At 72.0% G+C, this 44,385-nt stretch carries 50 protein-coding genes; 24 read left to right on the top strand and 26 right to left on the bottom strand.

Annotated features, from left to right (window positions below):
• The first annotated feature begins 29 nt into the window (after positions 1-29).
• Positions 30-725: a helix-turn-helix transcriptional regulator gene (locus RBH18_RS21825; protein WP_306210662.1), complete on the top strand. Its 696-nt coding sequence runs from the start codon at positions 30-32 to the stop codon at positions 723-725.
• Between the two features lie 17 nt (positions 726-742).
• On the opposite strand, the gene RBH18_RS21820 is transcribed toward RBH18_RS21825, so the two are convergent.
• Positions 743-1,246, bottom strand: coding sequence for a GNAT family N-acetyltransferase (locus RBH18_RS21820; RefSeq protein ID WP_306210660.1), 504 nt, complete (start codon positions 1,244-1,246; stop codon positions 743-745).
• A gap of 64 nt (positions 1,247-1,310) precedes the next feature.
• On the opposite strand from RBH18_RS21820, the gene RBH18_RS21815 reads away from it, so the two are divergent.
• Positions 1,311-2,252 (top strand): NAD(P)/FAD-dependent oxidoreductase, encoded by a 942-nt coding sequence (locus RBH18_RS21815; protein WP_306210658.1) that lies wholly within the window; start codon positions 1,311-1,313, stop codon positions 2,250-2,252.
• On the opposite strand, the gene RBH18_RS21810 is transcribed toward RBH18_RS21815, so the two are convergent.
• Positions 2,249-3,400 carry a low temperature requirement protein A gene (locus RBH18_RS21810; protein ID WP_306210656.1) on the bottom strand — a complete coding sequence of 384 codons (1,152 nt, stop codon included), beginning with the start codon at positions 3,398-3,400 and terminating at the stop codon, positions 2,249-2,251. The two genes, RBH18_RS21815 and RBH18_RS21810, sit on opposite strands and share 4 nt — an antisense overlap.
• A gap of 225 nt (positions 3,401-3,625) precedes the next feature.
• Here RBH18_RS21810 and RBH18_RS21805 point away from each other — a divergent pair, with 225 nt between their 5' ends.
• From RBH18_RS21805 to RBH18_RS21760, 10 genes are all read left to right on the top strand, one after another.
• The gene (locus tag RBH18_RS21805; protein WP_306210654.1) at positions 3,626-4,453 is read left to right on the top strand and encodes a type 1 glutamine amidotransferase domain-containing protein; all 828 of its coding nucleotides are present in this window, start codon (positions 3,626-3,628) and stop codon (positions 4,451-4,453) included.
• A 35-nt stretch (positions 4,454-4,488) separates the two neighbouring features.
• Positions 4,489-6,078 (top strand): thiamine pyrophosphate-binding protein, encoded by a 1,590-nt coding sequence (locus RBH18_RS21800; RefSeq protein ID WP_306210652.1) that lies wholly within the window; start codon positions 4,489-4,491, stop codon positions 6,076-6,078.
• Positions 6,075-6,509, top strand: coding sequence for a nuclear transport factor 2 family protein (locus RBH18_RS21795; protein WP_306210650.1), 435 nt, complete (start codon positions 6,075-6,077; stop codon positions 6,507-6,509). The genes RBH18_RS21800 and RBH18_RS21795 overlap by 4 nt, the downstream gene beginning before the upstream one ends.
• Before the next feature lie 29 nt (positions 6,510-6,538).
• A complete protein-coding gene (locus RBH18_RS21790) occupies positions 6,539-6,961 on the top strand; it encodes a nuclear transport factor 2 family protein (RefSeq protein ID WP_306210647.1) in 423 nt (140 codons plus the stop codon).
• Position 6,962: 1 nt separating this feature from the next.
• A complete protein-coding gene (locus RBH18_RS21785; RefSeq protein WP_306210645.1) occupies positions 6,963-7,409 on the top strand; it encodes a nuclear transport factor 2 family protein in 447 nt (148 codons plus the stop codon).
• A gap of 54 nt (positions 7,410-7,463) precedes the next feature.
• Positions 7,464-7,838 carry a nuclear transport factor 2 family protein gene (locus RBH18_RS21780; protein ID WP_306210643.1) on the top strand — a complete coding sequence of 125 codons (375 nt, stop codon included), beginning with the start codon at positions 7,464-7,466 and terminating at the stop codon, positions 7,836-7,838.
• Positions 7,835-9,382 carry a GMC family oxidoreductase gene (locus RBH18_RS21775; RefSeq protein WP_306210641.1) on the top strand — a complete coding sequence of 516 codons (1,548 nt, stop codon included), beginning with the start codon at positions 7,835-7,837 and terminating at the stop codon, positions 9,380-9,382. The genes RBH18_RS21780 and RBH18_RS21775 overlap by 4 nt, the downstream gene beginning before the upstream one ends.
• Entirely contained in the window at positions 9,375-9,980 is a 606-nt protein-coding gene (locus RBH18_RS21770) for a DJ-1/PfpI family protein (RefSeq protein WP_306210639.1), read from the top strand. Before RBH18_RS21775 ends, RBH18_RS21770 begins: the two co-directional genes overlap by 8 nt.
• Positions 9,977-10,402, top strand: a complete 426-nt coding sequence (locus RBH18_RS21765; protein WP_306210637.1) for a VOC family protein — start codon at positions 9,977-9,979, stop codon at positions 10,400-10,402. Before RBH18_RS21770 ends, RBH18_RS21765 begins: the two co-directional genes overlap by 4 nt.
• A gap of 71 nt (positions 10,403-10,473) precedes the next feature.
• Entirely contained in the window at positions 10,474-11,487 is a 1,014-nt protein-coding gene (locus RBH18_RS21760) for an aldo/keto reductase (RefSeq protein ID WP_306210635.1), read from the top strand.
• Positions 11,488-11,524: 37 nt separating this feature from the next.
• On the opposite strand, the gene RBH18_RS21755 is transcribed toward RBH18_RS21760, so the two are convergent.
• Positions 11,525-12,721, bottom strand: coding sequence for an IS701 family transposase (locus RBH18_RS21755; protein WP_306210633.1), 1,197 nt, complete (start codon positions 12,719-12,721; stop codon positions 11,525-11,527).
• Positions 12,722-13,223: 502 nt separating this feature from the next.
• Here RBH18_RS21755 and RBH18_RS21750 point away from each other — a divergent pair.
• The 7 genes from RBH18_RS21750 (at position 13,224) to RBH18_RS21720 (ending at position 20,694) form a co-directional block, all read left to right on the top strand.
• On the top strand, positions 13,224-14,156 hold the full coding sequence (locus tag RBH18_RS21750; protein ID WP_306210631.1) for an NAD(P)/FAD-dependent oxidoreductase: 933 nt from the start codon (positions 13,224-13,226) through the stop codon (positions 14,154-14,156).
• 14 nt (positions 14,157-14,170) lie between these two features.
• A complete protein-coding gene (locus RBH18_RS21745) occupies positions 14,171-14,491 on the top strand; it encodes a UBP-type zinc finger domain-containing protein (RefSeq protein ID WP_306210629.1) in 321 nt (106 codons plus the stop codon).
• Positions 14,488-15,813 (top strand): peroxidase family protein, encoded by a 1,326-nt coding sequence (locus tag RBH18_RS21740; RefSeq protein WP_306210627.1) that lies wholly within the window; start codon positions 14,488-14,490, stop codon positions 15,811-15,813. The genes RBH18_RS21745 and RBH18_RS21740 overlap by 4 nt, the downstream gene beginning before the upstream one ends.
• Positions 15,814-16,000: 187 nt before the next feature.
• The gene (locus tag RBH18_RS21735) at positions 16,001-17,815 is read left to right on the top strand and encodes an AGE family epimerase/isomerase (protein ID WP_306210625.1); all 1,815 of its coding nucleotides are present in this window, start codon (positions 16,001-16,003) and stop codon (positions 17,813-17,815) included.
• Between the two features lie 56 nt (positions 17,816-17,871).
• Positions 17,872-18,231, top strand: a complete 360-nt coding sequence (locus RBH18_RS21730; protein ID WP_306210623.1) for an STAS domain-containing protein — start codon at positions 17,872-17,874, stop codon at positions 18,229-18,231.
• Positions 18,228-20,363, top strand: coding sequence for a glycogen debranching protein GlgX (gene glgX, locus RBH18_RS21725; RefSeq protein ID WP_306210621.1), 2,136 nt, complete (start codon positions 18,228-18,230; stop codon positions 20,361-20,363). Before RBH18_RS21730 ends, glgX begins: the two co-directional genes overlap by 4 nt.
• 10 nt (positions 20,364-20,373) lie before the next feature.
• Positions 20,374-20,694 (top strand): STAS domain-containing protein, encoded by a 321-nt coding sequence (locus RBH18_RS21720; RefSeq protein WP_306210619.1) that lies wholly within the window; start codon positions 20,374-20,376, stop codon positions 20,692-20,694.
• 64 nt (positions 20,695-20,758) lie between these two features.
• Here RBH18_RS21720 and RBH18_RS21715 read toward each other — a convergent pair whose 3' ends face one another.
• The 15 genes from RBH18_RS21715 to RBH18_RS21645 all read right to left on the bottom strand — a co-directional run bounded on the left by RBH18_RS21715 (position 20,759) and on the right by RBH18_RS21645 (position 32,801).
• Positions 20,759-21,226, bottom strand: a complete 468-nt coding sequence (locus RBH18_RS21715) for a hypothetical protein (RefSeq protein WP_306210617.1) — start codon at positions 21,224-21,226, stop codon at positions 20,759-20,761.
• Positions 21,227-21,292: 66 nt separating this feature from the next.
• On the bottom strand, positions 21,293-21,715 hold the full coding sequence (locus RBH18_RS21710) for a hypothetical protein (RefSeq protein ID WP_306210615.1): 423 nt from the start codon (positions 21,713-21,715) through the stop codon (positions 21,293-21,295).
• Positions 21,712-22,455, bottom strand: a complete 744-nt coding sequence (locus RBH18_RS21705; RefSeq protein WP_306210613.1) for a hypothetical protein — start codon at positions 22,453-22,455, stop codon at positions 21,712-21,714. Before RBH18_RS21705 ends, RBH18_RS21710 begins: the two co-directional genes overlap by 4 nt.
• A gap of 5 nt (positions 22,456-22,460) precedes the next feature.
• Entirely contained in the window at positions 22,461-23,636 is a 1,176-nt protein-coding gene (locus RBH18_RS21700; protein ID WP_306210611.1) for a sensor histidine kinase, read from the bottom strand.
• A gap of 124 nt (positions 23,637-23,760) precedes the next feature.
• The gene (locus RBH18_RS21695) at positions 23,761-24,954 is read right to left on the bottom strand and encodes a glycosyltransferase family 4 protein (protein WP_306210609.1); all 1,194 of its coding nucleotides are present in this window, start codon (positions 24,952-24,954) and stop codon (positions 23,761-23,763) included.
• A gap of 2 nt (positions 24,955-24,956) precedes the next feature.
• On the bottom strand, positions 24,957-26,129 hold the full coding sequence (locus RBH18_RS21690) for a PP2C family protein-serine/threonine phosphatase (RefSeq protein WP_306210607.1): 1,173 nt from the start codon (positions 26,127-26,129) through the stop codon (positions 24,957-24,959).
• Positions 26,095-26,544: an ATP-binding protein gene (locus RBH18_RS21685; protein WP_306210604.1), complete on the bottom strand. Its 450-nt coding sequence runs from the start codon at positions 26,542-26,544 to the stop codon at positions 26,095-26,097. The genes RBH18_RS21690 and RBH18_RS21685 overlap by 35 nt, the downstream gene beginning before the upstream one ends.
• 28 nt (positions 26,545-26,572) lie before the next feature.
• Positions 26,573-26,893 carry an STAS domain-containing protein gene (locus RBH18_RS21680; protein WP_306210602.1) on the bottom strand — a complete coding sequence of 107 codons (321 nt, stop codon included), beginning with the start codon at positions 26,891-26,893 and terminating at the stop codon, positions 26,573-26,575.
• Positions 26,890-27,324, bottom strand: coding sequence for an STAS domain-containing protein (locus tag RBH18_RS21675; RefSeq protein ID WP_306210600.1), 435 nt, complete (start codon positions 27,322-27,324; stop codon positions 26,890-26,892). The genes RBH18_RS21680 and RBH18_RS21675 overlap by 4 nt, the downstream gene beginning before the upstream one ends.
• Before the next feature lie 128 nt (positions 27,325-27,452).
• Entirely contained in the window at positions 27,453-28,211 is a 759-nt protein-coding gene (locus RBH18_RS21670) for an SDR family NAD(P)-dependent oxidoreductase (protein ID WP_306210598.1), read from the bottom strand.
• 288 nt (positions 28,212-28,499) lie between these two features.
• A complete protein-coding gene (locus RBH18_RS21665; RefSeq protein WP_306210597.1) occupies positions 28,500-29,147 on the bottom strand; it encodes a response regulator in 648 nt (215 codons plus the stop codon).
• Complete coding sequence (locus RBH18_RS21660) at positions 29,144-30,253, bottom strand: sensor histidine kinase (protein ID WP_306210595.1); 1,110 nt, start codon at positions 30,251-30,253, stop codon at positions 29,144-29,146. Before RBH18_RS21660 ends, RBH18_RS21665 begins: the two co-directional genes overlap by 4 nt.
• Positions 30,250-30,768 (bottom strand): hypothetical protein, encoded by a 519-nt coding sequence (locus RBH18_RS21655; protein WP_306210593.1) that lies wholly within the window; start codon positions 30,766-30,768, stop codon positions 30,250-30,252. The genes RBH18_RS21660 and RBH18_RS21655 overlap by 4 nt, the downstream gene beginning before the upstream one ends.
• A gap of 87 nt (positions 30,769-30,855) precedes the next feature.
• Positions 30,856-32,019, bottom strand: a complete 1,164-nt coding sequence (locus RBH18_RS21650) for a glycosyl hydrolase (RefSeq protein WP_306210591.1) — start codon at positions 32,017-32,019, stop codon at positions 30,856-30,858.
• A gap of 32 nt (positions 32,020-32,051) precedes the next feature.
• Positions 32,052-32,801, bottom strand: a complete 750-nt coding sequence (locus RBH18_RS21645; protein WP_306210664.1) for an SIS domain-containing protein — start codon at positions 32,799-32,801, stop codon at positions 32,052-32,054.
• A 192-nt stretch (positions 32,802-32,993) separates the two neighbouring features.
• Between RBH18_RS21645 and RBH18_RS21640 the strand changes: the two genes are divergently transcribed.
• The gene (locus RBH18_RS21640) at positions 32,994-33,278 is read left to right on the top strand and encodes a DUF1905 domain-containing protein (protein WP_306210589.1); all 285 of its coding nucleotides are present in this window, start codon (positions 32,994-32,996) and stop codon (positions 33,276-33,278) included.
• 61 nt (positions 33,279-33,339) lie between these two features.
• Here RBH18_RS21640 and RBH18_RS21635 read toward each other — a convergent pair whose 3' ends face one another.
• Together RBH18_RS21635 and RBH18_RS21630 are read right to left on the bottom strand one after the other, a co-directional pair.
• Positions 33,340-34,938, bottom strand: coding sequence for an AMP-binding protein (locus RBH18_RS21635; RefSeq protein ID WP_306210587.1), 1,599 nt, complete (start codon positions 34,936-34,938; stop codon positions 33,340-33,342).
• 15 nt (positions 34,939-34,953) lie between these two features.
• Positions 34,954-35,763, bottom strand: coding sequence for a GNAT family N-acetyltransferase (locus RBH18_RS21630; RefSeq protein ID WP_306210585.1), 810 nt, complete (start codon positions 35,761-35,763; stop codon positions 34,954-34,956).
• Positions 35,764-35,859: 96 nt separating this feature from the next.
• Here RBH18_RS21630 and RBH18_RS21625 point away from each other — a divergent pair, with 96 nt between their 5' ends.
• The gene (locus RBH18_RS21625) at positions 35,860-36,750 is read left to right on the top strand and encodes a hypothetical protein (RefSeq protein WP_306210582.1); all 891 of its coding nucleotides are present in this window, start codon (positions 35,860-35,862) and stop codon (positions 36,748-36,750) included.
• On the opposite strand, the gene RBH18_RS21620 is transcribed toward RBH18_RS21625, so the two are convergent.
• The 3 genes from RBH18_RS21620 to RBH18_RS21610 all read right to left on the bottom strand — a co-directional run bounded on the left by RBH18_RS21620 (position 36,726) and on the right by RBH18_RS21610 (position 38,938).
• Entirely contained in the window at positions 36,726-37,739 is a 1,014-nt protein-coding gene (locus tag RBH18_RS21620; protein WP_306210580.1) for a hypothetical protein, read from the bottom strand. The two genes, RBH18_RS21625 and RBH18_RS21620, sit on opposite strands and share 25 nt — an antisense overlap.
• Entirely contained in the window at positions 37,736-38,140 is a 405-nt protein-coding gene (locus RBH18_RS21615) for a hypothetical protein (RefSeq protein WP_306210578.1), read from the bottom strand. Before RBH18_RS21615 ends, RBH18_RS21620 begins: the two co-directional genes overlap by 4 nt.
• A 450-nt stretch (positions 38,141-38,590) precedes the next feature.
• Positions 38,591-38,938 carry a histone-like nucleoid-structuring protein Lsr2 gene (locus tag RBH18_RS21610; protein WP_306210576.1) on the bottom strand — a complete coding sequence of 116 codons (348 nt, stop codon included), beginning with the start codon at positions 38,936-38,938 and terminating at the stop codon, positions 38,591-38,593.
• 384 nt (positions 38,939-39,322) lie between these two features.
• Between RBH18_RS21610 and RBH18_RS21605 the strand changes: the two genes are divergently transcribed.
• A complete protein-coding gene (locus RBH18_RS21605) occupies positions 39,323-39,805 on the top strand; it encodes a TlpA family protein disulfide reductase (protein WP_306210574.1) in 483 nt (160 codons plus the stop codon).
• A 128-nt stretch (positions 39,806-39,933) separates the two neighbouring features.
• Positions 39,934-40,350: a DUF4395 domain-containing protein gene (locus RBH18_RS21600; RefSeq protein WP_306210572.1), complete on the top strand. Its 417-nt coding sequence runs from the start codon at positions 39,934-39,936 to the stop codon at positions 40,348-40,350.
• Positions 40,351-40,368: 18 nt separating this feature from the next.
• Here the strand turns inward: RBH18_RS21600 and RBH18_RS21595 are convergent, their stop codons facing one another.
• The 3 genes from RBH18_RS21595 to RBH18_RS21585 are packed head-to-tail and all read right to left on the bottom strand — an operon-like array spanning position 40,369 to position 43,873.
• Positions 40,369-42,435, bottom strand: a complete 2,067-nt coding sequence (locus RBH18_RS21595; protein ID WP_306210570.1) for a xanthine dehydrogenase family protein molybdopterin-binding subunit — start codon at positions 42,433-42,435, stop codon at positions 40,369-40,371.
• On the bottom strand, positions 42,432-43,397 hold the full coding sequence (locus RBH18_RS21590; protein WP_306210568.1) for an FAD binding domain-containing protein: 966 nt from the start codon (positions 43,395-43,397) through the stop codon (positions 42,432-42,434). Before RBH18_RS21590 ends, RBH18_RS21595 begins: the two co-directional genes overlap by 4 nt.
• Complete coding sequence (locus tag RBH18_RS21585) at positions 43,394-43,873, bottom strand: 2Fe-2S iron-sulfur cluster-binding protein (protein WP_306210566.1); 480 nt, start codon at positions 43,871-43,873, stop codon at positions 43,394-43,396. The genes RBH18_RS21590 and RBH18_RS21585 overlap by 4 nt, the downstream gene beginning before the upstream one ends.
• A gap of 61 nt (positions 43,874-43,934) precedes the next feature.
• Between RBH18_RS21585 and RBH18_RS21580 the strand changes: the two genes are divergently transcribed.
• On the top strand, positions 43,935-44,385 hold a 451-nt coding region (locus RBH18_RS21580), incomplete at its 3' end, for an NAD-dependent epimerase/dehydratase family protein (RefSeq protein WP_306210564.1).

Here is a 44,385-nt window from a genome sequence, read left to right as displayed (position 1 = left end):
TCCGGCGACATCAGCGGTACCGTCGATCGATGTCGAACGTTGCTCTGGTCGCCGCGCGCGTCGCTCACAATCTCAGCCAGGAGGAAGCGGCCAGGCGTCTCGGCGTCTCGAAGAGGACGGTGCAGCGCTGGGAGGACGACGAGCCCGGCCGGCCTCAGCCGGCCCAGATCCGGCAGCTGCAGGCGGTGTTCGGGCTGCCGGCCGAGCAGCTCGGCTTCCCGCCCGGCCGGAGCGCGATGGTCGTCGAGGACGGCCGCGGCGGCCACGATCTCGAGGTGCGCTTCCCGCCCGTGTCCACTGCGCCGAGCAGGCCGCCGGCCAGTGACTACTCCGGCATCTGGGTCTCCCGGTACGAGTATTTCTCGTCCTCGCGGGAGGAGACCTACGCCGGGCTTCATCATGTTGTCCTGCAGCAGGACGGCGGCACGGTCAGCGTGCGGAGCCTGCCCGGGTCGGCCGCCTCGACGATGGGGATGGACCTGGTGGCCGACGGCGTCGTTCTCACGGGCAGGTGGGTGGAGGACACCGACAGGACCGGTCATTACCGGGGGAAGCGCTACATCGGCGCCATTCAGCTCATCGCCGATCCCGGTGGGTCGCGGCTGGCCGGGAAGTGGCTCGGGCACGGCAAGGACGGCGAGGTGAACACGGGACCGTGGCGGCTCGACTTTCTGGCTCCTGCGACGCGGGCGACCGTTGCCGAGTATGACCGGCCGCCCTCCTGAGAGGGCGCGGGCGGCGGTCAGGTGATGACGGGGCTGCGGCGTTCGAGGAGGGTGACGTCTCGCCAGGTGCCGTGGTGGCGGCCGATGCGGTGGCGGGTGCCGATGGTGCGGAAGCCGCAGGCGGCGTGGAGGGCGAGGCTGGCCGTGTTCTCCGGGAAGACGCCGGACTGGATCGTCCAGATGCCGGCGGCCTCGGTGGAGGCGATCAGGGCGGTCAGCAGGGCCCGGCCCACTCCCCTGCCGGCGGCCTCGGGGTGGACGTAGACCGAGTGCTCGACCACGCCGGCGTAGGCGCAGCGGTCCGAGACCCTGCCGCAGGCGACCCAGCCGAGGACCGTGCCGGCCGGGCCGAGGGCGACGAAGCGGTGGTCCGGCAGGCGGGCCGCGGTGAAGCGGGCCCAGTCGGGGGGTTCGGTCTCGAAGGTGGCGTTGCCGGTGGCGATGCCCAGGCGGTAGATCTCCAGCACCGGCTCGGCGTGCTCGTCGGCCATCGCGGTGAGGCGGATGTCGGGTGCGGTCATGGGATCAGTGTGACGCCCGCCATCCGCCGGCAACTGTTCCGCCGCCCGCGGACACGTGGTCGGTGTGAGGGCGAGACGCGCGGTGGTGGCCGGGGCATCGGTGGCGGGCCTGCTGGCCTCGCGAGCGTTGCTGGAGCACGTCGGTGAGGTGCTGCTGCTCGATCGGGACGTGCTGCCGTCCGGTGTGCGGCCCCGGCGCGGTGTGCCGCAGGGCCGGCATCCGCACGTGGTGCCGGGGCGCGGGTTCGAGGTGATCGAGCGGCTGCTGCCCGGGTTCCGCGGCGAGCTGGTCGCCGCCGGTGCCGTCGTGGACCGGCTGGGGGCGGAGACCCTGGTGCTGAGCAGCCGGCCGCTGTTCGAGCGGACCCTGCGGCGCCGGGTCGAGCGGCTCGACGGGGTCCGGATCGCCGGGTCGAGCGAGGTGACCGGCCTGCTCACCGACGCCGGGCGGGGCCGGGTGACCGGGGTGACCGTCGCGTCCGGCGGCCGGCCGCGGGCGGTCGAGGACATCGATCTGTTCGTCGACGCCGCGGGCCGGGCGTCGCGGACTCCGGCCTGGCTCGCCGCGCTCGGGTACGGTCCGGTGCCCGAGGAGAGCGTCGAGCTCGGCCTGACGTACGTGTCGCAGCGCTTCCGGGCGTCCGGCCGGCCCAGCGAGATCTTTGCCGACGGCAGCTGCGTGCTCGCCCAGGAGGGCGGGACCGCGCTGGTCAGCGGTGCGGCCGACGCGCCCGGCGAGCCCATCGGAGCGCCGGCGACGCTGCGGTTCCCGCGGGCCTTCCGGCGCTACTACGAGCGGATGGACGTACCGGGGAATCTGGTCGTGCTGGGTGATGCGCTCTGCACGCTGGACCCGGCCCTGAGGCAGGGCGTGACGGTCGCGGCCCTGCAGGCCGAGCTGCTGACCGCTCCGGGGAGCGACAGCGCCGGAGCGGCGGCCGTCCTGGAAACGCCCTGGCGCCGGACCGCCGCCCCGGAACCCTCCGTGCTGGAGACCACGGCTTAGGGAATGACCACGGGCTCCCGGGGTGCGACGCGGCTCAGGTTGCGGTCCACGATCGCGACCGCCGTGAGGACGACGACCAGCAGGGCCAGGGCGACGACCCCGGGCACGTACCAGGAGATCGGGATGAGGGCGAGGCTCGCGGCGGCGACGACCAGGTGGTCGAGCCGGGGCCGGTGCCCGCGGCGGCCGCTGACGGCGCTCAGGCCGAGGAAGAACAGCGCCGCCCCGCCGCCGAGGGCGATCGCGGGAACGCCGTGGAGATGGTCCTCCGGGTGGTGCATGACGGTCTCCAGGCCGACCGCGATGAAGATGACCGCCGCGACCAGCGGCAGGTGCAGATAGCTGAACAGGTCGCGGGCCAGGTGGGCGCGGGCCGGGCCGACCGCGCGGACCAGCGCGTGCTCGGTGATGGCCGCCTCCCAGTCGAAGTACGCCCACCAGAGCCCGCCGATCGCCGCGACCGCGAGCAGGATGGACACCGCCAGCAACGGCGTGATCTCCGCCTCGGTGGTCGACAGCACGCCGGTGCCGACGGACACGATCGACTCGCCCAGCGCGATGATCATGAACAGGGCGTGCCGCTCGTAGAAGTGGCCGGCGTGCACGTTGAAGCCGCCGACGCCGGTGATCAGCGGGGTGCCGTAGTCGATGAGCACGGCCAGCGCCCAGAGCGCGATCTGCACGGATCCGGGCGTGAAGACGCCGATGATGAGCAGCAGGGACGCGGCCAGGTTGCCGGGGGCGAGCTTGAGGATCGCGGCCCGGTTGGCGCCGCCCGCCACGGCGAACAGCACGACGTGCAGCAGCCGCACGACGAAGTAGCCCAGCGCGAAGGCGAGCGCGTTGTCGCCGGACGCCTGGGGCACCGCGATGGCCACGACCAGCATCGCGCCCATCGCGGCGAGCACGACACCGCGGGCCGGCGCGCTGCCCGTGTCCACGGCGTTGGTCAGCCACGTGTACGCACCCCACGCCCACCAGAGCAGGGCGAGGATCAGCACGCCGCGCAGCACGCCCGCGGCGTCGGGGTGCTCGACGATCAGCGAGGTCACCCGGGTCAGGGAGAAGACGAAGACAAGATCGAAGAACAGTTCGAACGTCGACACCGGACGGCGCGGTTCGTCCTGCGTTTCCAGAGGGTCCGCCATGCGAGCCATTGTGGCAGCACGCCGCGGATTTCTCTGCCCCGTGAAGTACCGGCCCGGACTTGACGTAGTACGGCGATGCCACGCATTCCGAAGGGGACTTGACGAAAAGCGGAGGGCGACCGCGCGGCATCCCCGTCGCGGCCGGCGAGCGCATTGACCCCCGGCTCACGAGAAACGCACGATCGCTGGCATCGAAAGCAATTGCCGAAACGGGGAGAGTCAATCGTGACAAAGAAAATCCTCGTCGTACTCAGCGAGTACGGCTACTGGGGCGAGGAGCTCGTGGGCCCGCTGACCCGATTCGACGAGCGGGGCTACGACGTCGTCTTCGCCACCCCCACCGGTGCCCGGCCCCGGGCCCTGCCGCCGAGCCTCGACCCGGACTTCGTGGACCCGCCCCTGGGCCGCGGCGTGGTCAGCGCCGAGGTCGCCAAGCTGGCCCGGGAGATCGACGAGTCGGACCGGCTGGCGGACCCGATCAGCCTGGCCGGCTGGTTCTCCACGCGGCCGTACACCAGCGAGCCGGACTACCTGCGCAGGCTCGAGGCGTACAACCTGGAGGTCGGCGAGCGCCTGGACGCCGCGATCGCCGAGTACGACGCCCTGCTCATCGTGGGCGGCAGCGGTCCCATCGTCGACCTGGCCAACAATGGCCGGGTGCACGACCTGATCCTGGCGTTCCTGCGCGCCGACAAGGTGATCGGCGCCGAGTGCTACGGCGTCGCGTGCCTGGCCTTCGCCCGCGACTGGGAGCACCGGCGCAGCATCCTGGCCGGCAAGCACGTCACCGGCCACTGCAAGGAGTACGACTACAAGGACGGCACCGGCTTCCTCGGCACCGACTTCGCCATGGGGCCGCCGCCGTACCCGCTGGAGTACATCCTGCGCGACGCCACCGGCCCCGACGGGCAGTACCACGGCAATTTCGGTCACGAGGTCTCCGTGCTCGTCGACTATCCGTTCGTCACCGGCCGGTCCACGCCCGACTCCTTCCGCACCGGCGAGAAAATCGTCGCCGCGCTGGAGGACGGGCTGCGCCGGTACGGCTGGTAAGGGGACCACGCATGGCCAGGCCCGGCAGAGAAGCGATGATCGAGCAATTCCTCGCCGACGGCATCACCCATATGTTCGGTAATCCGGGCACCGTCGAACAAGGATTTCTCGACGCCCTGGAACAGTTTCCGGACTTCCATTACATCCTCACGTTGCAGGAGACCGTCGCGGCCGGGATCGCGGACGGCTACGCCCGGGCGACCGCCGGCCCCGCGGTGCTGCAGCTGCACAGCGGCGTCGGGCTCGGCAACGGCATCGGCATGATGTACCAGTCCAAGCGGGGGCACACCCCGCTGGTGGTGGTGGCCGGCGAGTCCGGCATCGCCTACGACGCGATGGACGCGCAGATGGCCGCCGACCTGGTCAGCATGGCCCGGCCGGTGACCAAGTGGGCGACCCGCGTGGTGGACTCCCGCTCGCTGCTGCGGGTGCTGCGCCGGGCGGTGAAGATCGCGATGACCCCGCCGCGGGGCCCGGTCTTCGTCGCGCTGCCGATGGACGTGCTGGACGCGCTCAACGACGAGCCCGTGCTGCCGACCGTCGTCCCCGACACCCGGACCCGGCCGGCCGACGAGCTCGTGGCCCGGGCCGCTGCCCTGCTGGCCCCCGCGAAACGGCCGGTGATCCTGGCCGGCGACGGCGTGGCCGTCTCCGGGGCGGAGCCCGAGCTGGCCCGGGTCGCGGAGCAGCTCGGCGCCGACGTGTGGTTCGTGGACTCCTCCGGGGCGCACATGCCGGCCGGGCACCCGCTCGTCCGCGGCGGTCTCGGGCACATGTTCGGCCCGGTGAGCCGGGCGGCGGTCGCGGAGGCGGACGCGGTGCTGATCGTCGGCACGTACGTCTTCCCGGAGGTCTTCCCCGACCTGACCAGCCCGTTCCGGGCGGACGCGGCGATCGTGCACGTCGACCTGGACGCGTACGAGATCGCCAAGAACCATCCCGTCACGCTGGGCCTGGTCGCGGATCCCAAGCTGACGCTGGCCGCCATCGCCGACAGCCTTCCCACTCCCCCGCCACAGGTCAGACAGGAACCGGAGCAGCCCACGGGGGACAAGCTCATCGACGTCTTCCTCGCCGAGCTGGCCCGGCGCGCGCCGAAGGACCTGATGGTCTTTGACGAGGCGCTCACCGCGTCGCCGTACGTGGTCAAGCATCTGCAGCCCAGCCTGCCGGGCCACTATTTCCTGACCCGGGGCGGCTCGCTCGGCGTCGGCATCCCGGGCGCGGTCGGCATCAAGCTCGCCCACCCGGACAAGACGGTCGTCAGCTTCAGCGGCGACGGCGGGAGCCTCTACACGTACCAGGCGCTGTGGACCGCGGCCCGCTACGGCGTCGCCGCCGGCTTCGTGGTCTGCAACAACCACCGGTACGAGCTGCTCAACGAGAACATCGACCAGTACTGGACCGAGCGGAGCATCGGGGCGCACCCCTACCCGCGCTCCTTCGACCTGTCCCACCCCGAGATCGACTTCGCCGCGCTGGCGGCCTCGCTCGGCGCCGACGGGATCCGCGTGGACAAGCCCGACCAGGTCGCCGACGCGGTCGACCGGCTGCTGACCACGACCCGGCCGCTGCTCATCGACCTCGCCACCGACGACACCGTACGCCCGGGAGTTGCGCCATGACCACGTTCACGCAGGACACCGTCCGGACCGCGGTGGCGAGCTGGTACGACCTGCTCGACCGGCACGTGCCCCTCGAGGAGGCGCTCACCCGCCTGGTCGACGAGGGGCTGGAGATGCGCTTCCCGGAGGCCACCGCCCGGGGCCACGCCGGGTTCGCCGACTGGTACAAGGCGGTCACCAACCGGTTCTTCGACGAGGTGCACACCGTCACGTCGGTCGAGTTCCTCGACTTCGCGCCGGACCGGGCCACCGTCAAGGTCGTCGTCAACTGGCAGGCGACGATCTGGAACCCGCCGGCCGCGAAGAGCCGGTGGCTCGGCTTCGACGCGTACCAGACCTGGGAGGTGGTCCCGGGCGAGCTCGGGACGCCGCTGGTCAAGACCTACATCGTGGACGCCCTGCAGCCCATGCCGGGCTCCGCAGCCCTGTAAACAGCACCACCCGTCAGAAGGGAACCAACATGTCCAACACCGATCTCGTGCTGAAGATGTACGACTACTTCGGCAAGGGCGACATGGACGCGATCCGGGCCGAGGTCTTCCACCCCGAGATCACCTGGGCGATGCCGGGCCACCACCCGCTGTCCGGGCTGATGAAGGGCGCGGACGAGGTCATCGCGTTCTTCGCCGACCTGTTCAAGGCCGGCATCCAGGTGGACAACGTGCACTTCGGCGAGCTCGACGACGGCACGGTCGTGGAGAAGCACACCGGCCACGGCACCTCGGAGGGCGTGGACTACATCTTCCCGACCTGCACCTCGTACGGGATCGAGGACGGGAAGATCCGCGCGGTCCAGGTGCACACGGCCGACCAGCACGGGGTGGACCGCTACATGTGGTCGCGCTTCGAGCTCAAGGGCGTCGGCGAGCGGCTGGCGGCCTGAGATGGCGGTCACGACGGAGCTGGTGGAGGCGGCCTACCAGGCCCTGGCCACCGGCGAGCGCACCGAGATCGAACGCTACTGGGCCGAGGACATGCGCTGGCTGGTCCCCGGCAACCACCAGCTCGCCGGCTGGTGGGAGGGGCTCGACGGCTTCTTCTCCTTCATGGAGCAGGTCGGCAAGCTCTCCGGCGGCAGCTTCGTGATGACCCGCTCGGCGATCCTGCTGAGCGACGGCTTCTCGGCGGACATCTCGCACAACGTGGGCAGCCGGTCGGCGGCACGCGAGGGCAGCACCTCGCCGTACGACCGCCTGGAGATCGACGTCGTGCACGTCCTGCGGTGGCGCGACGACAAGGTGGTCGAGGGCCGGGGCGCGATCTTCGGCGACGGGACCACGCGGTTCAACCAGTTCTGGTCCCAGCTGGCCGCCGACGCGACCCGCGTCTGAGAGACCTGGGCCGGCCGGCCCGAGCCGGCCGGCCCTTGCCGAGGGGAAGAGAAGATGGACGTCAGAACTGTCGTCACCAACTACTACGAGCTCGCCAACGCCGGCGACTGGGACGCGTGGTGCGACCTGTTCGCCGCCGACCAGGTGATGGACGAGCAGCTCGCCGGGCACGTCGAGGGCCGGGAGACGCTGCGGGAGATGATGCGCGGCTTCCCGGACATGTACGCGAGCTTCGCCAACACCCCGCGGCACGTCGTCGTGGACGGCGAGCAGGCCGCGGTGGTCTCGCACATCAGCGCGACCACGAGCGGGGGCGGCCGGGTCGAGGCCGACGTCGTGAACTACTTCCGGGTGACCGGCGGGCAGATCACGTACATGGCGAACTTCCACGACACGGTGCCGTTCACGACCGCGCTGGCGCCGGCATGAGCGCCGCCGAGGAGTACGACTACGTCGTGGTCGGCGCCGGCACGGCGGGATCGGTGCTGGCCGCCCGGCTCAGCGAGGACCCGGACGTGCGGGTGCTCGTGCTCGAGGCCGGCGGCAGTTTCGTCCCGGCGGCCGTGGACCGGGCGCCGCTGTGGTTCACGCTGCTGGGCAGCCGCGTCGACTGGGGCTACCGCACGGTGCCGCAGCCGGGGCTCAACGGGCGCGTCGTCTACGAGCCGCGGGGCAAGCTGCCCGGCGGCAGCAGCAACCTCTACATCATGATGCACATCCGGGGGCACGCCTCGGACTTCGACAACTGGGCCTATCAGGGTGCGGCCGGCTGGGCGTACGCGGACCTGCTCCCGTATTTCGCCAAGCTGGAGGCCACCCAGACGGTGACGCCCGCGGAGCCGGACGCGAACCTGATGTCGCGCGTGTTCCTCGACGCCGCCGAGGAGGCCGGGCACCCGCGGACCGGCGACTTCAACGGGCCGCAGATGATCGGCGCGGGCTGGCACCACGTCAACGTGCGGGACGGGGAGCGGCGCGGGGCGCTGCGCTCGTACCTGGAACCGGCGCTGGACCGGCCGAACCTCACCGTACGCACCGACGCGTACGCGGCGAAGCTCGTCGTGGAGCACGGGAAGTGCGTCGGCGTCGACTATCGGCAGCAGGCGCCCGTCGCGGCGGAGGGCGAGGGGCGCACGCTCGGCACCGACGCGCGGGAGCCCGGTGACCATCGCGTCCGCGCTACCCGTGAGGTGCTGGTCTGCCTCGGTGCCATCGAGTCGCCGAAGCTGCTGCAGCTCTCGGGCATCGGCCCGGCTCCCCTCCTGCGGCAGCACGGCATCGAGGTGAAGAGCGAGCTGCCCGGCGTCGGGGAGAACTTCCACAACCACGTGCTCACCGGCCTCATCGCCGAGACGGCCGACCCGGTGGCGCCGGGCCGGCAGAACCTCTCCGAGGCCGCCGTCTTCACCCGGTCGCAGCCGGGGCTGATCGCACCCGACCTGCAGCTGGCCTTCGTGCACGTGCCGTTCGACATCATCGTCGGGCAGAGCCACCCGAACGCGGTGTCGATCCTGCCCGGCGTGGTCCGGCCGAACTCGCGCGGCAGCGTGCGGCTGGCCTCGGCCGACCCGTTCGCCGCCCCGCTGATCGACCCGAACTACCTGGGCGACCGCTCGGACGTGACGCGGATGGTCGAGGCGGTCAAGCTGTCCCGCGACATCTTCGCCGCGCCGGCCTTCAAGCCGTTCCTCAAGGGCGAGCTGCTGCCGGGCGCCGAGGTCCGCACCGACCGGGAGATCGAGCAGTTCGTCCGGGAGCGCGCCGACTGCTATCACCACCAGGCCGGCTCGTGCCGGATCGGCGTCGACGACCTCGCGGTGGTGGACCCGGAGCTCAAGGTGCGCGGCGTCGCCGGCCTGCGCGTCGTGGACGCCAGCGTGATGCCGGCCGTCCCGTCGGGCAACTGCCACGCCGCCATCGCCGCGATCGCCGAGCGGGCGGCGGACCTCATCAAGGAGGGGCAGCATGCCTGACATCACCCTGCGATCCGGGCCGCTGGACGGCGCGAAGATCGCGGTCCTCGTGGAGAGCGACTTCTTCGAGCCCGAGATCCACTACTACCAGCGCCGGTTCGCCGAGGAGGGCGCCGAGGTGCACTTCCTGACCCGGCTCTGGGGCCAGGAGTCGATCACCTTCAGCGGCCACGAGTGGCGGGCGCCGTTCACCGCCTCGGAGAGCGTCGAGGGGATCAGCGACGACGAGCTGCGGTCGTACGACGCGGTGATCGTGCCCTCCGGCATGGTCTCCGACCGGCTGCGCTACACCGAGGACGTCGGCAGGCTGGCGCCGGCGGTCGACCTGGTCCGCCGGGCGTTCGCCGAGCCGGGCATCCTCAAGGGCGTCATCTGCCACGGCTTCTGGCTGCTGGCGCCGATTCCCGAGACCATCCGCGGGCGCAAGGTGGTCTGCCACAACAACCTGGTCGGCGACATCCGCAACATGGGTGCCGAGTACGTCGACGCCGACGTGGTGAGCGACGGCGACGACCTGGTGACCGGGCGGACCGGCATGCACGCGCACCTGTTCGCGCGCGAGCTGATCGACCGGCTGGCCGAGCGGCGGCGGTCGTGACCGCCCCGGCGCTGCGCTGGTCGCACGTCGCCCTCAACTGCGCGGACCAGGCCGTCACCGAGGAGTTCTACCGCCGCTGGTTCGGCTTCCGCCGGGCCCGCGCGGTCTCCCTCGGCGACAGCGAGATCGTCTTCCTGCGGCAGGGCGACGTGCTGCTGGAGCTCTTCCCGGCCGGCGCGGGGGAAAGTCCCGTCGCCGCGAAGGGTGACGGCCCGGATCACGCCGGGATCGCCCGGCACCTGGCGTTCCAGACCGACGACCTGGACGCCTTCCTGTCCGCCGTGGGCGACGAGATCCCCGTGTCGCTCGGGCCGCTGCACTTCGACGACTTCATCCGGGGCTGGGCCAGCGTCTGGCTGACCGACCCGGACGGGGTGATCGTCGAGGTCAGCCAGGGTTATTCCGACTCCGCGGTCGAATAGGGGACAGCTCGCGGCGGTGATGCTCGCTAGGGTGCGGGCGTCACCGTCGGCGAGCAGAAGGAAACACAGTCTTGAGATACCGCACACTGGGCCGCACCGGCCTGCGGGTGTCGGAGATGTTCCTCGGCACGATGACCTTCGGCGAGGACTGGGGATGGGGTGCGCCGCTCGACGAGTGCCGCAAGCTGTTCTCGGCCTACGTCGAGGCCGGGGGAAACGTCATCGACACCGCCGACAAGTACACCGACGGCGCCAGCGAGCGCATCGTCGGTGAGCTCGTCAAGGCCGACCGCGACCGGCTGGTCGTGGCCACGAAGTACACGCTCTCGCGGGACGGGTCCGACCCGAACGCGTCGGGCAACCACCGCAAGAGCCTGACCCAGGCCGTCGAGGCGAGTCTGTCCCGCTTGGACACCGACCGCATCGACCTGCTCTGGGTGCACATCTGGGACCCGGGGACGCCGGTCGAGGAGACCATGCGGGCCCTCGACGACCTGGTCCGCGCGGGCAAGGTGCTCTACGTGGGCATCTCCGACTCCCCCGCCTGGGTCGTGTCGCGCGCGAACGCCATCGCGGAGTTCCGCGGCTGGACCTCCTTCGCCGGCGTCCAGCTGCCCTACAGCCTCGTGCAGCGCGACGGCGAGCGGGAGCTGCTGCCCATGGCCGAGAGCCTGGGCCTGTCCGTGGCCGCGTGGGGTCCCCTCGCGCAGGGGCTGCTCTCCGGCAAGCACACCCGGTCCACGCCCACCGAGCACACGCGCATCCGCGCCTCCGACGTGAGCGAGCAGCACCTGCGGGTCGCCCGGACGGTGGACGCCGTCGCGGACGAGCTCGGCGTGAGCTCGTCGCAGGTCGCCCTGGCGTGGCTGCGGGCGCGCCGGCCCTACGTGCACCCGGTCGTGGGGGCGCGCAGGCTCGGGCAGCTGACCGACAACCTCGCCGCCGCCGACCTGCGGCTGCCGGCGGAGGCCGTGGACCGGCTCGACGCGGCGAGCGCGATCGAGCTCGGCTTCCCCGCCGACTTCATCGCCGAGCAGCGGCCGTTCGTGTACGGGCCGGTGGGCGACCGCGTCGACTGGGCCTGATGCCGAGGGGGCCACCCCGCGGTGGCCCCCTCGATCGTCACGACGCCGCGAACTCGCTCAGCTCCCGCGGGTCGTCCCGCAAGCCGGCCAGCACGTCATAGACGTACGCGGCCCCGGCCAGCGTCACGTGGTGATGCCACCCGGCGAACGTGCGCCCCTCGTAGTCGCGCAGGCCGTACCGGTCGGCGAAGCTCTCGATCCGCGTCGCCGTCAGCGGCCGCGTCTTGGCCAGCTCGACCAGCTCGGGCAGCGTCCGGTCGGTCATGTCGGTGAGCCAGAAGCCCCGCGGCCGCGACTTGCCGAGCGGCCACTCGCAGATCAGCAGCCGCTGCGGCGCCGGGCCGGGCGGCCGGGCGCCGACGCCGTCGGAGCAGAAGGCGCGCACCGGCAGCTGCAGGAACTGCGAACGCAGCACGCCCGTCCCGTCGTGACTCCACGCCACGGTCTCGCGCGGCAGGTTGCGGCTGCGGGTGACGAGGTCCGTCACCGTGCCGTGCCAGGGCAGCCCGGAGCCGGCCTCCGGCCCGTCGCCCGGCCCCCGCGGCCGTGCGCCGGGCGCGTCGAACCAGACCCGCTGCTGCGGGCTGACGTGCACCAGGTAGGGCTGATGGCGGTGCTCCAGCCCGGCGAGGAAGGGCTCCACGCTGGTCCGGTTGGCCGTGTCCACCATGACGGGCGCGGCCGGCATGCCCCACTCCAGGGCCATGTCGTCGAGCGCCTCGAGCTGATACTGCCAGTACGGCCGCGGCAGCTCCTCGCACGGCATCCGCGCCTTGGCCCGCCGGTCCTCGTCGCGGCCCCACGCCTCCGGGATCATCAGCCGCCAGTCCACCGGCACGGTCAGGCCGTCCGCCGTCGTGAGCGTCACCGTGATCGCCAGCTGGCAGTTGCAGACGCGGCCGAGCGACGGCACGTACTGCCGCTCGACCGCCGCCGACCAGCGCCCGTGTTTCGGGAAGCTGACCTCCTCGACGACCCAGGCGGCGGGCCGGACCCGCTCGACGAGCCGGTGGAACAGGCGCCGGCGGATCGGCTCGGGATCCCACGGGCTCTGGTTGATGAACTGCTGCAGCGACTGCTCGCTGCGCCCGGGTGACGTCTCCACCAGGCGGCGGATCGACTTGCGGCCCGGGCAGCTGAGCAACCCGTACAGATAGGTGCCGGCCGCGCTGCGCTGGTCCGTGCGGCCCAGCGACGCGAAGACGTCGGCACAGAAGTCGTCGAACGTATCCACCTCTCACACTCCCCCGAACGATGTGGACGATGACGCACTGAAGATTATGCATTGATCAACACGCTTCTCACGTCCCCCTTCCGACGTAGCATCATCGGGACTCCGACAATTGTGCGGTTGCGCACAGAGCATTCTCAGGAATGCCTCTCATCATGGCCCGCCCACGTTTCCGGCGGGTTGCGTGGCGGCCGGTCAAATCGGACCGGAGCTGGACTTTTCCGAGCCTTGAGGGGGTCGCGATCCACCCGGACGGCCGAGTCCGGATCACCCTGACGGGCGACGGGATCCGGTCGGCCGGATCGATCGGAGAATGGCACGCCGCCGCCACCTCCGACATATTTTGCGCTTTACCGAAAGGCGTTGCGGAAAACCGCAACCGGGGCGCCGACCTGACGGGGTCCCCGGGCGGACCTGACGCAGTGCGGCGCCCGGCGGCGGGCGGGTGGGCAGCGCCCGCCGGGCGTGCGACGCTCGCCGCGTCCGCACGGTGAAGGAGTCCCTTGTGAACGATCCCAGTCCCGCCGCCGCCGACGCGCTCGTGGTCGGCGGCGGCCCGGCCGGCCTCTCGGCCGCGCTCTATCTGGCCCGCTACAACCGCAGCGTCCTGGTCTTCGACACCGGGCACGGCCGGTCCACCCACCATCAGAAGAACCGCAACTACCTCGGCTTCCCGGACGGGATCGCCACGATCGGCCTGCGCGAGCTGGCCCGGCAGCAGCTCGCGCCCTATCCGCAGATCCGGTTCGTGCACCACGTGATCGGCACGGTCACCGGGGACGGCGAGCGCGGGTTCACGGCCGTCGGCCAGGGCGGCCACGAGTGGCACGGCCGGACGATCGTGCTGGCCACCGGCGTGCTCGACCACTTCCCGCACTTCCCGGGCTGGGAGCAGTACGTCGGCCGGAGCATGTTCTGGTGCATCACCTGCGACGGCTACGAGAACCGGGGCCGCAGCATCCTCGTGGTGGGCCACACCGACGCGGCGGCCGGCGAGGCGATGCAGCTGCACAGCCTGACCGACCGGATCCAGCTGCTGACGAACAGCCACAGCGACGAGATCAGCCCCCGGTTCCGCAAGCGGCTCGCCAACGCGAACATCCCGGTCGTCGACGACCACATCAAGAGCGTCGAGGGTACGGACGGCATGCTCACCGCCGTCCACACGCGCGGCGGGCTGCGGCTGGAGCTCGACTCGCTGTTCAGCATCCAGGGCTCGACGCCGGAGACCACGCTCGCCCGGCAGCTCGGGGTGCGGCTGGCGCCCAGCGGCTGGATCGAGGTCGACTCCGAGCAGAAGACCTCGGTGCCCGGGGTCTACGCGGCCGGCGACGTCACCGCGCTGCACTCGCACCAGGTCAGCGCCGCCGTGCACGAGGGCGCCCAGGCCGCGTCGGCCGCCAACTACTTCCTCTATCCGCCGGAGCTCAAGGCCTGATCTGGAGGCATCATATGACACCGTGGACCGTCGTCGCCGACGCCGAGGGCGAAGCGACCGAGAAGAGCTGTGCCCATCTGGGTGAGATCCGCGACGTGCGGCCGAGCGTCGAGCACGGCTGCGAGGACTGTCTGCGCGAGGGGACCCGCTGGGTGCACCTGCGGGAGTGCCTGTCGTGCGGCCACGTCGGCTGCTGCGACAACTCGCCGCGCCGGCACGCCACCGCGCACTGGCGGCACACCGGGCACGCGATCGTGGCGTCCCGCGAGCCGGGCGAGGACTGGGCGTGGTGCTACGCCGACGATCTGTTCCTGCTGCCGGAGGACCAGGCATGACCGCGACGACCGTCCACACCGTACGGGATCAATGTCTCGCTCCCGGGCGTACGGTGGACGCTCCCTCGGCCGGGGCACGCTACGGCCGGATGTTCCCGGACCTGCCGCCGCTGGTCGTCGATCCGGAGGTGCTCTACGCCGCGGGGACGCCGGGCGGGCTCTGCGACGCGACGAGCTTCCCCAGCCCGGCGGGGCACGAGGCCGCGGGGTGGCCGTTCTTCGGCCAGCTGATCGCGCACGACATCACCGCGGACCGGTCGCCGGTCGGACCGCACGCGGACGTGGTCGCGCTGCGCAACGCCCGGTCGCCGCGGCTCGACCTGGAGATGATCCACGCCGACGGGCCGGTCGGGGCGCCCTACCTCTACGACGCGGACGACCCGGCCAAGCTGCTGACCGCGCCCGGCGGCCGGGACCTGCCGCGCAACTCGCAGGGCACGGCGCTGATCGGCGACCCGCGCAACGACGTGCACGTCTTCGTGGCGCATCTGCACCTGGCCTTCCTGCACGCGCACAACCGGCTCGTGGACCGGCTGCGCGCGGACGGCGTACCGGAGGACGATCTGTTCCCCGCCGCCAAGCGCGCGCTCACCTGGCACTACCAGTGGATCGTGGTGCACGACTTCCTGCCCCGGCTGGTCGGCCGGGCCATGGTCGCCGACATCCTGGCCCTCGGGCCACGCTGGTTCGCGCCGCGCCCGGGCGAGGCGTTCATCCCGCTGGAGTTCGCCGACGCCGCCTACCGCTACGGGCACGGCCAGATCCGCCACCGCTACCGCCTGCAGCCGGACGGCCCGCAGTTCCCGCTCTTCCCGGCGCTCTTCGGGCACGGACCGATCCCGCCCGAGCACGAGCTGGACTGGGCGCTGATCTTCGACATGCCGGGCCGGCCGCCGGCGCAACGGGCGAAGCGGCTCGACGGCGGCCTGCCGGCCAGCCTCATCGCCCTGCCGCGCGAGGTGACCGGGGACGTGCCGGTCGACGCCTACCGGTCACTGGCCGTCCGCGACCTTTTGCGCGGGTCGGCCACCGCGCTGCCCGCCGGCGAGGTGGTCGCCGAGGCGATGGGCGTACGCCCGCTGGCGCCGGACGAGACCGGGGAGCCGTGGGCGGGGCGCACCCCGCTGTGGCTCTACGTGCTCAAGGAGGCCCAGCACCGGGAGGGCGGCGACCGGCTGGGCCCGGTCGGCGGCCGCATCGTGGCGGAGGTGCTGCTCGGGCTCCTGCGCGCCGACAGCGGATCGTTCCTGGTGGCCGATCCGGGGTGGCGGCCCACGCTGCCGGCCCACGGCCCGCACTTCGGCCTGGCCGACCTGCTCTGAGCTCTCCCGAGGAGGGGCCGTGCCGTGCGCGCGGCCCCTTCGCCGCGCAAAGCCCACGTGCCGACTTGACGAAAAAGCCTCCCGCATTCCGGGGCGAGCGGCGGCCCGGCCGGCCGTCCGTTGACTGTCCACCCTGGTCACGACGACCATTTTCTCAGCGAAAGAATCCCTGCGGAAAGGTCCGGAGATGACCGAGGACATGCGTTTTCCGTTCATGGACACCATTGCGGGTGGCGTGACCGGCTACGACCCCGAGAAGCGAATTTTCGGGCTGCGCACGATCGACGGCCGCACCTTCGACGTGCAGCTGTCCGACGGCATGTCGGCCGAGATGCTGCGCAACCTGGACGAGCCCTACAAGGACGCCGGTGAGCACGTCGACGACCTGCTCACGCCCGGCCGGCCGCTGTTCGCGTACGGGGTCTTCTACCCCGAGGGCGGAGGGTACAACTACCTCGCCAAGCGGCTGGTCTTCCTCGGCCGCGAGCCCGGCGACTTCTCGTTCGAGCGACCCAACTGGTGGATCAACCAGATCGACTCGATCGCCGGGTTCTACCGGAAGGCGCAATTCGGCTCCGGCGCCGTCGACTATCGGGAGTACCGCACGAACATCCGGCTCGGCGGGGAGAAGTCGGACAGCCACGTGCAGGAGACCGACACCATTTCCCGAATGGTCTACGGAATGGCGTCGGCCTACATGCTGACCGGCAACGAGGACTACCTGGAGATCGCCGAGCGCGGCACCGAGTACCTGCGCGACCACATGCGCTTCGTCGACGAGGACTCCGACGTCGTGTACTGGTACCACGGCATCAAGCTGGACGGCGACTACGAGCGGAAGCTGTTCACCTCGGAGTTCGACGACGACTACGACGCCGTCCCGATGTACGAGCAGATCTACGCGCTCGCCGGCCCGACACAGACCTTCCGGGTCACCGGCGACCCGCGCATCTCCAGCGACGTGGACGCCACGCTGCGGCTCTTCGAGAAGTACTTCCGCGACACCGAGGGGGGCGGCTACTTCTCGCACATCGACCCGGTGCTGCTCAGTCCCGGCCACGACTCGCTGAAGTTCAACAAGTCGCGCAAGAACTGGAACTCGGTCGGGGACCACGCGCCGGCGTACCTCATCAATCTGCTCCTCGCGACGGGCGAGGAGCGGCACGCGGAGATGCTCGAGCGCACGTTCGACACCATCGTCGAGCACTTCCCCGACTACGGGACCAGCCCCTTCGTCAACGAGCGGTTCTTCGCCGACTGGTCGCACGACCTGGGCCACACCTGGCAGCAGAACCGCGCGGTGGTCGGGCACAACCTGAAGATCGCGTGGAACCTCATGCGGATGTACTCGCGCAACCCCAAGGCGAGCTATCGGGAGCTGGCCACCAAGATCGCCGAGATCATGCCGGCCAAGGGCTCCGACCAGCAGCGCGGCGGCTGGTACGACGTCGTCGAGCGCGAGCTGGCCCCGGGCGAGGAGTGGCACCGCTTCGCGTGGCACGACCGCAAGGCGTGGTGGCAGCAGGAGCAGGCCATCCTCGCCTACCTCATCCTCTTCGGCAGCATCGGCGGCGCGGACAACCAGGCGCAGGCGCGGCAGGCCGCGGCCTTCTACAACACCTTCTTCCTCGACCACGACGAGGGCGCCGTCTACTTCAACGTGCTCGCCAGCGGCATGCCCTACCTGCTCGGCACCGAGCGGCTCAAGGGCAGCCACTCGATGAGCATGTACCACTCGGCGGAGCTCTGCTACCTCGCCGCCGTCTACACCAACCTGCTCATCACCAAGCAGCCGCTGGACCTGTGGTTCAAGCCGCGGCCCGACGCCTCGCGCACCCTGCGCGTCGAGCCCGACCTGCTGCCGCCCGGCCGGGTGCGGCTGGTCGACGTCGAGATCGACGGCAAGCCGTGGGAGACGTTCGACCCGGTGGCCATGACGGTCGAGCTGCCCGAGTCCGAGGAGTCGCTGACCGTGAAGGTGCGGCTCGCGCCCGTCGAGTGACCTGTTCGTCCCCGGCCGGCTCTTCCGCCGGCCGGGGTGGCTGAAGGGGACCAGGAATGCACATCACCAGAGACACCATCGAGGACGTCACGGTGGCACGGCTGATCGGCGTGCTGGACGGCACGTACGCGCAGGACGTGCACGAGGGCATCGTGCCGATCCTCCTCGACCGGCAGCCGATCCTGCTGGACTTCACCGAGGTGCCGCACGTGTCGCAGGACGGGCTGCGGACGATGCTCGCCATCTACCGGCAGGCACAGGCGCTCAACGGCAAGGTCTGCGTGGTCGGCGTCGGGGGCGACCTGCACCTCGCGCTCTCCGCCACGGGATTCCTGCGCTTCTTCCTGACCGCCGAGGACGTGGACGGCGGCCTGGAAGTGCTGCGCAACGCTGCCTTCGTGGAGAGCGCGTCGTGACCGCGCCTCTCCACGTGGTGCGGGACCGCATCGACTCCTACCCCACCCACCAGATCGCCGGGTACGGCGTCCGGCTCGGCCGGCACATGCCGTTCGGCGCCACGCTCGTGCCCGGCGGCGTCAACTTCTCCGTCTACTCCAGCTCCGCCGAGGCCGTGTCGCTCGTGCTCTTCCACAGCGGCGAGCACACGCCCCTGGCCGAGATCCCGATCCCGCACGAGTTCCGGATCGGCGGCGTCTGGGCCATCACGGTGTTCGGGCTCGACTACGAGAACATCGACTACGGCTACCGCGTCCAGGGGCCGGCGAACCCGCACATCGCCGACCGCTTCGACGCCACGCGGATCCTCGCCGACCCCTACGCGCGGGCCATGTCCGGCCGCGACGTGTGGGGCACGCAGCCCGACTGGGACGACCCGTACCAGTACCGCTCGAAGCTCGCCTTCGACGACTTCGACTGGGACGACGACCGGCCGCTGCGCATCCCGAACGAGGACCTGGTCATCTACGAGATGCACGTGCGCGGCTTCACCCGGGACCCGTCGTCGGGCGTCGTCGCGCCGGGCACGTACGCGGGGCTGGTCGAGAAGATCCCGTACCTGAAGAGCCTGGGGGTGAACTGCGTCGAGCTCATGCCGGTCTTCGAGTTCGACGAGTTCGAGAACAGCCGCCTCGACCCGGCCACCGGGGAGCTGCTGGTCAACTACTGGGGCTACTCGACGGTGGGCTTCTTCGCGCCGAAGGCCGGCTATGCCGCGACCGGGCCCTTCGGCATGCAGGCCGACGAGTTCAAGAACATGGTCAAGGAGCTGCACGCGGCGGGCATCCAGGTGCTGCTCGACGTGGTCTTCAACCACACCGCCGAGGGCAACGAGCAGGGCCCGACCATCCACTTCCGCGGCCTGGACAACCGGACCTACTACATCCTCACGCCCGAGGGTTACTACTTCAACTTCAGCGGTACGGGCAACACGCTCAACTGCAACCACCCGATCGTCCGCAACTACGTGCTCTCCTGCCTGCGCTACTGGGCGAGCGAGTTCCACGTGGACGGCTTCCGCTTCGACCTGGCCGCCATCCTGGACCGCGGCGAGGACGGCGCGCCCCTGGCGAACCCGCCGCTGCTCGAAGCCCTCTCCTACGACCCGCTGCTGCGCGACTGCGTCCTCATCGCCGAGGCCTGGGACGCCGGCGGGCTCTACCAGGTCGGCGCGTTCCCCAACTACGGCCGCTGGTCGGAGTGGAACGGCAAGTACCGCGACACGGTCCGGGACTTCCTGCGCGGCACCCCGGGCAAGGTCGGCGACCTCGCCACCCGGCTGGTGGGCTCCCCCGACCTCTACGGCACCCGGGGCACGACGGCGTCGGTCAACTTCATCACCTGCCACGACGGCTTTACGCTGCACGACCTGGTGGCGTACAACAGCAAGCACAACGAGGCCAACGGCGAGGGCAACCGGGACGGCAACGACGACAACGCCAGCTGGAACTGCGGCGCCGAGGGCCCCACCGACGACCCCGCCGTGCTCGAGCTGCGCCTGCGCCAGATGAAGAACGCCCTGCTCGTCCTCCTGACCAGCCAGGGCATCCCGATGCTCTACTCCGGCGACGAGGTGGCCCGCGGCCAGGGCGGCAACAACAACGCCTACTGCCACGACAGCCCGATCAGCTGGTTCGACTGGTCACTGGTCTCGCGGAACGCCGAGCTGCTCGAGTTCACGCGGCGGTGCATCGCCTTCCGCAAGGCGCACCCGCAGCTGCGCGCACCCCTGCACCCGACCGGCCAGGACACGGGCACCGGCCTGCCGGACGTGAGCTGGCACGGCGTACGGGCGTGGGAGGCCGACTGGTCCGGCGACAGCCGGCTGCTCGGCCTGCTGCGGGCCGGCCTGGGCACGGACGGCGCGTCGGACTTCGTCTACCAGGTCAGCAACGCCCACTGGGAGGCGCACGACGTCGAGCTGCCGGGCCTGCCCGAAGGCTTCCGCTGGCACCTCTTCGCCGACACGTCCCACGCCGACCCGGCCACCGGCGGCGTGGCCGCCCCGGGCGCCGAGCCGGCCCAACCCGGAAGGTCCTACCTGGTCGGCCCGCGCTCCACGGTCGTCCTGGTCGGCCGGCCGACGGCATAGGGGGCCCGGGGTGCCATTCACCGCCAGCCTGTGGCGCAAGGGAACCATGGCCGTCATCACCCTGGCCGGCGTCTTCGACACCCTCAGCGGCCCCACCTTCCGCTCCGAGGTCGAACGCGCCAGCGACGTCGCGGTCGACCGCCTGGTCCTCGACATGAGCGGCGTGGACTATCTGTCGTCGGGCGGGCTGCGGATGCTCGCGTACGCCCGGCTCAAGATGCCGTCCTCGGTCCCCATCACCCTGGTCGGAGCCAACGACGTGATCCAGCGCACCCTGCGCATGGTCGGCTTCCACTACAGCATCGAGATCGCCGACCACCTCCCCGACTGACCACAGCAGCACGACGAACGGCCCGGAACCACCCGGTTCCGGGCCGCCGCGTTCCGGGCGGGTCTCAGGCCTTTATCGTGATGCAGGCGATCGAGCGGTCGGATGAGCCCGGCCAGGTGTACGCGCCGCAGATGCCGGAATCCGTTTTGATCCACTTGTTGATCGACCAGGTCACCGTCTCGCCGTTGCCGGACTGGTACCAGGCGATGCCGGAGGGACCGTTGCCTGCCCAGCCCTCCAGGAACCCGGAGGAACCCTCCCGCGGCTTCTGGACCTTGATCTGGCTCACCCACTGGGTGTGGTCGGCGGCCCGCTTCTCACCGGTGTCGACCCAGATGCAGGTTCCCGGGTATTCGGACCAGCCCTGAGCGCACCCGCTGACCGTGCCGGCGAATGCCGGGCTCGTCACGCCGACGGCGGCTGCCGCCACGACTGTCGTGACGAGCGCCACCTGGCCTGCCGCGTTCATCGCGCGGCGTGCTGCCTTGTGCATGGATCGACTCCCTTCGAGTGCGGGGTCGCGGTCGCGCACCCCTGCACGTCGAACTCTCGTCGCCCGGGAGCACCGGCACAGCGGACAATTGTCGCTTGCGGCCGGTCAGAGCCGCTGGTCACGGCAACCGACGGTGCGGGCCGAGACGGGGTCGGCGTCCTCGCAGAGCAGGCGCCGATAGGCCCGGTCGCTGTCGGCCGACTCGACCGGGAGACCCCACTGCCTCGCGTCACCACCACAGCCGACCCGGACCTGATAGGGCGCGGAGAACTCCTGCCGGAACGTGTATCGGGTGAAGGCCGCACTTCGCTCGTCACCCCGACGGGCGAACGATGAGCCACCGGAACGGGACTCGATCCACACCCCGACGACCGGGTTCCCGGAGGAACAGACCACGTCTACGGTCAGATTGCGACCCGCGGACACGGGGAGCGTGACCGCGAGGGCGATCCAGACCGCCGGGAGCACGAGCAGGGCAACTCGAGGAACCCACGGCTCGATCCCGCGCCACACCTTGCGCCCCGTCATGGGTAGATCTGCCGAATCGTGTCGTCCAGGAAGAACTCCCAGTTCTGGCTCGCATATCGAACGAGCTCAGCAGTGGGTGGCCCGTCGCCGGAGCAGCCCGGGTCGAACGTGACCAGTCTGCTGCGCATGTCCTCCACGCTGCGCCGCACCGCGCCGCTGCTGACGCCGACAGCCTGCCCGATCCGGGAATGATCGTGCAGCCCGAGGGCCATCGCCCGCCACATCGCCCGCCGCGATGAAGAGGAGAAAAACGTGTCACGCAGCGTCGGAGCGGACCGCGGGGGAAGGTGGGTCCGCAGGAGCGGATCGATCCACTCCCGACCGGCCACGACAGCAGCCACCGCAGCGCGGAGCCTGCCCGTCTCCTTCGGGCACATCCCGTGGCAGCCCAGCCGCTCGAACGCGAAGGTCATGTGCAACCGCCGGTTGGTCTCGCCCGAGGTCCACAGCACCGCGGGCGTTCCCGTCTCGGCCGCAGCCTGCACCAGTGCCAGCCCGCTGAGATGCAGCCTGGCGTCGGTCAGGCGTACCTTGCCGTCCCGGCGCCGCCGTTCGAAGTCGTCCGAGTGCGCCTGGAACAACATGTCCACCACGGCGGCGTCGAAGTGCTCTGCCCGGAGCCGGGCGAGTGCCGTGTCCGGATCAGTGACGATCACCGGGTCGCCGTGTCCCGCCTGTGCAAGCTCGGCGTAAGCCATGGCGCCCGCTATGCCCATGTCCTCGGCCACCAGAATGCGCACGACAGTCACCGCCGCGGCCGGAGGGGCAGCTCGAGGCGCACGGCCGCGCCGCCCCCCGGCGGGGCGGGAAGGAGCTGAAGGTCCCCGCCGGCTTCGGCCAGGCGCCGGCGGAGCCGCTGCAGGCTGCTGCCCGTGGCGAACACGCCGGGCCCGAGGCCGGGACCGTGATCGCGCACCTCCAACGTCATCATGGAGCCGGCCACGACGAAGTCCACCTCCACCGATCCACCGCCGTGCACGACGACGTTCTTGAGCAGGTCGGCGAGTCCCTGGTCGAGCAGGACGGCATGCCGGCGAGGGATCGTCAAGCCGCCGAGGGCGGGCGCGGACAACAACCGGAGCCGGTCGCCGTGCGCCCGGATCGCATTCTTGACCAGGTCCGCCGCTCCGACATATTCGTCCTGCAGCAGCAGTTGCCTGCGGCGGGCCGTGATGACCGACTGCAGATCGCGCGCCACTGTCCGGGCATCGTGACCCGCCGCGATCTGACTCGCGGCCCGCTCGGCGTGAGTGTGCAGGTCCCCCAGGGCCGCCGCGTAGCTGGCGGACAAGGCGTCGGTCTCCACCTGCACGGCTATGCGGCACAACCGGGCCATTCCTTTGCCGACCAGGAACCACACCAGGGCCCATCCTCCATAGAGCGCCACGCTGCGCAGATGCGCGGTGGTCAGCTGCCATCGGTGCATCAGCCCCAGGATCAGCAACGGGTGCAGGACGACGGCCACGATCAGTCCGGCCTCGATCAACCGGCGCCGACGAGCGTCACGGAATCCGCTCCAGGGGTAGAACGCGAGCACGGCCAGCGGGATCAAGGCGTAATTCCCCATCGGCACCCCGACGCCGTAGGCAGCGAAGTCACCCGGGGCCAGCAGGTGTGCGAGCAGGATCTGCACCACGAAGATCGTCGCGATCCACGCCGCCACCCAGGCGCGGCCACGGGTCAGCGGTCCCCGGTGCCGGAGCACCACGCCGGCCAGGACAAGGTGCACCACGCCGAGCGCCAGGACCACCGGAACGCCGCCGGGAGCGTACCGGTCGTTGATCGCGCTCGCGAAGAGGTTCGTGGCCTGCAGCAGGAGCGCCACCGCCTCGAACGGCCGGATCAACTTGTAGGTGGTCGAGGCCAGCAGCTCCAGACTCGGGGCCGAGCGAGTGGATGGCGCGGCGGCGGTGTCACTCACGCTGCCCTCGCATGCAGCAGCCCGGCAGCTCTGCCATGATTCCCTCCGGCGTCGAGCGCGTGGGCCGGCAATTCTCCCGTAGCCGACGATCGGGAACAAGAGAGCGCCCCCGTTCGAGGCACGCTCAGCTGAAGAGGAGGTTGCCGGCCGGCAGCTCGATGAGGTCGGGCGCGAGCGGACGCGCGACCCCGGTCGCGGTGCGGTACTGCTCGACCGTCCGCTCGGCGATGGCCGGCCAGGAGTAGCGGTCCTCGACGTCGCGGGCGAGGGTGCGGGCCATGCGGGCGGCGGCGGGCCTGTCGTCCAGCATGCGGGTGACCGCGCGGGCCAGGGCGGCCCGGTCGCCGGGTGGGAAGGTGAGGCCGGTGCGGCCCGGCTCGACGATTTCCTTGAGGCCGCCCGTGGCGGCGGCCACGACGGGAGTTCCCGCCGCCGCGGCTTCGATGGCCACCATGCCGAAGGGTTCGTACCTCGAGGGGACGATCTGGACGTCGCAGGCGGCCATCGCGGCAGCCAGGTCCGGGCCCAGGAAGCCGGCGAAGGACACCGCGTCGCGGACGCCCAGCTGGGCGGCCTGGTCGGTGAGGGTCTGGCGGTGCGGGCCGTCGCCGGCGACTAGGAGCCGCAGGCCCGGGTGGCGGTCGCGGAGGGCGGGGAGCGCGGCGATGAGGTCCTGGACGCCCTTCTCGTAGACGAGGCGGCCGGCGAAGCCGAGCAGCGGGCCGGTGCCGCCGAAGCGCAGGCGGACCCGCTTGACCTGGGCGGAGGCCGGGGTGACGGGGTCGGCGCCGTTGGGGATGACGTGCAGGCGGTCGGCGGGGATGCCGAGGAGGCGGTTGACCTCCCAGCGCATGTAGTGGGAGCAGACGACGACGCGGTCGGAGCTGTTGGCGAGCCAGCTCTCCGTCGAGTGCACCGCGCGGCTCAGACCCGTGGGCAGCCAGCCCTGATGGCGGCCGGCCTCGGTGGCGTGGATCGTGGTGACCAGCGGGAGGCCGAGCTGGTCGCGGACGGCTACGGCGCTGTGGGCGACGAGCCAGTCGTGGGCGTGCACCACGTCGAAGGGTCCGGGCAGGCGGGCGGCGGCCCGGGACAGCGCGTGGTTGACGGCCAGGGCGGACGCGAAGGGATCGTCCGGGAGCAGCAGCGGGTCCTCCGGCACGCCCACCACATCGGTCTCGGCGGAGGCCGAGGAGCGCGTCACCACGGTGACGGAGTGGCCCGCCGCGCGCAGGGCGGTCGTGAGGCCGTGGACGTGGCGGCCGAGACCGCCCACCAGCAGCGGCGGATACTCCCAGGACAGCATCAGGATGCGCATGGTCACTCCTCGAGGGCCCGGCGCCGCAGCGCCAGCATGGTCACGTCGTCGTGCTGGCTGGCGGCGCCCGAGTGGGTGCGGATGCCGGTGGCGAAGCGCTGCACGATCTCGTCGGCGGTGCCTCCGGCGGCGAGCAGGGCCCGCGTACGGTCGTCGCCGAAGAAGTCGCCGCGGGTGCTCTTCGCCTCGGGGACGCCGTCGGTGTAGAGGAACAGCAGGTCGCCGGGGCCGAGGCCGGTGCGGCCGAGGTCGAAGCCGGCGTCCGGGATGAGGCCGACCGCGGGTCCCGTCGGCTCCAGGGACTGCAGGGTGCCGCCGGCGCGCCGGATCAGCGGCGGGTTGTGGCCGCAGTTGATGTAGACGAGCTCGCCGGTGCGCGGGTCGACGACCCCGAAGAACAAGGTCGCGAAGTACGCCTGGTGCAGGTGGTTGGCGGTCAGATAGTCATTGACCGTACGCACGGCGTGCAGCGCCAGCCCCGCGCTCGGCTCGTCGGACGGTTGCGCCGCCGCGGCCGCCTGGCGCAGCAGACTCCGGATCAGCGCCATGAACAAGGCGGCGCCGATGCCCTTGTCGCACACGTCGGCGATGGCGAAGGCGAGACAACTTCCGTTGATGACGTCGTACGCGTCGTAGAAGTCGCCGCTGACCTCGCGGGCCGGCTGGAACCAGGCCGCGATGTCCCAGCCGGCGATGACCGGCAGCGTCTGCGGCAGGAAGCCGAGCTGGATCTCCCGGCCGATCCGCAGGTCGCGTTCCATGTCGCGGTGCTGCAGGCCGCTCATCGCCACGCCCAGCTCGCGGGCGTGCCGGGTCACCGCCAGCCGCTGCCGGACCAGGTGCGGGGCGAACGGGGCGAGCAGGAACTCGCCGCCGTCCCGGACGTGCAGTTCGAGCTGTTCGTTGTCGGCGTCGGCGAAGGACACCACGGCGGGCGGGTGGCCGGCCGCCGCCACGATCCGGTCCACCAGGCTCCGGATCGTGGCGACGTCGACCGGTGCGTCCGCCGAGGCGTCGACCAGCAGCAGGTCGGGCGTGCGGTCCGGCGCCCACCATTCGGTGAGGGCCGACTGCGGAGTACGGACGGCGGCAGTGATCCCGTCGTCGCTCAGCACCTGCCACAGGTCCGTGGCCGAGGTGCTACCCCCGCTGACTATCAGTGTCGTCTCGGTCATCGCACTCACGCCCGCCCCCGGTTCCGGCCCCGCGCCGGATCACGACCGTGGTCCGGTTGGCGCCGTCGACGTACTCGTAGGACGCCGCGTCCACGGCGTTCCTGGTCAGATACAAGCCGAGCGATCCCGGCTCGCGGTCGTGCAACGGCCGGTCCAGCCCGGCCGGCGCGGGCGCACCGAACGGGTTGAACGCGGGTGCCGTGTCGGTCAGCCGGATCCAGGCCCGGTCGCCGTCGAGGCCACCCTCGACGACGACCTGCCCCCGCTCGCGCCGGGGCTCGTACCCGTGCCGGACGATGTTGACGAACAGCTCCTCGGTCGCCAGCCGCAGCCGGTACGCCGACTCCGGGGGCATGGCCGCCGCCTCCGCGAGGTCCGCCACCAGGGCGTTGACCGGGTCGAGGGACTCCGTCACGGCGGGCACGGTGAGGCTGCGCACGTCGTTACTCCGGGAGCCGGTTGGTCAGCGTGACGCTCTGGTCGAAGCCGACCAGCCGGATCGTCTGCTCGACGCGCGGGTTGGCGCCCACGAGCACGATCTGCACGTCGTCGGCCATCTTCTGCTGGGCGTACACCAGCTGCCGCAGGCCCGCCGACGACAGGTAGCCCAGCGCGCGCAGGTCGAGCACGAGCCGCTTGGCCCCGGCCGCGAGCGCGGTGTCGACGTCGGCCTGCAACGCCGGCGCCCCGGTCGCGTCGAGATCGCCGACCAGCGTGATCACGACGGCGTCCGCCCTGGTGCTGGAGGTGGTCTGCAGTGTCATTTCCCCGTTCCCTTCTCACGGTCACCGGCGGGCGCCGGCGACTCCGGGGCCCGGAGGACCCCGATGGCTTCCGGAACCGACTCCGCCACCCGGAAAAACCGCAGGAACCCGGTGGCGGAGAGGATCGTGCACAGCGACTCGGACACCCCGGCGAGCGCGATCGCGGCGCCGGTGCTTTGCGCCCGGCGATACACCATGAGCATCGTGCGCAGCCCGGCGCTGGACACATAGCCGACGCCGGCCAGGTCCAGCAGCACCGGCGTCCCGCCGGGGATCAACCCGGACAGGTCGGCCTGCGCCCGCGGCGACGTCCGGGCGTCCAGGTCGCCGCGCAGGCTCAGCACGGTGACCGTGCCGTCCATCCGCTTGTCGATCCGCACCTCACGCGCCGCCGCGGCGACGCCCGGCGCACCGTACGAAAGGCTCGTCATGACCACTCCCCGCAGCGGCCGGGTCCGACCCGGCGTTCCGACCTGTGCGAGCAGTCTGTCCGCGCGCCGGAAGGGGGGTCAACGTGCGCAAACACCGCCGGCGCGGTGCGCGGGAGTCGGGGTCCGCTCTACGTCAAGTCGGTGCCCGTCAAACCCGCACAGGCGGCCAGCAGACCATCCTGGACGGCCGGATCGCCGGCACCCCGCAACGCCGGCAACGGCCGCATGTGCCGCCAGTAGCCCCCGCTGCGCAGCGCCGCCGCATCGTCCGACACGGCGAGCCACGCCTGCGTAGCCGCCCCCGTCGCGATGTCGGTGGGCGCCGACGGACCGCCCATCCGCGACCGCACCCACCCGGGACACACGGCCGTGCTGATCACATCGGGCCACCGCCGGGCGAACGCGTACGCGAGCGCGAGGCCGGCCAGCTTCGAGTCGCAGTACGCACTGGTACCGTTCCACCGCCGCCGCGTCCGCTGCAGATCGTCCAGCTCGATGCGCCCGCCGTCGGCCATCCCCGAGGTCACGAAGACGAACCGCCCGGGCCGCGGCAGCAGAGCACTGATCAGGTACGCCGCCAGCACGTTCACCTGAAACGTCAGCTCCAGCCCGTCGGCCGTCTCCACCCGTGGCCCGTCGACCGCCACCCCGGCATTGTGGACAACGGCGTCGTACCGGGTCCCCGATGCCGCCAGCTTCCGCGTCTCCTCGATCGACGCGAGATCCCCGACGACCACGCCGGCCGCGCCGGGCACCGCGTGCAGAGCAGCTTCCGCCCGTACGTCATTGCGAGCGTGCAGCGTCACCTCATGCCCGCCCGCCACCAACTGCCGAGCCGTCTCCCGCCCGATCCCGTCCGCCGACCCCGTCACCAGTACCTTCGTCATCCGTCCATGCTCGGCACCACCCGGCAGTCCCGCCAACGACCGCCGGTACTACGTCAAGTTCAGCCACCCAGGACTCGCGCGCGGTATCTGCCCTGCTCGGCGGAGGCGCCGTCCGCGCCGGCAGCGAGGCGATACCGAAGTGGGCGCTCGCCACGGCCTGCTGGCCCTCTTCGGCCGTGACCCGCGCGCGGCGAGACGGCTGGCGTCGCTGCTGAGTGCCGGCTCGTCAGCCACCGCATATCGCCCTCGCGCAGAAGGCAGACGCCGCGGGGACCGGGCTGCCGGTGCCTAGTGGGCGCGGCCGGTGCGGAAGGCGTAGGCGACCAGGGCGGCGCGGTCGCGGCAGGCGGTTTTGGCGAGGAGGTGGTTGATGTGGGTCTTGACGGTGGCTTCGGAGACGTGGAGGCGGGCGGCGATTTCCTGGTTGGTGTGGCCGGCGGCGATCTCGCGCAGCACGTCCTCCTCGCGCTGGGTGAGGGAGTCCGCGGCGGCGGGGGCGACGGCCAGGCGGGCGCCCGCGGCGAGGGTGTCGAGGAGGCGGCGCTGGACCGTGGGGTCGAGCTGGGCCTCGCCGGCGGCGACGGTGAGGAGGGCTTCGCGGATCTCCTCGGCGCCCGCGTCCTTGGTGAGGTAGCCGCGGGCGCCGGCGTGCAGGGCGCGGAAGACGGAGTCGTCGTCGGCGTAGGTGGTGAGGACGACCACGCGGGCCCGGGCGCCCGACGCGGTGAGCCGGCGGGTGGCCTCGACGCCGTCCATGACGGGCATGTTGAGGTCCATGAGGATGACGTCCGGGTCGGCGCCGGCGGCCTGGCGGAGCGCGTCGGCGCCGTCCGTCGCGGTGCCGGCGACCGTGATGTCGTCGAGGAGGCCGAGCATCATGGCCAGGCCGTCGCGGACGACCTTCTGGTCGTCGGCGATCAGCACGGTGACGGTCATGCGGTCTCCAGGGCGAGGGGGAGGGACAGGCGGACGAGCCAGCCGTCCCCGGACGGGCCGGCGTCGAGCTTGCCCCCGGCGAGGGCGGCCCGCTCGGCGAGCCCGGTCAGGCCGTGGCCGCCCGACGGCAGCCCGGCCGGGGTGCTGCCACCGGAGTCGGTGATCTCCGCCGTCACCGTATCGGCCGTCCAGGTCAGGGCGACGCGGGCCTGCGCACCGGGACCGGCGTGCTTGGCCGTGTTGGTGAGGGCTTCCTGCACCGTACGGTAGAGCGCCAGCCCCCGCTCCGGGCTCAGCGGCCGGGGCTCGCCGCTCACCGTCAGGGTCGCGTGGATGCCGGCGGCCTTGGCGACCAGGTCGGGGATGCGGGCCGGGCCGGGCGGCGGGCCGTCGCGCAGGGCTTCGACGACGGTGCGGGCGCCGGCGACGCCGTCGCGGGCCAGGGCGCTCGCGTCGGTGAGCTGGGCGACCAGGCGGGGGTCGGCGCCGGTCCTGGTGGCCAGGAGGCGGGCGCCCTCGAGCTGCACGGTCAGGCCGGCGAGGGTGTGGGCGAGGACGTCGTGCAGCTCGCGGGCGATGTGGCCGCGTTCGGCGAGCCGGGCTGCTTCCGCGTCGGCGGCCCGGCGGGCGGAGGCGGAGTCGGCCGCGCGGCGGGAGGCTCCGGCCAGCGCGGAGGCCAGGAAGAGGAATCCGCCGCCGATCGCCAGGTTGAGGAAGGCGCCGACCGGCTGCTGGGAGATGGCCGCTTCGGCCAGCCCGGTGGCGACGATGACGAAGCCCCCGGCGATCAGCGCGTGCCGCCGGGGTACGCGCAGCCCCAGCCCGGCCGCGGCCATGAACCCGAGCGTGTAGCCGGTGCCCTCCGAGCGGACCAGGTCGAGCACCGCCCCGCACAGCCCGGCGCCCACGAAGCACAGCGTCAGCGGCAGCGCCCGGGTGAGGCGCGACCGCGTGGCGACCAGCCAGAGCGTGAGCCCGAGCACCGCGACCACCGGCACGGCCACCCGGGCGGCGGGGTCGCCGGGCAGCCCGGTCAGGACGACGTCCAGGGCGACCACCGCGGCGGCCGCCCAGGACAGGTAGCGGAGTCCGAGTCGGGGGTTCACACCGACATCTTCACCTGTGCCGGGACGGCGAGCCGGTTGACCTGCACGGCGGTCACCGCCAGGCGGACGAGGACCATGGTGAGCGACATGAGGACGAAGGCCGCGGTCCAGGCGTCGCCGCCGGTGATCAGGTGGGCGCGGGAGAAGTCGTAGATGCCGCGGGCGAACCAGTGGTCGGCGCCGTACGCGAACAGGGTGCGGAAGACGACCGCGCCGATCCACACCGCGGCGAAGCCGGCGCCGGCGGTGGTCAGCACGCGCCCGGTCGTGGCGTCGCGGCGCACCCTGACGAGCAGGCCGCTCATCACGCCGAGCAGCACCCCGAGGCCGACGCCGGCCGCTTCCAGCCGCACGTCGTTGCCCGCCGTCGGGAACGTCCTGAGATAGATCGACGCGACCACCCCGACGATGACGAGCGGGCGGAGCATCCGGGACCACCTGAACTCGTGGGTGCCGAGGCTGAGCAGGCCGACGACGAGGATGGCGGCGCTGATGAGGTACTGGGTCGCTGTCATGACTCAACGATCGCGATTTTCCCGTACGGGCGGATCGGCGCACGGATGGAAACCCCGTCTCCACCCTGGGGTGGAGACGGGGCCGCTTCAGCACCTGCCGAGGTCCTGCCACTGTTCGGTCCAGCCGGGCTCGGAGCCCTGCGTCCAGTAGCGGGCGCGCCAGAGGTGCTTGCCGTCGCCGGAGGGCGGGCCGCTCGGGTCGCCGTACCGGCTCTTCTCGTGGACGACGGTCTGCCCGCTGGTGTAGACCGTGCCGAACGCCCATTCCTGCGCGGCGGAGCAGGTGCCGGCCGGTGGCGGGGTGGTCGGGTTCGTCGGCGGCGGCGTGGTGGGGTTGGTCGTGCAGCCCCCGCCCGTCGAGTCGACCGTGTCGGAGAAGGTCGTGCCGGCGCTGCGGTATCCGGCCGTCCGCGCGGTGACCTGCGCCGGGGTCAGCGCCTGGTTCTTGGCGAACAACATCCAGTCGACCTGCTCGACGTACGTCGAAAGCCCGCCCGTGTGCGCCGCGGTGTCGATGAACCACAGGTTCCAGTTGATCGTCATGGTCTGGCGCGGGTAGAACTTGCCGCCGTGCTGGCCGACCTGCACGCCGTCGATGTAGTAGGTGACGTTCCCGTTGGCCACCGTGGCGACCAGGTCGTGCCAGCCGTTCAGGGACGAGCGCTGCTCGGAGTGCACGTTGTCGGCGTACCAGGGCTCGTTCCGGTACGTGTACCAGGTCGTCTGGTAGTTGATCGGGCCCGTCTCGCCCCACCCGCCGTTCGGCAGGTACTCGGAGATGTCCAGCTCGCTGTACGTGGGGTCGAGGTCGCCGTTGAGCGGGCTGATCGTGAAGAACGTCTGGTTGATGTGGTCGCCGTCCGCGCCGCTCACCGGGGTGTCGGTGAAGCGGACCCGGCTGGCGTACGTGCCCTCGAAGAACCGTTTCTGCGTGCTGTAGAGCTCGGCGTGGTTCGTCCCGCCGCCGGTGCCGTCGGTGGAGGCGGTGAGCTGCATGACCTTCTGGCCGTCCGCCGTGGGGAAGGTGATACTGGCCGCGGACCAGGTGGCCCCCGCGACGCCCGGACCGCCCGGGTAGCTGCGGGGCGTCCAGCCGTGCGAGGTGAGGGCGGCATCACTCGACGACGAGTAGGAGAAGTCGTCGAACAGGTAGCCGCAGTCCGCCGCCTGGGCCGCCGGGGAGTTGGCGAAGACGGCGAGGGTGGTGCCCAGCAGGGTCGCTGCGCCTGCCAGGGCGAGGGATGGTTTCACGAGTCCTCCAATGGGGGGAGAGAACTGCTTCCTCAGGCCAGCCGCCGGATCCGCCCGGCGTACCTGGCCTCGAGCTCCTTGTTGTGCTCCCGTCCGCCCGGCACGTTGTCGGACAGGTAGACGGGCGGCGTCTCCCCGGCGGCGAGCAGCCGCGCCACCACCTCGGCCACGATCTGCTGGGCGAGCAGGGCGGCGGTGATCGAGGAGACCGCACCCACGGCACCGGTGCCGTAGTCGAGGGTCGCGTCGCCGTAGGGGGCGCCGTTGTCGAGGACGACGTCGGCGAGGTCGCCGAGCTTCCGGCCGCTGGCGTGCCGGGGCTCCACCCGCGACGAGTGGGCCAGCGAGGTGATCGCGATCAGGGCGTGCCCCCGCTGCTTGACGAGCTGCGCCAGCTCGACCACGGCCCCGTTGACCCCGGAGTTGCTGGCGATCACGAAGGCGTCGTCGGGCTTGACCGGGGCGAGCTCGTACAGGCGGTGGGCGACGGCCGGGGTGCGCTCGAGCTCGGGGTCGGACAGGACGGCGACCGGCTCCCCGCCGAAGAGGACGATGTCGCGCAGCGCGATCTTGTTCGTGGGGACGAGGCCGCCGGCGCGCCCGGCGAGCTCCATGGCGAGGGCCTCGGAGTGCCCGCACCCGAACGCCTGCACCACCCCGCCGGCCCGCAGCGTCGCGGTGATCAGGTCGGCGGCGCGGCCGATCCCGTCGCCCTGCGTGGTGCCGACGCGCTCGATCGCGTCCCGGATCGCCGCGACGTAGGCGGCGCTGGAGATCGTCATATCGATGGTCATCCTTTTCATCGAACTGTCCTGCCGATGAAAATTACGACCGATTCAAGGCCTGGTCAATAACAAATTTCCATGCTTCGATGGAGCGTATGCGGCGCGCAGTGACTGTCCACTTAGCGCCATGACGCCTCTGCGGCAGGTCAGGGTCTGCCCGTGGGGCCGGGGGTTCGCGATGATCCGATCATGCACCCCTTCGCGGCAGGCACGCGCTTCCGCGCCGAGTTGCGGCGCTCCGGCGACAGCTCCGGCTTCGACGTGCCCGACGACGTCGTGACCCAGCTGGGCGGCGGCCACCCCCGCGTGGTCGCCACGGTCAACGGCCACCGCTTCCGCACCGTGATCTCCAGCTCCCCCCGCGGGTACTGGCTCGGCGTCAGCCCCTGGCGCCGAGCCGCCGCCCGCGTCACCGCCCGCCGCCCCCACGACATCGACCTCGAGCTCGACCTGGGAACCGCCGCCCGCCGCTGACCTCCGCCGGATGGACGTGCACGGACGGCACCACGCGCCCGGAGCCGCGGGCGTGGCGGGGTCAGGCGGTGCGGATGGCCGCGGCGGCCTGGAGGCCGAGGATGTCGATGGCCCGCTCGCGCATCTCGACCTTGCGGACCTTGCCGGTGACGGTCATCGGGAAGGCGTCGACGAGGTGGACGTACCGGGGGATCTTGTAGTGGGCCAGCTTGCCCCGGCAGAAGTCGCGGATGTCGTCGGCGGTCAGGGGCGGGGCGTCCGGGTGGAGGATCAGCCAGGCCATCAGCTCCTCGCCGAACTTCTCGTCGGGGACGCCGACGACCTGGACGTCGGCCACGCCCGGGTGGGTGTGGAGGAATTCCTCGACCTCGCGCGGATAGACGTACTCGCCGCCGCGGATGACCAGATCCTTGATGCGGCCGACGATGGCGACGTAGCCGTCGGCGTCCATCGTGGCCAGGTCGCCGGTGTGCATCCAGCGGGCGGCGTCGATCGCCTCGGCGGTGGCGTCCGGCTGGTCCCAGTAACCGAGCATGACGGAGTAGCCGCGGGTGCACAGCTCGCCCGGCTCGCCCGGCGGGACGGTCCGGCCGGTGGCGGGGTCGACGACCTTGGACTCCAGATGCGGCATGACCCGGCCGACCGTCTCGGTGCGGCGGGCGAGGCCGTCGTCGCGGCGGGTCATCAGGGAGACGGGCGACGTCTCGGTCATGCCGTAGCAGATGGCGACCTCGGCCATGGACATCTCGCTGACGACGCGCTTCATCACCTCGACCGGGCACGGGGAGCCGGCCATGATGCCCGTACGCAGGCTGGTCAGGTCGTAGCCGGACAGCGCGAGCTCCGCGATGAACATGGTGGGGACGCCGTACAGGGAGGTGCAGCGCTCCTCTTCGACGGCCCGCAGCGTGGCGGCGGGGTCGAAGCCCGGCGCCGGGAGCACCATCGTCGCGCCGTGCGAGGTGGCGGCCAGGTTGCCCATGACCATGCCGAAGCAGTGGTAGAGCGGCACGGGGATGCAGATGCGGTCCTGGTGCGTGTAGCCGACCAGCTCGCCGACGAAGTAGCCGTTGTTGAGGATGTTGTGGTGCGAGAGGGTCGCGCCCTTGGGAAAGCCCGTGGTGCCCGACGTGTACTGGATGTTGATCGGGTCGTCGAAGGCCAGCGGCACGTCGAGGCTGCGGCCCGCGCCGGAGGCGAGCAGCTCGGGCCAGTCGTCCGTGTCGAGGTAGACCGTGTCCCGGAAGCCGATCGAGTCGATCATCGCCCGGTAGTCGCTGCTCTTGAACGCGGGCGCGCTGACCAGCAGGCTCAGCCCGGCCTGGCGGACGACGTAGTCGAGCTCGTGCGTCCGGTAGGCGGGGTTGACGGTGACCAGGATCGCGCCGATCTTCGCGGTCGCGTACTGGACGATCACCCACTCGGCGCGGTTGGGCGCCCAGATCCCGACCCGGTCCCCCTTGACGATGCCGCGCGCGAGCAGGCCGCGGGCGGCGTCGTCCACGGCGGCGCCGAATTCCGTGTACGTCCAGCGGCGCCCCGCCGCGACGTCGACGAGCGCCTCCCGGTCGCCGTGCGCCGCGACAGCGCGGTCGAGGTTGGCGCCGATGGTCTCGCCGAGCAGGGGCACGTCCGAGGTCCCGGAGCTGTAGGACACCATGCCCCAGCATGCTTCTCAGACCGCCCGCACACAACTCCACTGGGCCGCGACCGCGCGGTAGCCGAGCCGCGTGTTGATCGCCAGCATCGGCTTGTTCGCCTCGTCGTTCGACGTGAAGGCCGTGCGCCCGCGCACCCGGCTCAGGGCCGCCCGCTTGACCGCGTACGCGAGACCGCGCCCCCGGTAGGCCGGCAGCGTCGCCGTCATGTCCGACCACACCCTGTCCCCGTCCCGCAGCACCAGCGAGAACGCCACGGGGCGCCCGTCGGCGTACGCCACGCTGCCGGCCTCCCGGTCGGCGTCCGGGTTGTCCCAGAACCACGCCACGAACCGCTCGAACGGCACCGGCAGCGCGGGCACGTCCCCGGGCTCGTCCGCGGTCGCCTCGGTGTAGGTGCGGTGCAGGTCGGCGGGATCGACCTCGCGCAGCCGCGCGAAATCGCTCGGCACGCGGGGGAAGGCGGCGAGATCGAGCGCCGAGTAGCGCACCGGCCGGCTGGGCCGGAACCCGTGCCGCCGCGCGAAGTCGAGCGCCGGCGCCGTGGCGAACGCGCGCGCCGGCTCCTCCACGTGGGCGAGGGCGACGTCGAGCAGGGCGCTGCCGAGCCCCCGGCCGCGATGCTCCGGGTGCACGTGCAGCAGGGAGACGGTCCGGCCGCGTGCTGCCACCCAGCCGACCACCCGTCCGCCGGCCTCGGCGACCCACTCGGCCCCGGTCAGCTCCTGCCGCGTCGCCTCGACCCCGCGCACCAGGTACGGGTAGACGACCGACCGCAACGCGACCACCGCGGCGGCGTCGCCCGCGTCGGCCCTCCGGATGTCCATGCCGGCCATTGTCCTCCCCCATGTTCTAAGTCTTGTTTACATATTGATGCCCATGATTTCCTGAGGGGACTTTCCCCGCCCCCCGAGGGAGTCCCCATGCGCGTACTTCCGCGTGTTCTGGCCGCGCTCGCCGTGGCCGCGTCCAGCACTGTCCTGCCCGCCACGGCCCACGCCGGGGCGACGACCGCGACCGCCGTCAACCGGTCGTCCGCCACCGCCGTCGACCACTATTGGACCCCGGAACGGCTCGATGCCGCGCGCCCGGCGCCCGTTCCGGCACTGGGCAGGTCCACGCGCGCCGCGGCCGTGGGCGAGCCTCGTTTCGTGCACGCCACGCCGCCGGCCGGCCCGCACACGCTGGCCAGCGAATGGGTCACCAACGGGCGGCTCGTCTTCACGAACCCCGGCGTCGGCGACTTCATCTGCACCGCCAATGTGGTGTCGGCCAACAACCGCGACGTCATCGCCACCGCACGGCACTGCGTCGTCGACATCGCGACCGGGAAGGTGTTCCAGAACTTCCGGTTCGCCCCGGCCTACAACCGGGGCAGCGCGCCCTACGGATGGTGGACCTGGCGCTCGGCGGGCTGGCGCATCGACGACACCGGGCCGGGCGGCGACAACGCGTTCATCGTGCTCAACCGGGGCGGCAACGCCAACGCGCACGTGCAGGACGTGGTCGGCGGCTCGGGCATCGGGTTCAACTGGGCGACGAACGGCTACGCGCACGCCATCGGGCTGCCCGGGTCGGTGGACTACGCCGTGTGGTGCGAGGGGCAGCCGTACGACGGGCCGTCGGGCGGCGTGCAGATCCGCAACTGCGTCGGGCTGTCCGGCGGGGCGAGCGGCGGGTCCTTCATCGTCAACTATCAGGCGGACGGCTCGGCCGTGCAGACCGCTTCGTACTTCGGGAGCTGGGGCGACGCGTACTTCGCCTATTACCGGGACGTCGCGTGGCAGGTCTACAACGGCGCGCAGAACGCCTGAAGCACCGCTCCCAGAGCCCGCCGGAGGTCCGCGTCCGCCGGCGGGACGCCCGTGGCGGGACACAGCAGCCCGCCGACCTCGCCCAGCAGCTCCGTGAGGCCCGGGCGGGGTGACAGCGGATAGGTCACGGTCCGGCCGGGCTGGCGTACCTGCAGGAACAGCGAGCCGTGCAGCAGCTCGGCCACCGGGCGCGGCACGGTCAGGCGCACCGGCTCCGGCCAGAAGCGCCACCCCCGGCCGGCCAGGTCGTCCACGAACCGGTCGGCAGGCTCGCGCCGGGCGGGGTGGTCCTGCAACTCCTCCCGTACGCCGGAGCACCGCACCGCCTCGAGCAGATCGGCCGCGGCCTCCGGCGCGTACGCGACGAACCGGTTGACCTGCACGCTGTGGTCCCCGCCGAGGTCGCGCGTCTCGATCGCGTCGTCGATCGTCCCCAGGCGCGCGACCGGATCGTCGCCCCTGGCCGGCGCACCGTCGCCGGTGACCGGCCGTTGCCGCAGGTCGAGCGCGGTGATCCGGGCCCGGACCAGCGGGGCCAGGGCCGTGGCCAGGAAGTCGTGCCGGGACGACGTGGCCGTCACCCGTCCGAGCACCGGCCCGGCGACGGTGTCCTCGACCTGCGCCGCCACCGTGACGAGCGACCGGGGCTGCCGGCCGGGCGGCAGCGTGTGCAGCACACCGTGCACCACGTCGGCGGGCACCGCTTCGAGGGGCACCGGGCGGTCGAGCCCGGGGACGTACCGGCCGGTGAGCAGGTCGCGCCACAGGCCGGCCTCCGCCGGGTGGACGCCGCCCGGATCGAGCGCGGCGAGCCGGTGCCAGAGCAGCTCGCCGGAGAGCCAGCAGCGGTCGGTCGCCGGGCAGCCCGGCCCGGTGAGCCGCCGGTGCAGCAGCAGCCGCCCCCGCTCCCCCACCGGCAGCCAGTCGAGATGAACCGAGACGCGCAGGCCCGGGGCGGCACCCGTCGGCTGCAGCGGAACCAGGCTCATGCCGGACCGTAGTGCCGGGTCTCGAACTCGGCGTCGCCGTCCTGGCGCTGCCGCAGCGTCTGCACGACCACCGACACCAGCCGCTGCTCGGCGGCGAGGGCCTGCTGACCGGTCAGCGCCTGCTCGACCGCCTGCTGGGCCTGTGCGGCGGCGACCTGGGCGCGGGCGGCCACGTTCTGCGCCTGGGCGGCGGCTTGCTGCGCCCCGGCGAGGGCGCGCTCGCAGCTGTCCAGGGCGATGCGCAGCTCGGCGAGGTGGTCCTCGGCGCGCATGTGCTGCCACCAGAAGGCGGCGGGCGCCACGAGCAGGGCCACGACCATGAGCGCGGCGAGCCACCACGGCACGGCCTGGTCCGCTCCCGGCACGGCGGCGGCCAGGGCGCAGGGCATGGAAAAGAGCATCGGACCTCCCCGGCCCGGCATTCGGCGTAGCGCCACTTTAACCGGTTAAGCCCGAATTCTTCGGTACGCCGCGCGGACCATTCACCGGCGTCGCGCGCACGGCGGCGGCGGAGCATTCCAAGAGGTGAGGACGCGCCGGAAACGCGGCGGCGGAGCGGGAAAGACACGCGACCGGCGGCCGGGGCGAAACGCTTGCCCGGAGGAAACGCTCCCGGCGCGGGCGAAAGCTCTCGCCGAGGGGCGAAGCGCACGGCGGCGCAACGCCCGGGAAGCAGGCGGCGAAACGCTTCTCGCGCGCCGGTGAAAGGAAACGGCCCGCCGGGGCCGGGAGCAGGCGCCGCTGGTGGAGGCCTCGCACATCGCCGCCCTGCAGCACAACGCCGACGGCGCCGCGCGGAGCGGCGCCGTTTGTCCGGTGCCGGCCTGCCCGCAGGGCGGGCCGGCGGGAGGTCAGCGCTTGTTGTGGTAGGCCTCGACGATCGAGCTGGGGATGCGGCCCCGCTCGGAGACCTCGAAGCCGTTCTTGCTCGCCCATTCGCGAATGGCCTGGTTCTGATCGCGGGTGGCCCGGCCGGTGCTCACGCCGGTGCCGCGGCGCGGGGCCCGGGTGTCGAGGCCGCTGCGGCCGACCCGGGTGGCCACCGCCAGATAGGGGTCGAGCGCCTTGCGGAGCTTGCCCGCGTTCTTCTCGGAGAGGTCGATCGTGTAGCTCACCCCGTCGAGTCCGAACTCGACGGTGCGGTCGGCCTCGCCGCCGTCGAGGTCGTCGGTGAGGAGAGTGATTACCTGCTTGGCCATGTGTGCTCCCGTGGCGGTGCCATTGTGCCGGATATTTCCGCGCTTTCATTCTGTCGATCGCGGCGCGCCGAGGCAAATTGTGACCATGCGCATGTCGCGGATCTGTGAAGCCATTAGGCGCCGCTGTCACCCGTCCGCGAACAGTCCCTCACCGCCCCCGGGAACAGGCGGCCCAGCAGCGGCGGAAATGGCGGCGACGCCCGCGCCGGGACCCCGGAAACCGGAAACGTGCCCGCAACACAAGGCCGCCGATCAATGTGCCCGTGATCACGCTTACGGGTGCACGAAGACGCACCGCTGCTGCACCGAAAGGACCGAACCGTGCGAAGGTTTCCGGAAAAATCAGACGCCCCCGCGCCCCGGTTCCCGTGGCAGAGTGCGATCATGAACTCCACCGGCCTGATCGTGGCCGCCGCCGTCCTGGTCCTCGGCGTCGCGGCTGGCCTCTGGCACCGCCGCGCCGACGGCCGCCTGCGGGGCACCCGGCCGATCGGCGGCCTCCCGGAGCCGACGACATCCGAGCAGGCGACCGGGCCCGCGACGGAGGGCGCCGCGCTGGACGGCGCCCTGCTCGACGGGCTCGGCGTGGGCCCCGCGGCGGCGACGCTGCTGCAGTTCTCGTCGGCGGCCTGCGCCCCCTGCCGTGCCCTGCGACGCCTCAGCGCCGAGGTCGCGGAGCAGCTCCCGGGCGTGCGGCACGTCGACGTGGACGCCGAGAGCCACCTCGACGCCGTCCGGGCCCTGGGCATCTGGCGCACCCCCACGCTGCTGGTGCTCGACGCCGACGGCCGGATCGTGCGGCGGGCCACCGGCGTGCCGGCCAAGCCCGATCTGCTCGCCGCCGTCGAGCCGCTGCTGCCGCGCTGATCCGAGCAGCTGATCCAAGCAGCGCATCCGGGCAGGTCATCCGGGCAGGTCATCGGGAATTGTCGACCCGTGCGCCGGTGATCAACATCTCCTGCGCGGAGGGGCCCGGCTGTGCCAGAGTGCGGACCATGCAGCTCGACCCCCGCGGCCCGCGCTTCGCCGCGGTGCTCACCACGATCGTCCTCGTCGTCGTGCTCGCGACCGGGTCGGGCTGGCTCGCGCTCGCCCAGACCCTCGTCTTCGCGATCACCGCCGCCGATCCCCGCCGCGGGCCCTACGCCCTGCTCTACCGCGCCCTGGTCGCCCCGCGCCTGGGCCCGCCGGCCGAGCGCGAGGACGCGGCGCCGGTGCGCTTCGCCCAGCTGGTCGGCTTCGCCTTCCTCGCGGTCGCCACCGTGGGCTACCTGACCGGCAGCCCGGCGCTCGGGCTCGTCGCCACGGCGTTCGCTTTGCTGGCGGCGTTCCTCAACGCCGCGTTCGGGCTCTGCCTGGGCTGCCAGGCCTACCTCGCGATCCGCCGCCTGACGCACGGCCGCACCGCCTGAAGAGAGGCCGCGCGGGGCTCAGAGGTGCGGCAGGAGCTTGTCGAGCCGCACGGGCAGGTCCCGCACCCGCACCCCGGTCGCGTGCCAGATCGCGTTCACGATCGCGGCCGGCGACCCGACGATGCCGATCTCGCCGATGCCCTTGCTACCCATCGGGTTGACCTCGGCGTCGTCCTCATCCAGCCACACCGCCTCGAGGTGCTCGATGTCGGCGTGCACCGGGACGTGGTACTCGGCCAGGTCGTGGTTGACCCAGTCCCCCGTCCGGGCGTCGAGGACACCCTCCTCGTGCAGGGCCATGCCCAGGCCCATCGTCATGCCGCCGAGGAACTGGCTGCGGGCCGTGCGCGGGTTGAGGATGCGGCCCGCGGCGTACACCCCGAGGAGGCGGCTGACCCGCACCTCGCCGGTGTCGGCGTCGACGCGTACCTCCGCGAAGTGGGCGCCGAAGGCGTGTTTGCCGTCCTTCTCCTGCTGGGCGATCAGCTCGCTGCTGTCGAAGGTGACCTCCGGCTTCCCGGTACGCCGCAGCTCCCGGCACGCCCCGGTCACCGCCCAGCCCCACGAGGCGCTGCCCGAGGAACCCCCTGCTACCGAGGCCATGGGCAGCGTGCTGTCCCCGATGCGCACCCGGACGTCCGAGGCGGGCAGCCCGAGCTCGTCCGCGGCGATCTGGGTGAGGATGGTGCGGGCGCCCGTCCCGATGTCCGACGCGGCGATGGCGACCTCGGCCGTGCCGTCCGCGCCGAGCGTGACCCGGGCTGTCGACGGCTGGGCCATCGTCGGATAGGTGGCGCCCGCGACGCCCGTACCGATGAGCCAGCGGCCTTCGCGGCGCAGGCGAGGGCGGTGCTCGCGGCCGTCCCAGCCGAAGCGCCGGGCGCCCTCGCGCAGGCACTCGACGTAGTGCCGGCTGCTGAAGGCGACGCCGCTCTCCGGCTCGGCGTCCGGTTCGTTGCGGAGGCGCAGCTCGATGGGGTCCATGCCGAGCCGCTCGGCGAGCTCGTCCATGGCGCACTCGAGGCCGACCATGCCGGGGGCCTCGCCGGGCGCCCGCATCCAGCGCGGGGTCGGCACGTCGAGGCGGACCAGCTTGTGGCCGGTGTAGCGGTTCGCGGCCGCGTACATGTGGCGGGTGACCGTGGTCGTCTGCTCGGCGAACTCGAACAGCTGCGACGTCTGCTCGACCGCTTCGTGCGAGATGGCGGTGAGCCGGCCGTCGTGCCCGGCGCCGAGGCGGATGTGCTGCATCGTCGGCGTCCGGTAGCCGACCATGCTGAACAGTGCCTGCCGCGGCAGGGCGAGCTTGACGGGCCTGCCGGTGACCTTCGCGGCCAGCGCGGCGAGGACGGCGTTGGGGCGCGCGGTGCCCTTGGACCCGAAGCCACCGCCGACATGCTCATTGATCACGTGTACGCGATCCGGGGTCAGCCCGAACGCCGCCGCGACCGTGCCGGCCACGCCCGGGGCGTGCTGATTGGAGTCGTACAGGAGCAGGTCGTCGCCCTCCCACACCGCGATCGTCGCGTGCGGCTCCATCGGGTTGTTGTGCAGCGCCGGCGTCTCGTAGCGCACGTCGACCGTCACCGGCGCCGCGGCCAGGGCGGCGTCGACGTCGCCCAGCCGGCTCTCCGCCGGGAAGTCGGGATTGACCTTCTCCGGCGTGTAGAGCTCCGGATGATCGGCGCGCAACACCGCGTCGTGGGGCTCGGATGTGATGTCGAGGCGCACGTCCATGGCGGCCCTGCGGGCGGCTTCCAGCGTACGGGCGACGACCAGCGCCACGGCCTGCCCGCGGTAGCTGATCCGCTCCGACTGCAGCACCGCCAGCTCGGGGTCGCCGGCGTCCTCGAGCCGCGGCGCGTTGCCGTGCCACAGGACCGCGAGCATGTCGTCGTCCTCGGCCAGCGGGTCGACGACCACGTTCGTCAGGGTGCCGCGGGGCACCGGCGACTGCACGACCCACGCGTAGGTGACGTCCTTGACCGGGTACTCGGCGGCGTACAGGGCCTCGCCGGTGACCTTGGCCGGGCCCTCGATCCGGCCGAGCGGGCGGCCGACGGCGTTCTCCAGCGTGCCGGTCATGCGAGACCCTCCAGAACCGTCGCGGTCAAGTTGCGGATGAGGGTTCGCTTGTAGCCGTTGTCCCGCAGCGGTTCGGCGTCCGCCAGCTCGGCGTCGGCCGCGGTGAGGAAGTTCTCCCGCGTCGGCGCCTGCCCGCGCAGCGCGTCCTCCGCCTTCGTGGCACGCCACGGCTTGTGCGCCACCGCACCCCACGCGATACGGACGTTGTCGATTCGTCCCTCAGTGAGTTCGAGGACCGCGGCCACCGAGCCCACGGCGAACGCATAGGACGCCCGGTCCCGGGCCTTGCGGTAAGCGGACATGGGCGCGGCGGCGGGCAGGGAAACCGCCGTGATCAGCTCACCGTGCTGTAGGACCGTGTCGATGTGCGGGGTGTCGCCCGGCAACCGGTGCAGCTCGGCGAGCGGCATGTCCCGGTCGCCGGCCGGCCCGGTCACGTGCACGACCGCGTCCAGGGCCACGAGGGCGACGGCCATGTCCGACGGGTGCGTGGCGACGCAGTGCTCGGAGGCGCCCAGGATCGCGAGGTTGCGGTGGTCGCCCTCGCGTGCCGGGCAGCCCGTACCGGGCTCGTGCTTGTTGCAGGGTTTGGTCATGTCCATGAAGTAGCGGCACCGGGTGCGCTGCAGCAGGTTCCCGCCGGTCGTCGCCATGTTGCGCAGCTGACCCGACGCGCCCGCGAGCAGCGCCTGGCTGAGCACCGGGAAGTCGCGCCGGACGACCGGGTGCGCCGCAAGGTCGCTGTTCCGCACGCCGGCGCCGATGCGCAGGCCACCGCCGGGCAGCTCCTCGACGTCGCGCAGCGGCAGCCGGTTGATGTCGACCAGCGCGCCGGGACTGGCGACGCCGAGCTTCATCAGGTCGACGAGGTTCGTGCCGCCGGCCAGGAACGCGGCGTCCGGGCCGAGCGCCCGCAGAGCCTCGCCGACCTCGGTGGCGGGCGTGTACTCGAACGTCTTCACCGGCCGGCCACCTCGGCGATGGCGGGGACGATGTTCGCGTACGCGCCGCAGCGGCACAGGTTCCCGCTCATCCGCTCGCGGATCTCCGCGTCATCCAGGACCGGCTCCTCGCCCGCGGGAGTCGCCGCGCTCGGCCACCCCTTCGACGCCTCGTCGAGCATGCCCGCGGCCGAGCAGATCTGCCCGGGTGTGCAGTATCCGCACTGGAAGCCGTCGTGCTCCTGAAAAGCCCGCTGCAGCGGATGCGGGCTCAGCCCCTCGATCGTGGTGACCTCGGCGTCCTGCTGACTGATCGCGAGCACCAGGCAGCTGTTGACCCGGCGCCCGTCCAGCAGCACCGTGCACGCCCCGCACTGGCCGTGGTCGCAGCCCTTCTTCGCGCCGGTCAGGTGCAGGTGCTCGCGCAGCGCGTCCAGCAGCGTGGTCCGCGGATCGATCTCGAGACTGTGCTCGACCCCGTTGACGGCAAGCTTCATGAGTCAACCCCGTACCCCCGCGAGGATGATTCAATCTCGGGCCACCGGGTACCGCCGAAGCATGCGAGTGGTGATCGTCGGAGCGACCGGCAACGCGGGCACGGCCCTCCTGCGCCGGCTGCGCAACGAGCCCGGAACAGACCTCGCGGGCGTGGCCCGCCGCCTGCCCGACCGCGGGGTGCCCCCCTACGACGCCGTCGACTGGCACCCCTGCGACGTCGCGGCCCCCGGCGCGGCCGCCCGGCTGACCGAGATCTTCCGCGGCGCCGACGCGGTCGTCCACCTGGCCTGGCAGATCCAGCCGAGCCACGACCAGCGCCGGCTCTTCGAGGCCAACGTGCTCGGCACCCGCAACGTGGTCGACGCGGTGCTGCACGCCGGGGTGCCCAGCCTCGTCGTCGCCTCCTCGGTCGGCGTCTACGCCCCGGGGCCCAAGCACGCCTACGTGACCGAGTCGTTCCCCCGTACCGGCGTGCCCGGATCCTCGTACAGCCGGCACAAGGCCCTGGTCG

Origin of the sequence: Actinoplanes oryzae (genome assembly GCF_030757795.1) — a bacterium.
Classification (GTDB): domain Bacteria; phylum Actinomycetota; class Actinomycetes; order Mycobacteriales; family Micromonosporaceae; genus Actinoplanes.
Note: the sequence above shows the minus strand (reverse complement) of the source record. Positions and strands in the feature narration are given on the sequence as shown.

What these genes read in the sequence shown, in the direction of transcription:
- RBH18_RS21825 (WP_306210662.1), top strand. Translation starts at nt 30, where the DNA reads ATGTCGAACGTTGCTCTGGTCGCCGCGCGCGTCGCTCACAATCTCAGC.
- RBH18_RS21820 (WP_306210660.1), bottom strand. Translation starts at nt 1,246, where the DNA reads ATGACCGCACCCGACATCCGCCTCACCGCGATGGCCGACGAGCACGCC.
- RBH18_RS21810 (WP_306210656.1), bottom strand. Translation starts at nt 3,400, where the DNA reads ATGGCGGACCCTCTGGAAACGCAGGACGAACCGCGCCGTCCGGTGTCG.
- RBH18_RS21800 (WP_306210652.1), top strand. Translation starts at nt 4,489, where the DNA reads ATGATCGAGCAATTCCTCGCCGACGGCATCACCCATATGTTCGGTAAT.
- RBH18_RS21795 (WP_306210650.1), top strand. Translation starts at nt 6,075, where the DNA reads ATGACCACGTTCACGCAGGACACCGTCCGGACCGCGGTGGCGAGCTGG.
- RBH18_RS21790 (WP_306210647.1), top strand. Translation starts at nt 6,539, where the DNA reads ATGTCCAACACCGATCTCGTGCTGAAGATGTACGACTACTTCGGCAAG.
- RBH18_RS21785 (WP_306210645.1), top strand. Translation starts at nt 6,963, where the DNA reads ATGGCGGTCACGACGGAGCTGGTGGAGGCGGCCTACCAGGCCCTGGCC.
- RBH18_RS21780 (WP_306210643.1), top strand. Translation starts at nt 7,464, where the DNA reads ATGGACGTCAGAACTGTCGTCACCAACTACTACGAGCTCGCCAACGCC.
- RBH18_RS21775 (WP_306210641.1), top strand. Translation starts at nt 7,835, where the DNA reads ATGAGCGCCGCCGAGGAGTACGACTACGTCGTGGTCGGCGCCGGCACG.
- RBH18_RS21770 (WP_306210639.1), top strand. Translation starts at nt 9,375, where the DNA reads ATGCCTGACATCACCCTGCGATCCGGGCCGCTGGACGGCGCGAAGATC.
- RBH18_RS21745 (WP_306210629.1), top strand. Translation starts at nt 14,171, where the DNA reads ATGACACCGTGGACCGTCGTCGCCGACGCCGAGGGCGAAGCGACCGAG.
- RBH18_RS21740 (WP_306210627.1), top strand. Translation starts at nt 14,488, where the DNA reads ATGACCGCGACGACCGTCCACACCGTACGGGATCAATGTCTCGCTCCC.
- RBH18_RS21735 (WP_306210625.1), top strand. Translation starts at nt 16,001, where the DNA reads ATGACCGAGGACATGCGTTTTCCGTTCATGGACACCATTGCGGGTGGC.
- RBH18_RS21730 (WP_306210623.1), top strand. Translation starts at nt 17,872, where the DNA reads ATGCACATCACCAGAGACACCATCGAGGACGTCACGGTGGCACGGCTG.
- RBH18_RS21710 (WP_306210615.1), bottom strand. Translation starts at nt 21,715, where the DNA reads ATGACGGGGCGCAAGGTGTGGCGCGGGATCGAGCCGTGGGTTCCTCGA.
- RBH18_RS21695 (WP_306210609.1), bottom strand. Translation starts at nt 24,954, where the DNA reads ATGCGCATCCTGATGCTGTCCTGGGAGTATCCGCCGCTGCTGGTGGGC.
- RBH18_RS21690 (WP_306210607.1), bottom strand. Translation starts at nt 26,129, where the DNA reads ATGACCGAGACGACACTGATAGTCAGCGGGGGTAGCACCTCGGCCACG.
- RBH18_RS21680 (WP_306210602.1), bottom strand. Translation starts at nt 26,893, where the DNA reads ATGACACTGCAGACCACCTCCAGCACCAGGGCGGACGCCGTCGTGATC.
- RBH18_RS21675 (WP_306210600.1), bottom strand. Translation starts at nt 27,324, where the DNA reads ATGACGAGCCTTTCGTACGGTGCGCCGGGCGTCGCCGCGGCGGCGCGT.
- RBH18_RS21670 (WP_306210598.1), bottom strand. Translation starts at nt 28,211, where the DNA reads ATGACGAAGGTACTGGTGACGGGGTCGGCGGACGGGATCGGGCGGGAG.
- RBH18_RS21665 (WP_306210597.1), bottom strand. Translation starts at nt 29,147, where the DNA reads ATGACCGTCACCGTGCTGATCGCCGACGACCAGAAGGTCGTCCGCGAC.
- RBH18_RS21655 (WP_306210593.1), bottom strand. Translation starts at nt 30,768, where the DNA reads ATGACAGCGACCCAGTACCTCATCAGCGCCGCCATCCTCGTCGTCGGC.
- RBH18_RS21645 (WP_306210664.1), bottom strand. Translation starts at nt 32,801, where the DNA reads ATGACGATCTCCAGCGCCGCCTACGTCGCGGCGATCCGGGACGCGATC.
- RBH18_RS21640 (WP_306210589.1), top strand. Translation starts at nt 32,994, where the DNA reads ATGCACCCCTTCGCGGCAGGCACGCGCTTCCGCGCCGAGTTGCGGCGC.
- RBH18_RS21635 (WP_306210587.1), bottom strand. Translation starts at nt 34,938, where the DNA reads ATGGTGTCCTACAGCTCCGGGACCTCGGACGTGCCCCTGCTCGGCGAG.
- RBH18_RS21630 (WP_306210585.1), bottom strand. Translation starts at nt 35,763, where the DNA reads ATGGACATCCGGAGGGCCGACGCGGGCGACGCCGCCGCGGTGGTCGCG.
- RBH18_RS21625 (WP_306210582.1), top strand. Translation starts at nt 35,860, where the DNA reads ATGCGCGTACTTCCGCGTGTTCTGGCCGCGCTCGCCGTGGCCGCGTCC.
- RBH18_RS21620 (WP_306210580.1), bottom strand. Translation starts at nt 37,739, where the DNA reads ATGAGCCTGGTTCCGCTGCAGCCGACGGGTGCCGCCCCGGGCCTGCGC.
- RBH18_RS21615 (WP_306210578.1), bottom strand. Translation starts at nt 38,140, where the DNA reads ATGCTCTTTTCCATGCCCTGCGCCCTGGCCGCCGCCGTGCCGGGAGCG.
- RBH18_RS21610 (WP_306210576.1), bottom strand. Translation starts at nt 38,938, where the DNA reads ATGGCCAAGCAGGTAATCACTCTCCTCACCGACGACCTCGACGGCGGC.
- RBH18_RS21605 (WP_306210574.1), top strand. Translation starts at nt 39,323, where the DNA reads ATGAACTCCACCGGCCTGATCGTGGCCGCCGCCGTCCTGGTCCTCGGC.
- RBH18_RS21600 (WP_306210572.1), top strand. Translation starts at nt 39,934, where the DNA reads ATGCAGCTCGACCCCCGCGGCCCGCGCTTCGCCGCGGTGCTCACCACG.
- RBH18_RS21595 (WP_306210570.1), bottom strand. Translation starts at nt 42,435, where the DNA reads ATGACCGGCACGCTGGAGAACGCCGTCGGCCGCCCGCTCGGCCGGATC.
- RBH18_RS21585 (WP_306210566.1), bottom strand. Translation starts at nt 43,873, where the DNA reads ATGAAGCTTGCCGTCAACGGGGTCGAGCACAGTCTCGAGATCGATCCG.